Annotated in this window: 35 protein-coding genes and 1 tRNA gene; 16 read left to right on the forward strand and 20 right to left on the reverse strand. The window is 54.7% G+C overall.

Features of this window, described 5'->3' with window-relative positions:
• Positions 1-8 precede the first annotated feature (8 nt).
• The 4 genes from IQ273_RS04070 to IQ273_RS04085 all read left to right on the forward strand — a co-directional run bounded on the left by IQ273_RS04070 (position 9) and on the right by IQ273_RS04085 (position 8476).
• Complete coding sequence (locus tag IQ273_RS04070; protein WP_228052306.1) at positions 9-1367, forward strand: GTP-binding protein; 1359 nt, start codon at positions 9-11, stop codon at positions 1365-1367.
• A 337-nt stretch (positions 1368-1704) separates the two neighbouring features.
• Complete coding sequence (locus IQ273_RS04075) at positions 1705-6222, forward strand: EAL domain-containing protein (protein WP_194021898.1); 4518 nt, start codon at positions 1705-1707, stop codon at positions 6220-6222.
• A gap of 247 nt (positions 6223-6469) precedes the next feature.
• Positions 6470-7909 carry a pyruvate kinase gene (gene pyk, locus IQ273_RS04080; RefSeq protein ID WP_194021899.1) on the forward strand — a complete coding sequence of 480 codons (1440 nt, stop codon included), beginning with the start codon at positions 6470-6472 and terminating at the stop codon, positions 7907-7909.
• A 183-nt stretch (positions 7910-8092) separates the two neighbouring features.
• On the forward strand, positions 8093-8476 hold the full coding sequence (locus IQ273_RS04085; protein ID WP_194021900.1) for a hypothetical protein: 384 nt from the start codon (positions 8093-8095) through the stop codon (positions 8474-8476).
• A 419-nt stretch (positions 8477-8895) separates the two neighbouring features.
• Here IQ273_RS04085 and IQ273_RS04090 read toward each other — a convergent pair whose 3' ends face one another.
• Positions 8896-9810, reverse strand: a complete 915-nt coding sequence (locus IQ273_RS04090; RefSeq protein ID WP_194021901.1) for a diacylglycerol kinase family protein — start codon at positions 9808-9810, stop codon at positions 8896-8898.
• 114 nt (positions 9811-9924) lie between these two features.
• On the opposite strand from IQ273_RS04090, the gene surE reads away from it, so the two are divergent.
• On the forward strand, positions 9925-10659 hold the full coding sequence (gene surE, locus IQ273_RS04095) for a 5'/3'-nucleotidase SurE (protein ID WP_194021902.1): 735 nt from the start codon (positions 9925-9927) through the stop codon (positions 10657-10659).
• A 28-nt stretch (positions 10660-10687) separates the two neighbouring features.
• Here surE and hpsU read toward each other — a convergent pair whose 3' ends face one another.
• The 5 genes from hpsU to IQ273_RS04120 all read right to left on the reverse strand — a co-directional run bounded on the left by hpsU (position 10688) and on the right by IQ273_RS04120 (position 16456).
• Complete coding sequence (hpsU, locus tag IQ273_RS04100; RefSeq protein WP_194021903.1) at positions 10688-11323, reverse strand: hormogonium polysaccharide biosynthesis acetyltransferase HpsU; 636 nt, start codon at positions 11321-11323, stop codon at positions 10688-10690.
• A 35-nt stretch (positions 11324-11358) separates the two neighbouring features.
• Positions 11359-12336 carry a glycosyltransferase family 2 protein gene (locus IQ273_RS04105; protein ID WP_194021904.1) on the reverse strand — a complete coding sequence of 326 codons (978 nt, stop codon included), beginning with the start codon at positions 12334-12336 and terminating at the stop codon, positions 11359-11361.
• A gap of 75 nt (positions 12337-12411) precedes the next feature.
• Entirely contained in the window at positions 12412-13350 is a 939-nt protein-coding gene (locus IQ273_RS04110; RefSeq protein ID WP_194021905.1) for a glycosyltransferase family 2 protein, read from the reverse strand.
• 170 nt (positions 13351-13520) lie between these two features.
• Positions 13521-14600 (reverse strand): fatty acid desaturase, encoded by a 1080-nt coding sequence (locus tag IQ273_RS04115; RefSeq protein ID WP_194021906.1) that lies wholly within the window; start codon positions 14598-14600, stop codon positions 13521-13523.
• Positions 14601-14800: 200 nt separating this feature from the next.
• Positions 14801-16456: an alpha-amylase gene (locus tag IQ273_RS04120; RefSeq protein WP_194021907.1), complete on the reverse strand. Its 1656-nt coding sequence runs from the start codon at positions 16454-16456 to the stop codon at positions 14801-14803.
• Between the two features lie 764 nt (positions 16457-17220).
• Here IQ273_RS04120 and IQ273_RS04125 point away from each other — a divergent pair.
• Positions 17221-17493: an Npun_R1517 family heterocyst differentiation transcriptional regulator gene (locus IQ273_RS04125; protein ID WP_194021908.1), complete on the forward strand. Its 273-nt coding sequence runs from the start codon at positions 17221-17223 to the stop codon at positions 17491-17493.
• A 186-nt stretch (positions 17494-17679) separates the two neighbouring features.
• Positions 17680-18396 (forward strand): photosystem II repair protein Psb32, encoded by a 717-nt coding sequence (psb32, locus tag IQ273_RS04130; protein ID WP_194021909.1) that lies wholly within the window; start codon positions 17680-17682, stop codon positions 18394-18396.
• A gap of 120 nt (positions 18397-18516) precedes the next feature.
• Here psb32 and IQ273_RS04135 read toward each other — a convergent pair whose 3' ends face one another.
• The gene (locus IQ273_RS04135) at positions 18517-20286 is read right to left on the reverse strand and encodes a polysaccharide deacetylase family protein (protein ID WP_228052302.1); all 1770 of its coding nucleotides are present in this window, start codon (positions 20284-20286) and stop codon (positions 18517-18519) included.
• 331 nt (positions 20287-20617) lie between these two features.
• Here IQ273_RS04135 and pheA point away from each other — a divergent pair, with 331 nt between their 5' ends.
• Positions 20618-21529, forward strand: coding sequence for a prephenate dehydratase (pheA, locus tag IQ273_RS04140; RefSeq protein ID WP_194021910.1), 912 nt, complete (start codon positions 20618-20620; stop codon positions 21527-21529).
• On the opposite strand, the gene IQ273_RS04145 is transcribed toward pheA, so the two are convergent.
• The 9 genes from IQ273_RS04145 to IQ273_RS04185 all read right to left on the reverse strand — a co-directional run bounded on the left by IQ273_RS04145 (position 21510) and on the right by IQ273_RS04185 (position 30482).
• Positions 21510-22151, reverse strand: a complete 642-nt coding sequence (locus IQ273_RS04145) for an LON peptidase substrate-binding domain-containing protein (protein ID WP_194021911.1) — start codon at positions 22149-22151, stop codon at positions 21510-21512. The genes pheA and IQ273_RS04145 overlap by 20 nt on opposite strands.
• Positions 22152-22346: 195 nt before the next feature.
• Positions 22347-22664, reverse strand: a complete 318-nt coding sequence (rpsJ, locus tag IQ273_RS04150; protein ID WP_017300626.1) for a 30S ribosomal protein S10 — start codon at positions 22662-22664, stop codon at positions 22347-22349.
• A gap of 115 nt (positions 22665-22779) precedes the next feature.
• Positions 22780-24009: an elongation factor Tu gene (gene tuf, locus IQ273_RS04155; protein ID WP_194021912.1), complete on the reverse strand. Its 1230-nt coding sequence runs from the start codon at positions 24007-24009 to the stop codon at positions 22780-22782.
• A 23-nt stretch (positions 24010-24032) separates the two neighbouring features.
• Entirely contained in the window at positions 24033-26108 is a 2076-nt protein-coding gene (gene fusA / locus IQ273_RS04160; protein ID WP_194021913.1) for an elongation factor G, read from the reverse strand.
• 121 nt (positions 26109-26229) lie between these two features.
• Positions 26230-26700 (reverse strand): 30S ribosomal protein S7, encoded by a 471-nt coding sequence (gene rpsG, locus IQ273_RS04165; RefSeq protein WP_194021914.1) that lies wholly within the window; start codon positions 26698-26700, stop codon positions 26230-26232.
• Between the two features lie 185 nt (positions 26701-26885).
• Complete coding sequence (gene rpsL, locus IQ273_RS04170; RefSeq protein WP_194021915.1) at positions 26886-27266, reverse strand: 30S ribosomal protein S12; 381 nt, start codon at positions 27264-27266, stop codon at positions 26886-26888.
• A 113-nt stretch (positions 27267-27379) separates the two neighbouring features.
• Positions 27380-27787, reverse strand: coding sequence for an iron-sulfur cluster assembly accessory protein (locus IQ273_RS04175; RefSeq protein WP_228052304.1), 408 nt, complete (start codon positions 27785-27787; stop codon positions 27380-27382).
• Positions 27788-27880: 93 nt separating this feature from the next.
• Positions 27881-28300 (reverse strand): cupin domain-containing protein, encoded by a 420-nt coding sequence (locus IQ273_RS04180; RefSeq protein ID WP_194021917.1) that lies wholly within the window; start codon positions 28298-28300, stop codon positions 27881-27883.
• 373 nt (positions 28301-28673) lie between these two features.
• On the reverse strand, positions 28674-30482 hold the full coding sequence (locus IQ273_RS04185; protein ID WP_194021918.1) for a phosphodiester glycosidase family protein: 1809 nt from the start codon (positions 30480-30482) through the stop codon (positions 28674-28676).
• 505 nt (positions 30483-30987) lie between these two features.
• On the opposite strand from IQ273_RS04185, the gene gltB reads away from it, so the two are divergent.
• Both gltB and IQ273_RS04195 read left to right on the forward strand, forming a co-directional pair.
• On the forward strand, positions 30988-35694 hold the full coding sequence (gene gltB, locus IQ273_RS04190; protein WP_194021919.1) for a glutamate synthase large subunit: 4707 nt from the start codon (positions 30988-30990) through the stop codon (positions 35692-35694).
• Positions 35695-36019: 325 nt separating this feature from the next.
• Positions 36020-36214, forward strand: a complete 195-nt coding sequence (locus IQ273_RS04195; RefSeq protein ID WP_194021920.1) for a hypothetical protein — start codon at positions 36020-36022, stop codon at positions 36212-36214.
• 16 nt (positions 36215-36230) lie between these two features.
• Here IQ273_RS04195 and IQ273_RS04200 read toward each other — a convergent pair whose 3' ends face one another.
• Positions 36231-37328: an FAD-dependent oxidoreductase gene (locus IQ273_RS04200; RefSeq protein WP_194021921.1), complete on the reverse strand. Its 1098-nt coding sequence runs from the start codon at positions 37326-37328 to the stop codon at positions 36231-36233.
• Positions 37329-37386: 58 nt separating this feature from the next.
• Between IQ273_RS04200 and IQ273_RS04205 the strand changes: the two genes are divergently transcribed.
• From IQ273_RS04205 to IQ273_RS04220, 4 genes are all read left to right on the forward strand, one after another.
• Positions 37387-38253 carry a YaaW family protein gene (locus IQ273_RS04205; RefSeq protein ID WP_194021922.1) on the forward strand — a complete coding sequence of 289 codons (867 nt, stop codon included), beginning with the start codon at positions 37387-37389 and terminating at the stop codon, positions 38251-38253.
• 48 nt (positions 38254-38301) lie between these two features.
• Entirely contained in the window at positions 38302-38931 is a 630-nt protein-coding gene (locus IQ273_RS04210) for a J domain-containing protein (RefSeq protein WP_194021923.1), read from the forward strand.
• A gap of 54 nt (positions 38932-38985) precedes the next feature.
• Complete coding sequence (locus IQ273_RS04215) at positions 38986-39258, forward strand: DUF3143 domain-containing protein (protein ID WP_194021924.1); 273 nt, start codon at positions 38986-38988, stop codon at positions 39256-39258.
• Positions 39259-40016: 758 nt separating this feature from the next.
• On the forward strand, positions 40017-40751 hold the full coding sequence (locus IQ273_RS04220) for a hypothetical protein (RefSeq protein ID WP_194021925.1): 735 nt from the start codon (positions 40017-40019) through the stop codon (positions 40749-40751).
• A 265-nt stretch (positions 40752-41016) separates the two neighbouring features.
• On the opposite strand, the gene IQ273_RS04225 is transcribed toward IQ273_RS04220, so the two are convergent.
• Positions 41017-41098, reverse strand: a tRNA-Leu gene (locus IQ273_RS04225).
• 466 nt (positions 41099-41564) lie between these two features.
• Here IQ273_RS04225 and IQ273_RS35660 point away from each other — a divergent pair.
• Together IQ273_RS35660 and IQ273_RS04235 are read left to right on the forward strand one after the other, a co-directional pair.
• A complete protein-coding gene (locus tag IQ273_RS35660; RefSeq protein ID WP_397197017.1) occupies positions 41565-41735 on the forward strand; it encodes a hypothetical protein in 171 nt (56 codons plus the stop codon).
• Positions 41736-42048: 313 nt separating this feature from the next.
• Positions 42049-42807: a hypothetical protein gene (locus IQ273_RS04235; RefSeq protein WP_194021926.1), complete on the forward strand. Its 759-nt coding sequence runs from the start codon at positions 42049-42051 to the stop codon at positions 42805-42807.
• Here IQ273_RS04235 and IQ273_RS04240 read toward each other — a convergent pair.
• A complete protein-coding gene (locus IQ273_RS04240; protein WP_194021927.1) occupies positions 42804-43391 on the reverse strand; it encodes a ribonuclease HII in 588 nt (195 codons plus the stop codon). The genes IQ273_RS04235 and IQ273_RS04240 overlap by 4 nt on opposite strands.
• A gap of 17 nt (positions 43392-43408) precedes the next feature.
• On the reverse strand, positions 43409-45018 hold a 1610-nt coding region (locus tag IQ273_RS04245; protein WP_194021928.1), incomplete at its 5' end, for a ribonuclease E/G.

The raw sequence follows: 45018 nt of genomic DNA on the forward strand, positions 1-45018 counted from the left end.
GCCATACCCTGAGCCAGGCCGTCTCCCGCTATTCCACCGCGCTGCAGGGGAACCCCGAGCAGGGGGCAACCCTGGCAGCGGTCAAAACCGGGCTGGGCCAGCTGCAAAGCCTGACGGCCAAGCTTGAGTCGCGCTGCCTGCGGGTAGCGGTGTTTGGCCTGGTCAGCCGAGGTAAGTCGGCGGTGATAAATGCCCTGGTGGGAGAAGATATTCTCGAAACCGGGCCTCTGCACGGCGTTACTCGCTGGCCACGATCGGTGTACTGGCAGCCCGAGGGGCAGCCCGAGGTTGAGAACGGCCTAGCGTGGCAAATCGAGCTGATCGATACCCCCGGCCTGGATGAGGTGGGGGGCGACGTGCGTGCCGAAATGGCTCAAACCGTAGCCACCCAGGCCGATCTAATTCTGTTTGTCGTGTCGGGAGATATTACCCCCTTTGAATACGAGGCCCTGCTGGAGCTGCAGCGGGGGCAGAAGCCGCTGCTGCTGATCTTCAACAAAAGCGATCTCTACCCCGACGTCGATCGCCAGGAAGTGCACCAAACCCTGCAAAAGCTGCGTGCCGACCTGGGCCAGGCTAGCCCCAGCAGTTCGCTAGCGGTCGATGATGTGGTGACCGTAGCCGCCAGCCCTGCCCCACTCAAGGTACGGGTTGAGTGGCCCGACGGTCGCACCAGCGAGGAGTGGGAGCCCCAGCCCCCCCAGATCGAGCCCCTGCGACAGGCATTGCTGGCGATCGTGGCCGAGGACGGTGCCGCCCTGGTGGCCCTCAACGCCCTGCGCAACGCCCGCGCCATTGAGAGTGAAATGGTGGGCCACGTGAGCCGTCTGCACGGCGATCGCGCCGACGAAACCATCTGGCAGTTTGCCAAATACAAAGCTGCCGCCGTTGCCCTCAACCCCATTGCTGGCCTCGACCTGCTGGGCGGGGTTGTCATCGACCTGGTCATGATTCGCACCCTGGCACGGCTCTATGGCTTTCCGATTACCGGCCACGAGGCGGGGCGACTGTGGCGAGCCATCCTCAAAAGCTCGGGTACCCTGCTGCTGAGCGAAGTGGGCAGCGGCCTGCTGGGGGCGGGCAAAACCACCGCTGCCCTAGTCACCCTAGTCGATAGCGCCACCGGCATCGCCGCCCTCGCGGGGGCCATGACCGCCCAGGCTAGCGCCGCAGGTTATGGGTCTTATACCGTGGGTAAGGCCGCTAAAACCTATTTGGAGCAAGGCTGCACCTGGGGACCCGAAGGGGTCAGTGCTACCCTGGCGGCCATTCTTCAAGACACCAATGCCTCTCAGACCCTGACTCGTCTGCGCCAGGAGGTACAAGCCGATTTAGACTTAGTAGAAGCCTCAACTCCCAAGGGTTAGTTCTAGTCGCCAATGCTTGACCTCGGAGCCACCTCTGGGGTTCATACCAAAGCCTACTTGGCTAGCTCCGATTGGCGGTGTACAACCCATTCGCCCCTACAGAACTTGCCTGTTAAGGGGTTGACGGCCACAATAAATGGGTACCTTTGGTTCATTAATTTGTTGCCGCCGGGGCACTGCTCTTCCACCCTGGGTCACTTACTGACTACAGAATTCAGTGGCGACAGATTCGAACGCCTCCCCTGTAGATAGCCCCAACTCACTGTCCTCAGCCTGTTTACCTGGTGTGGAGCTATCTGGCTAATGCTATAACCTTACCGGTCGGGGTGTGTCGGCTATGGCCGCTCTCTCAAATTCAGATTTCTTTGTTGCCAGTACCAGCGAATCATTAGCCCCTGTCCCTGCCCAGTCCCTTTTCTCTGAACAGATTAGCGCTCTCTGCGTGGGTGATTTAGTCGACATACTGCCAGCGGTGCTCACCCCCCAGGCCTCAATTCGGGAGGCGGTGCAGGTGATGCAAGATCAGACGTTGAGCTGCGTCGTGGTGGCTACTGAAAGCAATATTTTGGGGTTATTTACTGAGCAAGAAGTGCTCGGTTGCGTTGCCGCTGGGGTAGATACCGCCACGATCCCTATTGGTTTGAGCCTTGTGCCCCAAGGGCCTACTTTACGCCCTGACGATAGCATTGGAGCAGCGCTTCAGGCTGTGCAGGCCGCTAATTGCCGCTACCTGCTGGTGGTCGATGCACAAGATCAAATTTGCGGTCTGGTGACGCGCCAGCGCCTCTACCAGACCATGGCCGAGAGTCGGGCTACCGGGGCTGGGGCTGGGGTCGAGAGCGGCAGCCAAGCCGACAGCCAAGCCAACAGTGGTGAGTTAGAAGATGTTGTGCTCCCTCCCCACTGGCGGGAAGAACTCGCCCTCGACGACCCGGTTGATGGCTCTCCGACTCCTCCTCCCGATCGCAGCCTGACGATCTTGACCAATATTCACTATCAGCTCTTGGGGCTGGAGGGACAAAATCGCCTGCGGGTATTTGGTCGCTGCCTGAAGCTGCTGGGGGTGGCCAGTCAGGCCCAGGGAGTCGCTTTGTTTGAAACTCATCGGGACGGCGGTGGCCAAACTCTGACCAGCCTGCGGGCTGCCTGGCACCCTCCAGGGGCCGCCAGACTTGACCAGAGTAGCTGCCAAAGCCTGCCCTTCAGCCAGCTGCAGCGGTGGCACGAGGTGCTGGAGCGCGGAGGATTGCTGAGCGGGGCGATCAGCAGCTTTCCGGTGGCGGAGCAGTCGCTGTTGAGCAGCTTAGGCGGCGACACCGTGCTGATACTGCCCCTGCGATGCCACGGTCAGTATTTTGGGTTTTTGATGTTTAGCCGCACCAGTAATGACCTTGGGGAGACTGGATCTGAGCAACGCCTCGCCTGGCCACCAGCCACTGTCAAGCTGCTGCGCACCGCTTCGATTAGTCTATCGCTGGCCTGCGAGCAATACACTATGCAGTCGTGCCTGCGCCAGACCCAAAACGCGTTTGCCAGCCTGTTTCACCACAGCCCCGACCCCATGGCGGTAACTACCTTTCCGGAGGGTCGCCATTTATTGGTCAACGCTAGCTATGCCCGCTGGCTGGGGCGACCGAGCAGCGAGATTATTGGCCGCCGCCCCGCCGATTTGGGGTTGGTTCACAACCGGCGGCAGTTTGCCGACTTGCGCCGACAAATCCGCGATCGCGGCTGTATTAAAAACATTGAGATCGACTCGCACCTGGCCAATGGCCAGCCCCGCACGCTGCTGGTGTCGTCGGAGCTAACCCAGCTCAACGACCAGACCTGCCTGCTCTCAGTCGGCAAAGATATTACCGAACGCAAAGCCATGCTGGCGACCCTGAGCGCGGCGGAAGCCCGATTTAGGGCCATTTTTGCCCAAATCAACGTAGGCATTTGTCAGGCCAGCTTGAGCGGCGAGCTCTTCGATGTAAACCCTGGTATCTGCCGCATGTTGGGCTTTGGCCGCGAGGAACTCTTAGGAAAAAACTTTGCCGACTTCACCCATCCCGAGGATCTAGCGTTTGATTTGCAGCACTACCATCGGATGATAGCCGGTGAAATCCATTCGTTTGCCATGGAGAAGCGCTACTGTCACAAAAACGGTAGTTTTATCTGGGTAGCGCTAACGGTGTGCCTGGTGTGCAATGACGACGGTCAGCCGCTGTTTAGCATTGGCATATCGCAAGACATTAGCGAGCGAAAACGCGGCGAGGCCGAGCGCCAGGCGGCCGAGCAGGCGCTGCAAATCTCTCACCAGCGCATCAACAACATTCTAGAGAGCATTACCGACGCCTTTTTTGCCCTTGACCAAAATTGGCAGTTTATCTACCTCAACCAGCGGGCTGAGCAGTTTTTGCAGCGATCGCGCCACCAGACACTGGGTCAAAACCTGTGGTACGAGTTCCCTGAGGTGCTGGGCACGCAAATATCTAAACAGCTGCGCCGGGCTATGGTCGAGCGGGTCAGCCTCACCTTTGAGGAATACATGACCCACGCTGACAGCTGGTGCGAATTTCATGTATACCCCACCCAAGAGGGGCTAGCGGTGTACTTTCAAGATGTCACCAGCCGCAAGCGAGCCTACGAGCAGGTTCAACACCAGATACGCCGCGAACAGGCCCTCAATCGGGTGGTGCAGGCCATTCGCCATTCGCTCGACCTAGATACCATCTTTAGCACCGCCGCCCGTGAAGTGGCCTACCTGCTGCAGGCCGACCACGTCGATATTCAAATGTATTTACCCGCTAACAACCACTGGCGGATGATTGCTGAGCACCGGGCTACCCCCGATTTGCCTAGCCTGCTCTATCGCACCATTGCCGATCCTAAGGCGAATTCTGGGCCTGGGCCTGGTTCACCTCAGACTAACCTGGTACAGCTCGACGCCGCAGCTCCCCACGAGTTACTCGATGCCCTGCCCGGCGGCTGGCTGCTGGTACCGCTCTATCTCAGCCACCCTCGCCCCTGGGGGCGGTTAGGCATTCACCGCCAGGGGCCTGAACCCAAGCCGTGGAAAACCGCCGAGATTGAGCTGGTGCAAACCGTGGCCGACCAGCTGGCGATCGCCGTGCAGCAGGCCCAAACCCTGGCCCAAGCCCAGCGTGAGCTGCGCCAGCGGCAGCGGGCCGAGAGCCGTCTCCAAGAGGCCCAGCGCATTGCCCATACCGGCAGCTGGGAGCTGTACCTGCCCAGTCAGCAGCTCACCTGGTCGGAGGAAATGTTTCGGATTTACGGCCTCAGCCCCAGGTCAGTGCCACCATCATTAGACGCCCAGCTGGCGGCCCTAGACGAGGGCGATCGCCCGCTCTGGCAGCAGCAGCTAGCGGAATCAAGCTGCAGCGGCCAGTCTCTCAACCTGGAGGGAGCGATCGTGCGCCCCGACGGCAGCCGCCGCTTTGTACAGCTGCTGGGACAGGCCCAGCGCAACGCCCTAGGGGTGGTCACCAGCCTGGTCGGCACCCTCACCGATATCACCGATCGCAAACTGATCGAAGATCGGCTCGCCTATGAGGCCCTGCACGACCCCCTGACAGGCTCGCCCAATCGAGCTTTTTTCATGGAGCAGCTCAACGAGGCGGTAGCGGCCACCAAAGCGTCTCAGTCGGTCATCTTTGCCGTACTGTTCATCGACCTCGATCGCTTTAAGGTGATTAACGACAGTCTCGGCCATCTGGTGGGTGACCAGCTGCTGATCGAGTGTGCCCGCCGCCTGGGTTCAGTAGTGCGAGAAGGCGATCTGGTGGCCCGCCTAGGGGGCGACGAATTTGCCATTTTGCTCAACCCCATCGCTGTGATTGACGATGCCCAAGGCGTAGCCGATCGCATTCACCAGGTGTTGCAAACGCCGCTATTGCTCAGCGGACGCGAGATTTTTATTAGCGCCAGCGTGGGCATTGCCTCCAGCCTAACCGGAGCCGTGGAGGCGGTCGATTTTTTACGCGACGCCGACACCGCCATGTACCGGGCCAAAGAAAACGGACGGGGACAATCGGCCCTCTTTGACCCCGCCATGTACGAGCAGGTCGCCACCCGTCTCACCCTCGAAAACGACCTTCAGCGGGCGATCGATCGCCACGAACTGGTGCTGCACTACCAGCCGATTGTCGAGTTAGCCCACCACCGGCTGATCGGCTTTGAGGCTCTGGTGCGCTGGCATCATCCCCGCTGGGGGTTGATTTCGCCCGACACATTCATTCCTTTGGCCGAAGAAACCGGGCTGATTTTAGCCATTGGCGCATGGATTCAGTTAGCGGCTTGTCAGCAGCTGCGGCAGTGGCGACAGCGTCTGCCCGAGGCCCAAGATTTGGTGGTTAGCGTCAACCTGTCGGTGAAGCAGTTTGCCAACCCGCACCTGATTGACACCATCGATGAGGCCCTAGCCGCCACTGATCTCAGCAGCGACCACCTGCGCCTCGAAATTACCGAAAGTGCCCTGATCGAAAACCCCAAAACCGCTGAGGTGATGCTCAAAGCCCTGCGAGATCGCGGTATTCAGCTGGGCATTGACGACTTTGGCACCGGCTATTCGTCGCTCAGCATGGTGCACCAGTTTCCGATGCAGATTCTTAAGATCGATCGATCCTTTATTCAGGCGATGGAGGCTGACCCGCGCGGGTCGGCCATGGTGCAGGCGATTTTAGCCCTGGCCCAAAGTTTGGGCATGACCGCGATCGCCGAAGGCGTCGAAACCGAGGCCCAGCTCGAGCAGCTGCGTCAGCTAGGCTGCCCCTACGCCCAGGGCTACTGCTTCTCTAAACCCCTACCTGCCCCCGAGGTCGAACAGCTCCTGATGAACTGGTCCCAGGGTTGAACCCGCGATCGCCCCAGACCCAGTCTTTATAGCTGTAGCCAGTCTGGTGAGGACTGTTTCCCTGAGAACGTTCAAACGTTTGAACGTTCTCAGGCTTTATGGATGTCCTAACCCAGGTGACTCTGGCTATAACCCGAGACTAGGCCCAGTCTCGGGCACTGGCGCTAGCGCAATGAAGCCAGGGCTACATAGGCCCCTAAAAACTGTGCCTATACTGGGGACGACCCATGCTCCCTGGGCTACTGCTATGGACTCTTTAACTCAACCTAACCAGACCCAACGGACCAAAATTGTGGCCACCATTGGCCCCGCCAGCAGCTCCAAAGCCATCCTCAAACGCATGATCGACGCGGGCATGAACGTAGCCCGACTCAACTTTTCCCACGGCAGTTACGATGACCACGCCCGCATGATCACCCTGCTGCGCGAGGTTTCTGAGGAGCACGACACCCCGATTACCCTGCTGCAAGACCTACAGGGGCCAAAAATTCGTGTGGGCCAGTTGGCCAACGGCCCCATCGTGCTAGAGGAAGGAACCACTGTGACGCTGGTGCCCCTCGACCAGATCGATGCTATCTCTGGCGGCATCGGCATCGACTACCCTTACCTGGCCGAGGAAGCCCAGCCCGGTATGCAAATTTTGCTCGATGACGGGCTGCTAGAGCTACGGGTAGAGGCGATCGCAGATGTCAAGGTTATCTGCCGCGTGATTCAGGGCGGGCCACTCAAAAGCCGCAAAGGGGTCAACCTGCCCGAACTTAACCTGCGCCTGCCCTCCCTAACCGAAAAAGACAGGCAGGACGTTGCATTTGGCGTTTCTCAAGGGGTCGATATTGTTTCTTTGAGCTTTGTGCGCCAGGCCCAAGATATTCTCACCCTCAAAGACCTGCTGGCGAGCATGGGGGCTAGCCACACCCCGGTGCTGGCCAAAATCGAGAAGCCCCAGGCCATTCAAAACCTAGACGAGATTTTGGCGGTCGTCGATGCCGTGATGGTGGCGCGGGGCGATCTGGGGGTTGAAATGCGGGCCGAAAAGGTGCCCATGCTGCAAAAGCACATCATTCGCGAGTGCAACCGCCGCTGCATTCCGGTGATCACCGCCACTCAAATGCTGGAGAGCATGATTCAAAACCCGCGCCCCACCAGGGCCGAAGCCAGCGACGTCGCCAACGCCATCCTCGACGGCACCGACGCGGTGATGCTGTCAGGAGAATCGGCGGTGGGCGCGTTTCCGGTGCGCGCTGTCGAGATGCTGGCCCGCATTGCCTGTGACGTGGAGCAAGACCTGGCGTTTGTTAACCAACCCGCTGCCCTCAGCGATGAAACCCACGCCCTCAGCGAAGCCCTCAATGCCATCGACTCGACCCTCGCTCTTAAGTACATCGTCTGCTTTACCGAGACGGGCTATACCGCCACTATTGCCTCGGGCGAGCGGCCCAATGCGCTGGTGGTAGCCTGCACCCCCAAAGATACTGTCTACCACTGGATGAACCTGATTTGGGGCGTTAAGCCCATTCTGCTCGACGATTTTCCTCAAAGCTTTGAGGAGATGGTGGCGGCAGCTGAGAGCAGTCTGCGATCGCGCCATCTGGTCGACCTCGGCGACAAACTGCTGGTTATGGGTGGTGTGCCCGCCAACACTCCCAAGGGGACCAACTTCCTCAAAATTCACACGGTAGGGGCTTAGGTTCACCTAGAGCCAAGCCGCTAGGTTTGATTGGCTTAGCCAGTTCTTCCCCAAACCGTCTGGAGCCGTTGTAGTGAGCGCATCCCCCTTAGCCGACGCCTAGGCCCAAGCCGGTGTCTCCCTGCGGAAGGATGGCGAAGCCAGAGCCTTTGCTTAGGCTGGAGGCATTGCATGAGAGGCAGTATGGGCTTGCGTAAGCGGATATTCACACTTAGCAGCGCGATCATCGCTGGCTTAGTTACTATTGCTATTGGGCTAATTCTTTGGAGTACGACGCTCTCTTCCGCCAGCCAGGGCCAGGCGGTTAAGCCACAGCAGGACCCTGTTCAGCTCGAACAGGCAGCCGATCAGGCGGCTGACCTCTCAGAGGATGTCTACAGTGGGCTAGACACCACTAAAAAGATTATTGGCAAGACCGAAGCTCGCAATCAAGCGATCGAGACCGGCCGAGACGCTGCCAGCCAAAAACTCGAAGAACTAAGCGATCGCGCCCAGCAGGCCGAGACACATGGTGAAGACGTGCTCTCTGCAACCGATAAGCGTGTTCTCAAGCACATTACAGAGTAAATTGTACTGTTGGCAAAACCAACTCGGTAAAGCCCTTGAATCATGCGGCCTTTCCCGAGTTGGTTTCTGCGCCTCGCCTCTTTTCTGATTACAGGTTTGCTGTCGACAACGGCGATCGCCCCGCCAGAGTCAAAGAGATGCCTAGTACTCTACGGCGCAAGTTTAGATACTATTCTCCGGGGGCTAGGGAGCAGGGAGGCTGGGGAGCAAAGCAATCCGGAATGGTAGGCATATTTCAACCGTCGAGTACTAGCCCATGCCTAACCTGTGGCTATGTCAAGATATGAATTCAATTCAGAAGAGTTGAAGAAAAGTCAAGGCAATAGGCACCCTAGATTGTAGGGTGTCGAACGATCTAATCTATGTGTTATTCACATTTATAAATGCAAAAAATGCCTTTACTTAACGGGGTCATTTCATTAGGCGTCAGGCAAGAGAAATTCAAGGGATTGAGGAACAACTCTTATATCAATAACGATAGAATCGTCTGATGAGGTTAAGCTATCGCTGGATAAAATCTTGTCATCAACGTGAACATCAAATTCTTCTCCTCGAATCTGTAAGTGCTGGCCCTGGTATCGTGTAAAGGGGGCTAGATCGCAGTTGCCAGCTAAACAGTCTGTCAGATAGTTACTGATTTTAGTTTGCTCACCTTCGTGCACCAGCACAACGGTCATCATTCCGTCATTGAGGCCAATATTTGGCGCGAGGTGGAGGTTAGGTCCAACGTATTGGATATTCATAACCTCCAGCAAAACGTACTGGCCGGAAATATCTTGCCCATCTAAGGAAAGGCTTAAGGACCGGGCAGGACAGTGAGAAACCTGCTGTTTCAACAAGTCTAAAACAGTCGTCAGCTCGTCTTCAGTAGTTGGCAACTGTTCCAGATTACCGCTGTCTTCAGCCCTAGACATGGTTTGAGCAAATAGTCCCATCCCTAAACTTTCAATTACGTGGGTTGTGCCCCAGGCTCCGCTAGCGATCGCACTATCAACCTTAATTCGTGGTGCGGTGGCCCATCCGCCAATCAGTTGTTCTAGAGAACTATCCATCAAGCCTAATGTTTTAGCAATATTATTGGCTGTTCCGAGGGGCAAGATAGCCATTGGGATTTGTTGTCCAATCAGGCGTTTGGCTACTTTACCAACGGTGCCATCCCCTCCGGCTGCTACTACTAAGTCACCAGGGTCTTCCAGGGCGGCAACCCAATTGTCGTCTTTGGCTGACTGATAGTTGACCTTATAACCGGCCTGTTTTATCAGAGATAGAAGTACATCTTTGGACGGTTGATCATCATCACCTGCTTTGGAATTATGAATCAGCGTGACTCTCATAGAAATTCTCTAAAAGCCCAAGAACAAGATTCGATCAGTTTAGAACTTGTGACCCTGCCATCCCTCAGCAAAGAGGCAGATGGTGGTAGCACTAAAGGAGGAAAAAAGATTGAAATGCGGATACTAATTGCTAACGACGATGGAATTTACAGCCCTGGTATTACAGCCTTAGCAGAGGTAGCCGCCTCGTTCGGCCAAGTGCGTATCGTTGCGCCCGATGTTGAAATGTCTTCAGCGGGGCACTCCATTACGGCTTCGCGCCCCCTCTCCTACAAACGCACACCACTGCGAGATTTTGAGGCTTACCGCGTCAATGGTACCCCTGCCGACTGCGTAGCGCTGGGTGCTTACCATTGGGACAAAGTAGACGTAGTGCTGTCAGGCATCAACTTAGGCAGTAATTTAGGCAATTCGATGTGGCATTCAGGCACCTTGGCGGCGGCTAAGCAAGCGGTTCTGCTGGGGCTGCGGGGTATTGCCTTCAGTGCGCCCGTGACCGAGAGTGAGCCCAACTTTGACTTGTTAAAGCCCTGCCTGGCAAAGGTTCTAGAGTTGCTTCTGCCCGATCCAGATTTAGCCTTGGTCAATGTTAACTTTCCCGATCAAGCTCCCCAGGGCCTACGCTGGACCCGCCAGTCGGTGCGACAGTACGATGGCCAGGTTATGCCTAGTAAGGATCCGATGGGACGACAGCACTTTTGGTTTGCTGTGGTACCGCTGGAGGCTCCTGAGGTCGGAACCGATCGCTGGGCTGTAGAGCAAGGCTATGTCTCAATGACACCCCTACGTCTTGATCTGACCCATGAGGCAGAACTAGCTCGAGCACAGGAAAGACACCCCTGCGATTGAGATTAAAGCTCAATCGCCCGCTACAGCCCTAACCCTCCACCATTCGGCGCGGGGCTACGGCCCGACAGGGGTTGCCATAGCACACGTGCCCCGACGGCAGCGACTTAAACACGCTGCTGCGCGCGCCCACCACGCTATTTGCCCCCACCGTTACCCCAGGGGCTACAAAGCAGTCGGTGGCGATCCAGGCTCCGTTTTCTATCACCACAGGCGCTACCACTAGGCCAAAGTGAGGATCGCAAATATCGTGGCTACCGGTGCAGAGGTAGCTTTTTTGCGAAATTACGCAGTGCTGGCCAATGGTGATCTGCTCCAGGCTGTAGAGCACTACGTCGTCGCCAATCCAGCTGTGGTCACCAATAGTCACATTCCACGGGTAGGTAAACCGGGCCGTAGGGCGAATCACGACGCCTTTGCCGACGGTGGCCCCAAATTGCCTAAGCAGCCAGCGCCTCGGTTTGTGGGAGGCATGGGGCGTCAGCGGAAAGATTACCGCTTGTAAAAGCCACCAGATCAAAATAATTACCTTAGAGCGCCCCGGCGCATACCACGACTGGTCGTAGGCATCGAGCTGTACCCAGGGATGAGGGTTAGGGGGGACTAGGGGGCGATCGCCTCCCCGGTCTGGAGAGCTATCGGAGGCATAGGGGGAAGGAGCGGTCATAAGCGGCGGCGATCGAGGTGTCTTATCGGAAGGTCTTAAGGGGCTGATTCTACCGAAACAATCGCCGGTTGAACCGCTGGCTGAGGCATGGCCATACTTTCTTTAGAGGTAACTTCTTTGGGGGTAACATTTAGCTGCCCGCCAAACTGGCGCAGCTCAAATAGCTTGACCCCAATCTGATATTCATACTGGCTCAGCAGCCGCCCGTAGATATAGCCCGCTCGACCGTCTAAAAAGCCCAGCCGCACCACGTAAAACAGCACAAAGCGCAGCAGCGGTTTGAAGGGTAGCCGCACCCAAATTTTTTTCAAAAACCGCTTGCGCTGTACCGCGTCGCCAAACAAGTTAGCGCCAATGGTACCGCCGTCGTCCATGCCCATCAGCAGGTTGTAGTAGACCTGGGCTTCCCAGTTGGAATAGCGGTTGTGGCGGGCTAGCCAGTGGTACAGGTCGCGAAAATCCTCGTGGAGCATGTCGTGCTTCAGGTAGCCTACGGCCCCTTCAACCATCACGTGCTCGTGCACTTCGTTATCGCCTGTGTTGGGAATATCGGCGGTTTGCAGATTTTCGTAGCGGCCCTTTTGGTGGCGAAACAGGCGCAGGTTCCAGTCGGGGTACTTGCCGCCGTGGCGAATCCAGGTGCCCAGAAAAAACACGCGACGATTCAGGTAGTAGCCGTCAAACTCGTGCTGCTGAATGGCTGCTTCAATCTCGTCCCACAGTTCTGGGGTAATGCGCTCGTCGCAGTCGACAATCAGCACCCACTCATGGCTAAACGGCAGGTTGTCTAAAGCCCAGTTTTTCTTTTTGGGCCAGTGGCCGTTGAACTCAAACTGCACCACTTTGGCCCCGGCAGCGATGGCAATATCGCCGCTGCGATCGCTGCTGTGCGAATCTACCACAAAAATTTCTGCCGCCCGCTCTAGGCTGGCTAAACAGGCAGGCAGGTTTTGCTCCTCATCCTTAGCCGGAATCAGCACAGAAATGGGCACTTTGGGGGTTGTGGTTGCCATGGTGGATTCCCTTCAAATCGTGAGTTAATCGTGGGTTAGGTAAGCGAGCCGTGGAAAGACTGTGGTCCTTAAAGGCTAAGGGCAGGCCTTAGCTCTAGGCTTGGGCACTAGGTGGCGTAGACCGCTAAACACGTAGCCCAACTGCCCGTAGGCGTAGACCAGGTTTTCAAAGCGCAGGGCCGGGTCTTGCCAGCTTTTAAGAGCCTTAACCAGCCCCCGCAGCAGGCATACCCCCCGCACTTGCAGCCGCTGCCCGGTCAGAGTATGGGTGAGGTGCTCGCGGTAGCACTCACTAATGCCCTGCCACCAGCTGCGCCGCAAAAACCAGCGGCGGTTCAGGCGCTCGGGGGCAACGTTGTGGGCCACCTGGGCCTGGGGTACAAATAGCACTTCAAAGCCAGCCATCAGCGCCTGCTGGGTGAGGTGCAGTTCCTCGTTGGAGAGCAGGTTTTTGCCCACTCGGCCCAGCTGCGGGTCAAACCCACCCACCGATTCCAAAAAGTCTTTCTTGACCGCATAGTTGAGACCCCGAGGGGTTTGGCCAGGGTCGGTAATGAGTTGAGTAGTGGCACCCAAATCGTAAAACCCCAGGCTTTGCGATAGGGTGGGCGACAGCCAGGAGGGTGGGGTTATATCCTGGGGCCAGATTAGGCTCACTGCACCGCCTGCGATCGCCGCTTTATCATGGGCTTCAAACGCCTCGGCCAGTGCTGCTAGCCAGTAGGGCGAAGCCTCGGCATCGTCGTCGAGGTAGGCGAGAATACTGCCCCGGGCGATCGCGGCTCCCCGGTTGCGCGCCGCCGATAGACCCAGAGTGCTTTCATACACGTAGATCAGCTGCGGGTGGGGCAGGTAGGCGTTGACCACGGCCTTTGTGTCGTCGGTTGAAGCGTTGTCCACCACAATAATTTCGTAGGCGGTGTAGGTTTGGCCCAGCAGGCTGGCGATCGCAGGCCCCAGGTAGCTGGCCCGGTTGTGGGTGCAAATAATAGCTGAAATCAAAGGCTGAGACATTCTAGAACGCTGCTAAAAGAACCTGACGCCAACTCCAAACTCCACAATTCCAAACTCTAATTCCAAATTAAAGTGGGCAGCCTAGAACCGCACTGATTCTAAACTGCCCACTTCATTCCCTAGACTACCGAAACAGCCACAGCCCAGAGTTGTTTTGAGAACGTTATGCCCTAGCGGTGGTCGGGATGGGGTTGGTAGTAGACCTTAGCCCCCTGGTCGGCTACATAGTGACAGGCCCAAAACGATCGGGCGAAACTCTTCCACACCGGCTCCTCAGAGCGGCGGTAGTAGTCGCCCAAAATCGGCTTAATCGCTGCGGTGGCAGACTTGAGATGATAGTGAGGGATGTTCAAGAAAATGTGGTGCGCCACGTGGGTGCCAATGTTGTGGTGAATAGGGTTGATAAAGCCATAGTCGCGGTCAATAGTCGACAGCGCCCCCTTGAGAAAGTACCACTCGTCACCCCGATACCAGGGAATATCTGGCTCGCTGTGGTGCAAAAACGTCACCAGGTCAAGCCACATGACAAACACCAGGTAGGGTGCCACATAGTAAGTCACCAAAAACAGCAGACCCTGAGTGAGCCCCACCCAGGCCAAGAATAAGACCATAGCCGACCAGCATAGGGTGCTCACCAGCACATCGCGCCGCTCCGAAGGACGAAATAGATCGCTACTAGGCATAAAGTGAGACCCACTGCGCCCCGACGATCTAAAAAAGAGGTAAAACGGGTAGGCAAACAGCAACCCATAGAACCGCACGACCTTCTGCGCCATGGGCATGGCCCGATAGGTCGATTCATCAATCGGGTACCAGCTTTCATCGGTATCAATGTTTCCGGTATTGGCATGATGGGTGCGGTGGCTAATGCGCCAGCCATGGTAGGGCACCAAGATAGGCGTGTGGGTTAGGTGGCCCACTAGGTTATTAAGCCACTTATAGCGAGAAAATGACCCGTGACCGCAGTCGTGGCCTACCACAAATATGGCCCAGAACATCGTGCCCTGGGCCAGCCAAAAGATAGGAAAAAACAGCCAAGAATTCAGCGTATGAGCCACAGCGTACAGCGCTGCAATAATCCCAATGTCCAAAAATAAATAGGCTAAAGATCGGACGGTAGAAGGTTGAAAACAACCAGCTGGGATAGCAGCCTTGAGGTCTTGAAGGGTGAAGTCTAGCTCCTGCGCTGAGCGAACATAGGCTGAAAACTCTGCGTCTGCAGCCCCTAGAGGAACGCGATCTACTTGCACGAAAGTACCAATTTAACCATAGAGACGAACGCCCAGCTGCTTCAACCAAAATGAGCGGGCGTTACACAGCTTAACTTTTCGCGGCATAAAATTCTATCCCACGAGACGTACCTCGTCAGTCACCGCTCTGGTGAGTTTTCCCAATGTATGCGTACGATGGCCCTTTAGAAGCAATTTTTGATCCTGAAGTTTTCTATGGGCTATTCCGGCAGCAACTCCAGCAAAGAGGCCAACATGGGATGGTCTTCCACCCACACCGACACCGACCCGCCATTGCAACGAAACTCCGCCCAGCCATCGTCATTGGTGGTAATCGTTTGGGGAATATGCCCAGTCAGGTCGTAGAACGTGGTGTTAGGCCGACCCACCTCCATCCACTTGGTGCCCTCTGCTCCATTGCTCAATAACACCGCCATGGCCCGACAGCGATCGCCCAGGCCCAGGCGAGTCCAACCTACTACATTGGGGTGGTCAAAGTAGTCGTACTGAGGACCGTAGGCAAAATGTTTGCGGCCAATCAGCAGCCGATCCAAAATTTGCCGATGCGAGTCCATCCAAATCTCGTACTCGTTGCCGTCGCGGCCTTTATCGATATAGTGGGCACCGTAGTAGTCGCAGTAGAAAATGCAGGGATAGCCATCTGCCCGCAGCAAAATCATGGCGTAGGCCAATGGCTTAAACCAGGCTTCTACCACCGACTCTAGCGCCTGCAAAGGCTGAGTGTCGTGGTTTTCAACCAGGGTGACCGCCAGCAGCGGCATTTCTTTCACTACGGTATTGTCGAAAATAGTGCGCAGATCGTAGCTGCTGCCCGCTTTGCTGGCCTTGTAAAAATTATGGTGCAGCGGTGCGTCAAAGAGATCGAGCCGACCGCCAGAGTTACCGGCATACCAGCTGAGCGCGCCCAGATCGTAGGTCCAGTATTCACCCACGCAGAATAAACTTCGCTGGGCGTAGTGCTCCAAATGGGCCAGCCAGTCAACAAAAAAGTCGCCGCAGATATGCTTAATCGCGTCTAGTCGAAAGCCGTCCACCCCAATGTGGTCGAGCATCCATTCGCCCCAGTATTTCAGTTCGCCGCGCACCTCAGGATGATCGATATCTAAATCACAACCCATTAAATAGTCAAAGCTACCTAGCTCCCAACTCACCTTGTCCTCAAAGGTTTTGTTCTCAATCAGCCAGACGGCTTGGTAGTCGGGATCCCAGCTGTTGTAGTCAACGGCATCAAAGTGGTACCAGTGCCACTTCATGCTTGAGTACTTGTCGCCTCGGCCTGGAAAGCTAAAGCCCGTCCAGGATTTAATTTTGCGCAGATCGCCTAGGGGGCGGCGGCGATCGCTCGGATCCATAGGAATCGCGTTGAACTCCTCCTCACAATCGGCCGCCATTTTGTGGTTAAACACTACATCGGCATAGATGTTAATGCCCAAGTCACGACAGGCCTTTACGGCCGCTACATACTCATCTTTGGTACCGTATTTAGTCCGCACCGAGTGCTGCTGGTTAAACTCTCCCAGGTCAAACAAATCATAAACACCGTAGCCCACGTCGCCGCTGCCACCAATTCCTTTATAAGCTGGCGGTAGCCACAGAGCCGTAATACCTACCTCAGCTAAAGCCTGAGACTCTGCCTTAACGTAGTTCCAGTGGCTGCCGTCGGCAGGGATATACCAGTGGAAATACTGCATCATCGTGCCGTTAAGCTCCCCCTGCCTGTGCCGATTCTGGAGAAACTCTGCATTAGTCTCCAACCATTCCCGCAGCGAGGTCTTGGCAGTTGTCGCTGCTGTCGGGGTCAGGCTAGACCCTAGAGCTTTGAACGTGTCCTTCAGCTGCTGAAAAGGAGTAGACATACGCAAGCACCGTGGGATGGTATTCCCATCAGAATAGGAGCAAACCTTAAGGTTTAGGTAAAGGTTGAGTAGCAACCCAGCCCCATCAACAGTAGAAATCGCGTATTTTAGTCATTCATCATAGCCCTAAGCTTAGTCAGTGTTCTACGGAGTTTTTGCAGAGCAAGCCTAAGTTGTGGCGATCGCAGTACCTGCTCCCAGCCCAATTCCAGTCCTCAACAATGCTTGCCAGTTGCAGCCTTGAATAAGCCAATTTGCTGAGTTCAATCTCAGTACTTCAAACCTTTGACCAACCTATGTAGCCTCAATCACAGGGGGTTTCAAAGCAATATTGAATTCTAAGCAGCACCTAAAACAAACTAAATCTCAAATTTCAAATTTCAAATGACTGCCCAGTATAAAAAAATCAGTCTAGCCTGAAGATTATACGTACAGACGTTAACGCTATTAATCCTGTCCTCACAAAAATGTATCAATCCTGTGAAAACGATCAATAAAATCTAGTTCTGACTGTTTTTTTTGATTTGATGATATTGGATATATAGGCCGATCGGGCTGCTCTGCCCAAATGGTGCAGCAATCTCAGCGCCTGTGTACCTAAATCCCGTCATCATAGAGGTTGCATCACCGTTATGGATTGGCTTAGCGCCACAACTCCATGCCGTTACCGATGCCCTGCAAGCCTCCGGCAGGACCCATTCTTTAGCCCCCCAGTCTCCTCTGATGACTCCTTTCATATTTAGCTAGGGAGTACACCTTCGACTATGGCTACATCTGCACCCCATCTGTCCACAGAGGCTCAGGTTGGCGTTTACGAGTGCACTGTCACTCTCAAATTTCGTATTTTAGAAGAAAATGGCGTCATAGCCAATCGCGATCACTTACTGGAACTGCTGATCGATGCCTATTCCTACGGCAGCGATGAATTTGTCGAGCAGCTAGAGTCTTGTGTAGAGGTGAGTGAGGTGTCAGCAATGTCCGCTTCACCGCTGATGCGACGACAGTTGATTCGGCTCCGTAATTTACCCGCTGGCTAATGCGATCGCTTGGTTAATCCTGCTAGGCATAGCGCCTGTTCTTAAGCAACCTTGGTCTACCTGTTCCCTCAAAGCTCTCAGGCCCGTATATTGATTAATAGGGTTTTAGGCAAAGCTCGGGATGGTAGTCCCTAAACCCTGTAGTTGCTGTAGCCCAAGCTTATGAACAGTCACCTTCCCCAACGGATGCTTGCTCGCTCAGTTCAGCTGTGCTGGCGGGGCTTCTTAGGTCTAGTATTACCGTTGTGTTTAGTACTGGGGCTAGGAGCTTCTACCGCTGAAGCGGTAGCCGTTTTTCAGGTACCTACTGTAGCCGCCGGAGACTCAACCTGGATTATCGATGAAGCTAATATCATTAGCCGCATCAACGAGAATAAAATTTCGAGCCGATTCAGTGACCTAGCGGCTGCCACAGGTAATGAAGTTCGCCTGGTAACTATTCACCATTTCGACTACGGCGAAACCGTTCAAACCTTTACTGACAAGCTATTTGAGCGCTGGTATTCTACTCCGGCAGATCAGGCCAATCAAACCCTGCTCGTGCTAGACGAGGTTACTAAGACCGTCGGTATTCGTGTGGGCGACCAGTCAGCCACATCGCTAGACCCAGACATTGCCACCAGCGTTGCTCAAGAAACCGTGCTTTACCCGCTGCTAGAGGGTGACAAATACAATCAGTCGTTTCTGGCGGCCAGCGATCGCCTGGTGGCCGTGCTCAGTGGCCAAGAAGACCCTGGCCCCCCGGTCTTCGACGACTCCTTTGATAGCGAAAGTACTTTTGCTAGCGCCCAGGAGACCGCCGAAAATCGCGGCAATAGTACCGTCATTCTCGTTGTGTTGCTAGTGCTGGCGACGGTTATTCCTATGGCAACGTATTTCTGGTATGCGGGCTTTGGCAACTAAGCCAGTCCACCTGTCCACGCTTCAGGCCGTAGGGTAAGAGTTTGATGTTGTACCAGGTTCCCCCACCCCCAATCATTTCAGCCCTGTCTATTTGGCAAGCGTTAGCCTTTAGAAGCACCGCTAACGCTCGGTTGTGGTATTTTGCTCCTCAACTACCAAAGGGCAAGGGCTACCATCATTGGTCTCGGGAGGCACTAGACCAACGATATGAGGGACGGGGCGAGGAATATAACCCACCAAAGAATCACCCTGATAGGCCAACGAGGTGCTAGCCCCCGAATCAAGCATGACGGCATCTCGCAAGCCCGATTGGTGCAGCATTTCTCCCAGCTTTACGGAATCCACCATGGTATGGGTTACCCCTACCACTGCCTGACCAGCGGTATTAATGCCCCAAAAAGCGCGATGGCGGCGGGCATCATAATCAAACAGGCTGCCAAAGCTGCTGGCGGGCTGAGGTAAACCGTCTTTAACCAGCCAGGCCGCTGCTACGAAAGCGTCGGTTACGCCGGGCAGTTCCCGCACTAGCCCAGCCAGGGCGTTGTGGCGATTGGCCTCAAAGGGCACAAACAACACCTGATGAGGCGCAATTAGCACCAGGGGACGACCGTTGAGTCTAGGGGTTTCGCCGCCGTAGCCAGGGATAAACTGTCGGGTGCTTTGGCTCAGCACTGGGCCAATCATCACATTGGAGTCTAGATATTCAAGGGAGAAAAACCCGCCATCAACTGCTCCAGCAAGATTGGTACCCGCCATTATGTCCGGTAGTTGGTAGCGGCTGTTGGCATGGATGGTCACTGGTTGCCCACCCGTGATGAGGGAAAATGACTGATTCTCCCAGTCTACTTTTTGGACGGCTACGGGAGTATTAAAGTTAAATTCTGAATCGGCTACTGCAACCGGCGCAACACTGGGGGTAGGGGGGCCGCCCCAAGCCTGATCGACTAGCGCCGCTAGACTTGACTGGCCAAAGCGCTCAATCGCTAGCAGCGACTCTGAGGCTCCGGCAAACTGCTCATTTTGCTCGCGCATAGTAAACGCAGCCAGGTATCCAGCATCGGCTACAGCCTGAGCTACCCGCTCATCGTAGTGGCCGGTGGGGTAGCTAAAGTAGCGAATGGGCACACCCAACTCGCTCTCTAGCCTCCGCTTCGACTCAACCACCTCGTAGACCAGATCATCGTCGCTGAGGGTACGAAGGTCAGCCGGATGCGTAACGCTATGCGAGGCAATGGTCACCAGAGGATCGGTCGCCATAGTCTTGATCTGCTCCCAGGTTAGGGTCGATCGACCAGCCACATCACCGTCTACCTTGCCCGGAAAAACAAAAAACGTAGCGGGTACCTGATACTTCTGCAAGAGTGGATAGACATGCTCGTAGTGGCCTACGTAGCCGTCATCAAAGGTAATCAGCACTGGTTTTTCGGGCAGAGGGGCACCCGTACGCAAATGCTGCACGAGCTGATCTGGGCTAATGGGCGTAAGGCCGTTGTCCAGAATGGTTTGCAGATGAGCTTCGAAGTCAGCAGGAGTAAGGTCAAAAAAGACTTCAGGCGGTTCGAGGACATCGTGGTACATCAAGACTGGCACCCGCGCTTCTGCAGCTTGGGGATGAAGGCTGGGCCAGGGGGCTGCCCCTAGCTGGGCGATCGCCTGTGTCCCTAGAGTTTGCGAAGCGCTCCCTAAATTAACCCCTTGAAAGAGTTTTTCGCCTTTAGGGCTAGAAATTCTCATCTCGTCTAGACCCAAGGGACGGCGGCATAGCCGCTCGCTGCTAACCGCAGTAGGAAAGGCGTCAACTCCTGGTGCGTCAATTAAAGCAAACAGTTGAGTGTCTAATGCTTGGGGTTGATCGGCGGAACTGGGTGCAGCACCGACAACATCGCCCATCGTGATAGCCCCTGTACTCAGTGCTCCTACTAGGGACACGGCTGCTCCTAACAAAAACGCTGCTGACCCCATAGTCAGCAGTGCCCGTGCCTTTGATGGCTTTGTACCGGATATTTTCTTAGCGCTCTTGCCCATCTCTAAACCTCCTCACCAGAACCTTAGCTCCGGCCAAAACCCATTACATATTACTGAGGAAAACTGACTTTGTTCGATTAAAGCGGTCTGTTTTTTGGTTAAGGAACCGTTAATTCTGGCCCTATCAACGAGGCCTTTTCTAACCCCAGGCTAGGACGTAGTATGAAACAACCCCATTGCGCGATCGCTCTTCTTCATGACTGTCACCATCGCTTACCTAGGGCCTGAGGGCACCTATTCCCAATTGGCGGCTCTAGCCTATAGCCTCAACCTAGAACAACACGTGGGCCAACCTGTAGAGCTGAGGGCTACACCCAGCATTCCTAGCGCTATGCAGGCAACCGCCGAGGGGTTAACCAACCTCACCATAGTACCGGTCGAAAACTCAACCGAAGGGGGAGTTACAACCACCCTCGACACCCTTTGGCAGCTCCAGCAGCTAAAAATTCATCACGCGATGGTCATGCCTATTCGCCACGGTCTGCTATCGCAAGCCAAAGACCCGGCGGTCATCAGCATAGTTTACTCTCATCCCCAGGCGCTTTCTCAATGCCAATTCTGGCTTGAGCGCAACCTACCTCAGGCCAAGCTGATGGCAACTCGTTCTACAACAGAGGCCCTCGAACACCTAGCCGACAATGAGGCGGTAGCCGCGATTTCTTCAGAATGGGCTGCTCAACTCTATAATCTGCCCATTCTGGCCCATAACATCAATGACCACACTGACAACTGCACTAAGTTCTGGGTGCTCAAGCGCAGCGATCCAGAGGATCAAAGCCCCAACGGACAATATACGTCTTTGGCCTTTAGCCTTCCCATCAATGGCCCCGGTGCTCTGCTCAAACCCCTAGAAGTGTTCGCTCGATACGGCATTAACCTTAGCCGTATCGAATCACGCCCTACCAAACGATCGCTGGGGGAGTACCTCTTTTTTGTAGATTTAGAAATCAGTGGCTATAGTTCAACCGGACAGCAGGCCATTAACGAACTTCTAGCCTGTACCGAAACCCTAATTAATTTCGGCACCTATAACTTAGTCACCGTAGACCCTAGCCTAGCGGCTACCAAAGCTAAAGCCCAGTCTTCTCCTACTCAAGCACTTCTTTGAGGGCCGTGCGGGCCGCCAAGTGATTGCGGGTAGAGGTTAAGATCTCGGCTTCACGTTCTAAACGCACGCTGGTGTCATCCATCTCTAGCAGAGCCTGCTGTTCTAGGGCGACCCCATGCAGATTGCTCGCTACCCAGTAGGACAGCTCAACGGGAATATCAGGAATATTGTCGGGCAGATCAATATCCTGGTTGGTGAGCTTAGCCGACAGGTGCACTACATCGCGTAGCAGACGGTCAACGTCCGAGGCAAGAGGGCTGAGGTCTTGATCAGCGGGCTTGTCTTCTACCCACTCTACGAGACCAACTCGATAGGGCTTTTCGCGGAGATAGCTAAGCACACGGAACCGCTGCTGACCAATGGTAAGAATCTTCAAGCGATCGTCAGGCAGCCGCTGATAGTGAAGAATTTCAGCGCAGCAACCAACTTGGGCTGGATGGCCCGTAGCCGGGTCTAACATCAACACTCCAAAACGGCGATCGCTTTGAAGAATTGTATTCATCATAATCCTGTAGCGGGGCTCAAACACATGAAGCGGCAGGTGCCTCCCCGGAAACAAAACCAGCTCAGGTAATGGAAAAAGTGGGAGTTCTCGCACAGATATGGACTCAGAGAATGCCATTATCGCCTCTTGCGGGTTTCAAGCACGCCGTGCCGTAGCAAGGCAGGCTGTAACACTTGTTTACACAAAGACATTCTAACCCAACTCCCCTGCAAAATGCCGGTTATAAGGGCGTTACTCACCCAGCTTATTCCTCGCGACAGACCCAAAAGAGCCCGCTAAATATAACTATCTAGCGGGTAAAACAAGTCTGGTCTAAAGCTTCACTTCGATATCTACCCCAGCAGGCAAATCCAGCTTCATTAAAGCGTCAATCGTTTTAGATGAGGGCTGATAGATATCAATAATTCTGCGATGAGTTCGGCTCTCAAAGTGCTCACGGGAGTCCTTGTCGACGTGGGGAGAGCGCAGCACGCAGTAGATTCGGCGTTTGGTAGGCAGAGGAATAGGACCAATTGCTGTAGCGTTGGTGCGATTGGCGGTATCAACGATTTTTTCGCAGGAGGTGTCAAGTAACCTGCGGTCAAAGGCCTTTAAGCGAATGCGAATCTTTTGTTGCTGAATAGTAGCCATAGGTCTGAGAAAAATAAATTGTCTAGGTACAGAACGGAACCGAAAACTTTAGAGACAAAAGACAGGAGTGAACACCTTAGATGATCACTCCTGTCCCTTAGAAGCTAGCGCTAGACTACTTCAGAATTTTGGAGACCACGCCCGCTCCCACGGTGCGGCCACCTTCACGAATAGCGAAGCGCATTCCCTGCTCAATAGCGATAGGGTTGATGAGTTCTACGGTCATCTTAATGCGATCGCCAGGCATAACCATTTCAGCATCACTCCCATCATCAGCAGTGAAAGCGACGATGCTACCGGTCACGTCGGTGGTGCGCACGTAGAACTGAGGCTTGTAGCCGGGGAAGAAAGGAGTATGACGACCACCCTCCTCTTTCTTGAGGATATACACCTCCGACTCAAATTGAGTGTGAGGTGTAATGCTGCCAGGCTTGGCCAGCACCATGCCACGCTCAATGTCTTCTTTCTGCACACCGCGCAGCAGCAGACCTACGTTGTCTCCAGCCATTCCTTCGTCCAGAGTTTTCTGGAACATCTCCACTCCGGTTACGGTGGTGTTGCGAGTGTCGCGAATGCCAACTAGCTCGACAGTTTCACCGACCTTAACCTTCCCGCGTTCAATTCGCCCGGTTGCGACCGTGCCCCGACCAGTAATCGAGAAGACATCCTCAACGGCCATTAGGAATGGCTTGTCAATGTCACGCTCGGGAGTGGGGATGTAATCATCAACGCTATCCATCAGCGCCAAAATTTTATCAACCCATTCATTGTCACCACGGCTGATAGCGGGGGTAGTGGTCAAAGCTTCAACAGCCAGCAGAGCAGAGCCCGAGGTAATAGGAATATCATCGCCGGGAAAATCATAGGAGCTAAGCAACTCACGGACTTCCAGTTCTACCAGCTCCAGTAGCTCTTCATCGTCAACCTGGTCTTGCTTGTTCAAGAAGACAACAATGCTAGGTACGCCCACCTGCTTAGCCAGCAGAATGTGCTCCCGAGTTTGAGGCATGGGGCCATCAGCAGCAGAACATACCAAAATGGCACCGTCCATTTGAGCTGCACCAGTGATCATGTTCTTCACATAGTCAGCGTGGCCAGGGCAGTCAACGTGGGCGTAGTGGCGATTTTCGGTCTCGTACTCCACGTGGGCCGTGTTGATGGTAATACCACGGGCCTTCTCTTCGGGGGCCGCATCGATCTCGTCATATTTACGAGCCTTAGCGCCACCAGCCGCTGCCAGCGTCATGGTGATAGCAGCCGTCAGAGTGGTCTTACCATGGTCAACGTGACCAATGGTGCCGATGTTGACGTGGGGTTTATTGCGTTCAAACTTTTCGCGTGCCATTTACGTTACTTGTCCTTTCCTTTCTAAGCGTTCCCAGTGTTTTTAGAGATAATGGCCTCAGCCACGTTTCGAGGAACCTCGCCATAATGGCTGAATTCCATCGAAAAAATGCCCCGACCCTGCGTTTTTGAGCGAATGTCGGTAGCATAACCAAACATCTCAGCTAGGGGAACATGGGCTGTAACTTTTGCAACGCCAACTTCTGTTCCCATACCCTCGATCTGGCCCCGGCGGGAGTTTAGATCTCCCATGACGTCGCCCAGAAAATCTTCTGGAACTTCAACCTCGACCTTCATGATCGGCTCTAGAAGGACAGGAGACGCCTTCAAGACGGCTTCCTTCATCGCCATTGACCCAGCGATTTTAAAAGCCATCTCTGATGAGTCTACATCGTGATAAGACCCATCGACCAGAGTAACCTTTAAATCAATTACCGGGTACCCAGCTAGGATACCAGATCCGCAGGCCTCTTTCATGCCTTGTTCGGCGGGAGAGATATATTCTTTTGGAATTGTACCTCCCACAATTTTAGACACAAACTCAAAACCGCTACCCTCGTCAGTAGGTTCTACCTCAACGACCACATGACCATACTGGCCTTTGCCGCCGCTTTGGCGGATGAACTTACCCTCAGCACTGGTAGGTTTACGAATCGTTTCTCGGTAGGCCACCTGGGGAGCCCCGATATTGGCTTCGACCTTAAACTCTCGCAGCATGCGGTCTACAAGAATGTCAAGATGAAGCTCCCCCATACCCGCAATCACGGTCTGATTGGTTTCAGGATCAGTACTGACGCGGAAGGTGGGATCTTCTTCGGATAGGGATTGCAAAGCTTTGGCCAGCTTATCCATATCTTGCTTGGTTTTGGGTTCTACGGCCACTGAGATCACCGGTTCAGGCACGTAGAGTGATTCCAGCACAATGGGCTCAGCCGGGTCGCAGATGGTGTCGCCAGTAAAAGTCTCTTTAAGGCCAATAGCGGCCCCAAGGTCACCCGCCCGCAGCTCATCTACTTCGATGCGATCGTCAGCCTTGAGCACAATCAGGCGAGAAATGCGCTCTTTTTTATCCTTGGTGGCGTTATAGATGTAACTGCCCTTTTGCAGAACACCGGAGTAAACTCGCACAAAGGTCAGCCGACCGTAAGGATCAGCCATGATCTTAAAAGCCAGAGCCGCAAGGGGAGCATCATCATCCGCAGGCCGCTCAGCTAGCTCACCATTGGGCAAATGACCCTGAATAGGAGGAACTTCAAGCGGAGAGGGAAGATAATCTACAACCGCGTCTAAAAGGATTTGCACTCCCTTATTTTTAAAGGCGGATCCACACAGAACCGGCACAATAGTGCCCTGAATGGTTCCCCGACGTAGTGCCGTCATAATTTCATCTGACGACAGTGACTGCCCTTCAAAATATTTTTCCATCAGAGCATCGTCAGTCTCAGACACGGCTTCGACTAACTTGGCACGATGCTCTTCTACCACATCCAGCATATCGGCTGGAATCTCGGTATCTTCAAAATTCTGCCCTAAGTCATCGTGATAAATGCGGGCGCGCATGGCAACCAAATCAACCACGCCCTGAAAGTCATTTTCACGACCAATAGGAACCTGAATCGGTACCGCATTTGCACCGAGGCGATCGCGCAACTGACCGCACACCTTGAAGAAGTCGGCCCCGGTGCGATCCATTTTATTAACAAAGGCAATGCGAGGAACTTGGTAGCGATTGGCCTGACGCCACACAGTTTCTGATTGAGGCTGCACGCCTCCCACCGAGTCAAATACAGCGATTACCCCATCTAACACACGCATGGAGCGCTCAACTTCGATCGTGAAGTCGACGTGTCCAGGGGTATCGAGAATATTAATTTGGTGATCTTGCCAAGTAGTGCTGATAGCCGCGGCCGTGATGGTAATACCGCGTTCTCGCTCCTGCTCCATCCAGTCGGTTACAGCAGTACCGTCATGTACCTCGCCAATTTTATGCACGATACCCGAGTAGAACAGGATGCGCTCTGTGGTGGTGGTTTTGCCAGCGTCAATGTGAGCAGCAATACCAATATTTCTAACCCGCTTTAGGGGCGTTGTCCTTGCCACAGTTACCTCCTTCGTCATTCTATGGCCAGCTGTTTCGGATACCGGAACAAATTCATTGTAGGAAGCAGAAACAGCGATCGCCAATGAACCTGACGCTTCAGGACCATAAAACCGTACGGGTTTAGTAGCGATAGTGGGCGAAAGCTTTGTTCGCTTCTGCCATCCGGTGGGTCTCTTCTCGTTTACGGACAGCACCGCCTGTTTCGTTTGCCGCATCCATTAGCTCGTTGGCTAACTTAATTGCCATCGACTTACCAGGACGCTGGCGAGCAAACTGAGTCAGCCAGCGTAGGGCTAGGGCCACGCTGCGCTCAGACCGCACTTCCATAGGCACCTGATAGGTAGCTCCACCCACCCGACGAGCCTTGACTTCTACCAGAGGTGACGCATTACGCACAGCCCGTTCAAACACGTCCAGAGGATCACCACCACTACGCTCCTTAATGATTGTGAAGGAGTTGTAGATGATTTTGTCAGCCAGAGACTTTTTGCCACTGGTCATTAGCCGTCGGCTCATCATGGTGATAAGACGGCTGTTGTAGACAGAATCGGGCGGGATAGGACGCTTTTGAACAACGGTACGGCGAGACATGATCTAAATTCCAGTAGCTATAAGGCTGTGTAGCTGAACCGACAAAAGTACTCAATTCAAGACAAGCCTAGTCAGGCTTATCCAGCATTAGACAAGAACAGGGATTAGGCGATTGCTGTGGCTAACGCTCTCAAAGCGATTGAAGCTTGTCAAGCGACTAAACACTTTTCATCCTCAGGGTTTCTTTAGGAGGCTTTCTTAGGACGCTTAGCCCCGTATTTGGAACGCCCCTGGCGACGATCTTTCACGCCAGCAGTATCAAGGGTGCCGCGAATAATGTGGTAACGAACCCCAGGAAGATCTTTGACCCGGCCGCCACGAATCATGACTACGGAGTGTTCTTGCAAGTTATGACCGATACCAGGGATGTAGGCCGTAACCTCAAAGCCAGAGGTCAAGCGAACCCGCGCCACTTTCCGTAGAGCTGAGTTTGGTTTCTTAGGAGTGGTGGTATAGACCCGAGTGCAAACCCCCCGACGCTGGGGACAGCTCTTTAGGGCAGGGGACTTAGTTTTCTTCTCGGCTTTTTGGCGCTCACTCCGGATGAGTTGCTGAATCGTGGGCATAGGATGCTTGTTGTGCTACGGCGGGTGGACTCAAGTTTTCACAAGATCTAATGCTAGCACTGCGAATTGGCTTTGGTCAAATGTGACGACTTTGATTAGTAAGGTGCCCTTGGCTAGCCCGTTGGCAAACCGCCAGTACAGTCTTGGCTAACGGGAGCGTTAGAGTTGAGCGAGAAGGCGTTTCCGCAGCCGCAGGTGCGCTGGGCCAGGGGATTGATAAAGCGGAATCCTCCGCCCATGAGGTCTTCGGCATAGTCAATCGTGAGATCTTGCAGGAGATCTAAATCACCTGATGGTATCGCTAGGCTGATGCCATCACAGTCTACGGTTGTTGCTGTGTCAGCATTGGGGCATGTGGCTCCGGCCCTGAGGCGATAGGTCCATTCGGCGCAGCCGCCCGGCTCCAGCGTAAGGCAAGCCTGGGGCAGATGGTGAGTACTGCCAGTGGCCTGCCGAGCTAGCAACCGCTTGATTTCCTGAGCGGCGGCGGGGCGAATGTGAATCATGGACGGTAGCGACAAAAAACGGCGATACCGCTGAGCTTAGCACTATCGCCGTGGACTATTTAAGGTTGTTTAACTTGCTTAGAATTGGGTAAACGGATCGAGCAAAGCTTAAACCGTTTCAACGCGAGAGTAGTCGTCTTGAAAGCGAACAATGTCGTCTTCACCTAAATATTCGCCGTTTTGAACCTCAATCAGCACCAAGGGAATAACGCCCACATTCTCAAGGCGGTGCTGAGTGCAGGGAGGGACATAGGTGGATTGATTGCTGGAAAGCAAAATTTCGTTATCGCCACAGACCACTTTCGCGGTACCTGAGACTACAATCCAGTGCTCGCTGCGATGATGGTGCATTTGCAAGCTGAGGCGATGGCCGGATTTGACTTCTATCCGCTTAATTTTGTAGCCACGGCCCTCTTCTAATACCGTATAGCAACCCCAGGGCCGCAAGCCTGTTTCAGCAATTTCTTTACCGTTGCTGGTGGCCAGGGCCAACGCAGAGGGCTGAATTGACTCTTCCAATTTTGGCATAGTAATAGTTCTCCTAGAACCTAAAGGTTAAGACTGCGCCAGGAACGGCGACTCTGGGCCGCATTATCTTTAGGGTGCCCATCCCTATGAGACTGTGAATTGATCCCGAAGGTTTCGTCTTGTTAGCCCAAAAACTGATGAGCTGCGTCACTTCAGCCAACAGTTTAACAAGGGCAACTCGATAGCCAGAAGATTTTGGCGGATCAGAGGGGCAACCACATGAAGTCTTTACACCCTAATTTGACATGTTAAGGAAGTGAGAGAAATCCGGATGCCCAATTGGGCTGATCATCTACATAAGATCAACCTAATGGATGTTTTGTTGCTCAATCGAAGCCAGCTAACAAATCCGCATCACTGTATGTATTGGCTGCTACTGGAGAAAAAGGCCAATGGCGTTGTTGACTCGAGCAGCGGTGCGAGGAGAACGGTTGACTAATCGCCCACCCAAGTAAAGGCTAGCCGAGCTACCGCCGTCTAGGTTGAGGGCATCGGTAGTACCAAGCTGGAGCATAATTTGAGCCAGCTGGTTGAGGGTAGGGCCAGGACCTGCAGGGCTGTGGTGGACGGCGACTAGCAAAATTTCACCGTTAGGGGTGGTACCAATGGCGCTGCGAGGCGCTGCCTGGGTGGCAAAAGCTCGACTAAACTGTTCGAGGCCAGCATCAAGCACGAGGGCGCGATCGCGCAGCAGCAGCGGTCCGCCCCCAATCAGGTTGGGGAAGGGGGCTAGGGTTGCTGGCAACAGATTAGATGATAGAGAGACCTGTTGGCCTGGGGGCAACGCTTGAGCTGCTGTGGCATAGGAGCGCAGAGCCAAAAGATAGCCGTTGGTGGGGATCGCCAGACCCGCTGCTCCCAGGGTGCTGGCGGCCCGTTGGTTGACAACCACGTCATCCACTACCGTAACGATGGTTTCGCCTTCTAAAACGGGGCGGTAGGTCGGTCCCCAGGTGGGCGTATAGAGGCCAATGCCAGCCTGCACGTAGCCGCTGTTGATGGCCTGCACCGGAAACGTCTGTCCGCTGGCGGTGGTGAGAGTTTGGTTAAGCACCAGACGTTCCATACGCACCTGACCCTGGTCGTTCCAGCCTACGACACCACGACTGAGGATAGGCCCCGAGACCCAATTGTTGTTGGTGCGTACAGCCCCTAAAGGGTACTGATTGTTGCGGTTAAAGAAGCCGGCATTGATGGCGGCGGCGGCCTGCCAGCGTTGGGCAATGGTGGTCAAGGGAGCCGTGCCTATGGCCGTGGTGGGGTCTGTCCAGATGGGGCGCAGATTGACTTGGGCTGGGTCAAGCTGCAGCCAGTAGACCGGGAACGGCTGCCCGGCTACAGAAACGTACCGCTGCTGCCAGCGGACACCGGGAGCCCAGGCAATGCTGTGAGGCTGGAGAGTATCAGCACGAATGTCGATTACGATTTGGTTGGCTCGGGTGAACAGGCGAGGCGGTTTGCTGGCACTGGCCTGGAAGCGCAGGGCACCAGCTACAGGGGTTACCGTAAGTGATCCCAAATAGGCTCCGGCAGGGGAAGCGATCGCCTCTCTGAGCACGCGATCGTTAGCGGTAGCCCCTAGAGTCAGGGTGAGCGCGTCAGCACTATCGCTTAGCGTAGCGAGCACCGGGCCAGACAGATCTAGGGTTAAGCGCTCGCCGCCAGACAGAGTCTCTCGGCGCACGGCGATGACCTGGGCCGGGGGCGCAGTAATTTGCAGAACATTGCCCTGGGGCTGCACTTGCCAGCCGTGGCGTTGGGCCAAGGGGACGATATCTAAATACCGGTAACCGCCGTGAACCCAGGCGGCCAGTTCTACCGCACCGCCTGGTTCGGTAAACCACTGAACAGGCTGACGGTTGGGCTGGCTGCTGCTGAGCAGAGTGGCCCCCAGCTGATCTGTAACGCCATAGTCGGCGAGGCCAATCTGACCGTTGCTGATCATCCAGGGAACGGTGGCCTGAGTGCCGTTGATGATTAGAATTTGGCCCTGGGCGGTGGGATTGGCGGCGGTGGCCTCAGCCAGGGTTGCTTCAGGTGACACTGGGTTAGGCACTGTAGCCGTGGCGGTGCTGGGGGAGATCGCCCCCAGCAGACTCAGCGAGATCCACCCCCCTGCAACCCAGCGACCGCCTTGGAGTATAAGGCTCGGAAACAAAGCTAAGCCTGGCAATTTAACCATAGGAAAATTGTGTAAATGTCTGAGTATTATGAAGATAGCTAGCTGTGCCTCAGATCGTTTAGAAACGATTGCAGGCAATTTTGAAACAATGGCTACCGTTGCGATTGCTTAATTCTAAGAAGCTGTGACTAAATGCTGAGCCTAAGGTTTGTAAACTACTGATAAAGTCTGTAAATTACAGATAAAGCGCAGCATGCGCTAATGCTTTCTTGGCTAGTTCTTGGCTAGAGGCTGTTGCCGCTGGCTTTCTCAATTAGGGCACGACGAGTAAGGACATAGCGAGCTGGCCCAGCTGCAGGCACTGCCCCCAGCCCAGACTGGATGGCTCACATCCTGTTCAAATCAGATTAGGTCAGTCAAGTTTTTCTGGCCGGGTTCTTTGTCCCCTAATGTAGTTCAACGCCTTCGTCGCTGTTGTAGGGCGGCGCTGCTAGTCCTCCCAGCACATAGTTTTTTTGCTCGCTACTCAACATATTAGTTTTGCTCTTCCGTAGGACGTACCCCTGTGAATCAACCCTATCAACCCCGGCAGCACACCCGTTCTGAATGGCCCAACTGGGGACCTAAATCACTGGTCGAAGAACGGGATGCCTGCGGCGTAGGCTTTTTGGCCGATCGGCAGAATCGTCCCAGCCACGACCTGGTATTGAAGGCGCTAGCCGCCCTCGACTGCATGGAGCACCGGGGGGGCCGCTGCGCTGACCAGGACTCTGGTGATGGAGCTGGGGTGATGACGGCAATTCCGTGGGCCATGCTAAACCGCTGGGCAGAAGATCAGGGTTGCGGGCCGCTGGAAAGCGATGGTCAAAGACCGGCTCTGGATAGCCAACGCACCGGGGTAGCAATGATGTTTCTGCCCAATCACGAGGCAGCAGCGGCCTTTGTTCGCGACACCTTTAACCAGGTCGTTGAAGCAGAAGGTCTCGATGTCATCGGCTGGCGGATTGTGCCGGTGCGGCCTGAGGTGTTGGGGGCTCTGGCGAAGCAGTACCAGCCCCGAATTGAGCAGCTAATTGTGGCGGCGACCGAAACGGGGGCAGACCTGGAGCGTCGTTTGTATCTGGTGCGTCGCCAGGTGCTGCACCTGGTAGCGAATGCCGTGGCCAGCCCCGGTGACTTGGCGGCAGATCTGGTGGCAGGGCTCGAGGAGTTTTACGTCTGCTCGTGCTCATGCCGCACCATTGTGTACAAGGGCATGGTGCGATCGGCGGTGCTGGCAGCGTTCTATAGCGACCTGCGCGACCCCGACTACGTCAGCTCCTTTGCAGTCTATCACCGCCGCTTTAGCACCAACACTATGCCCAAGTGGCCCCTGGCTCACCCTATGCGCCTACTGGGCCACAACGGCGAAATTAATACGCTGGTGGGCAATATTAACTGGATGGTGGCCCGTCAGGCTGATTTGTACCATCCGATTTGGGGCGATCGCTTTGATCTACTGAAGCCAATTGTCAACGCCGACAACAGCGACTCGGCCAACCTCGACAACGTGATGGAGCTGCTGGTGCGATCGGGGCGTTCTCCCCAAGAAGCGCTGATGATGATGGTGCCCGAGGCCTACAACAACCAGCCCGAGCTAGATGCCTACCCCGAAATTACCGACTTCTATGACTATTACAGCGGCCTGCAAGAGCCCTGGGATGGACCGGCCCTGATCGTCTTCAGCGACGGCACTCAGGTGGGGGCAACGCTCGATCGCAACGGTCTGCGCCCGGCCCGTTACGTGGTCACCAAAGATGACCTACTGATGGTGTCGTCAGAGGCTGGGGTGCTGAATGTTACCCCCGAAGACATTCTCGAAAAAGGTCGTCTAGGCCCTGGCCAGATGATTGCCGTAGACCTACACAGCCAGGAAATTCTCAAAAACTGGGCAATCAAACAGCGAGTGGCTACCCGGCACCCCTACGGCCAGTGGCTACAGGAAAACCGGGCCGAGCTTCAGCCCAAGCTGTTTCAAGAAGCGACTCTCTATTCCTCTGATCACCTACTGCGCCAGCAGAGCGCCTTCGGCTACACCCTCGAAGACGTCGACATGATCATTCAAGACATGGCGGCTCAGGGCAAAGAGCCGACCTTCTGCATGGGTGACGATACTCCCCACGCGGTGCTGTCAGAGAAGCCGCACCTGCTCTACGACTATTTCAAGCAGCGCTTTGCCCAGGTTACAAACCCGGCGATCGATCCCCTGCGGGAACGGCTGGTGATGTCGCTGGCCACTCAGCTCGGTGCCCAGGGCAATTTGCTGGACGAGCAGCCCGAGTATGCCCGGCTGCTGAAGCTAGAAAGCCCGGTGCTCAATGAGATTGAGCTGGAGCAGATCCATAACTCAGGTTTTGCCACGGTTACCCTGTCTACGCTGTACTCCATTACCGACGGCCCCGCTGGACTGAAAAAAGCTGTGGACGCCCTGTGCGATCGCGCCGACGAGGCGGTCAAAGCGGGCAAGACCATTCTGGTGCTCAGCGATCGCGTTGACGATCAGGGCAACCCCGCACCCCTCTCCGCTGAAACCAGCTATATTCCCCCGCTGCTGGCGGTGGGGGCCGTACACCACCACCTGATTCGCAACGGGCTGCGCATGCGCGCCTCTCTGGTGTTAGAGACAGCCCAGTGCTGGAGCACCCACCATTTTGCCTGCCTGATTGGCTACGGAGCCAGCGCCGTGTGCCCCTACCTGGCCCTGGAGTCGGTGCGGCACTGGTGGAATGACAACCGCACCCAAAAGCTAATGGAGACTGGCAAACTGCCGGTAACTACCCTCAACGGGGCTCAGGATAACTACCGCAAGGCGGTGGATGCGGGTCTGCTAAAAATTCTCTCCAAGATGGGGATCTCGCTGGTAACCAGCTACCGGGGAGCGCAGATCTTTGAGGCGATCGGCATTGGCCCCGACCTGCTCGATCTGGCGTTCCGAGGCACGACCTCGCGCCTGGGCGGTATTTCCCTTGCCGAGCTGGCCCAGGAAACCATTCGCTTTCATCAGCGGGCGTTCCCCGAGCTGTCGGCCAAGCGGCTGCAAAACATGGGCTTTGTGCAGTCGCGGCCCAGCGGCGAGTACCACATGAACAATCCCGCCATGTCTAAGCTGCTGCACAAGGCGGTGGCCGATCGCCAGTACGACCACTACGAGCTGTACCGCGCCCAGCTCGAAAATCGACCGCTCACCGCCCTGCGGGATCTGCTCGATTTTGAGAGCGATCGCGAGCCGGTTTCTGTAGACGAGGTCGAGTCGGTAGAAACGATTATGCGCCGCTTCTGTACTGGGGGGATGTCGTTGGGGGCGCTGTCGCGTGAAGCCCACGAGGTGCTGGCGATCGCCATGAACCGCATCGGCGGCAAGTCGAACTCCGGGGAAGGGGGCGAAGACCCCGTACGCTTTACAGTGCTCTCAGATGTAGATAGCGACGGCAATTCATCCACCTTCCCTCACCTACACGGACTTAGAAACGGCGACACCGCCAGCTCAGCCATTAAGCAGGTGGCCTCGGGCCGCTTTGGGGTTACCCCCGAGTACCTGATGCATGCCAACCAAATCGAAATTAAGCTGGCCCAGGGAGCCAAGCCTGGCGAAGGTGGTCAGCTGCCCGGCAAAAAGGTTAGCTCCTACATTGCCATGCTGCGCCGCTCGAAGCCTGGCGTAGCCCTGATCTCGCCGCCGCCCCACCACGACATCTACTCCATTGAAGACCTGGCTCAGCTGATCTTTGACCTGCACCAGATCAATCCCAAGGCGGGGGTGTCGGTGAAGCTGGTGTCAGAGGTTGGCATTGGCACGATCGCCGCCGGGGTGGCCAAGGCCAACGCCGATGTGATTCAGGTATCGGGCCACGATGGCGGTACCGGGGCCTCGCCGCTCAGCTCGATCAAGCACGCCGGGGTGCCCTGGGAACTGGGTCTGACCGAAGTGCACAAGGTGCTGATGGACAACGAGCTGCGCGATCGCGTTACCCTACGCGTTGACGGCGGCCTCAAAACCGGCTGGGATGTGGTCATGGGGGCGCTGATGGGAGCCGAGGAATTTGGCTTTGGCTCCATTGCCATGATTGCCGAGGGCTGTATTATGGCGCGAGTCTGCCACACCAACAACTGCCCGGTAGGTGTCGCTACCCAAAAAGAAGAGCTGCGCCAGCGGTTTACCGGCGTGCCCGAGCATGTGGTCAACTTCTTCTATTACATTGCCGATGAGGTGCGATCGCTGCTGGCTCGCCTGGGCTACACCTCACTGCTCGACATTGTCGGACGGGCTGATCTGCTCAAGGCCCGCGCCGGCGTTACCCTAGCCAAGACTAACGGGCTAGATCTGACGACCCTGATGGCTCTGCCCGATGGTCGCGGCGATCGCAGCTGGCTCAAGCACGAAACTATTCACAGTAATGGCCCCGTGCTCGACGACGAGATGCTAGCTGATGCCGATATTCAGCAGGCCATTCAAACCCAGGGCAGCGCCACCAAGACCTACACCGTAGCCAACACCGATCGCACCATTGGCGCTCGAGTCGCCGGGGCGATCGCCGAAAAGTATGGCAACGGGGGCTTTGAAGGACAGCTCAACCTCACCTTTGAGGGCAGCGCCGGTCAAAGCTTTGGGGCCTTTAACCTACCCGGCATGACCCTAACCCTCGTCGGCGAGTCGAACGACTACGTGGGCAAAGGTATGCACGGCGGCGAAATTGTAGTTAAGCCCCCGGCGGGCATTACCTACGACCCTTCGACCAACGTGATTGTAGGCAACACCTGCCTCTATGGGGCAACCGGTGGCACCCTTTACGCGTTGGGTACCGCCGGGGAGCGATTTGCGGTTCGCAACTCCAAGGGGCAGGCGGTGATTGAAGGGGCTGGGGATCACTGCTGCGAGTACATGACCGGCGGCGTAGTCGTGGTGTTAGGGCCGGTAGGGCGCAACGTGGGCGCTGGGATGACCGGTGGATTGGGCTACTTCCTAGACGAAGACGGCCGATTTCCGGTACGGGTTAACCCCGAAATTGTTAAGGTTCAGAGAGTGATTACCCCCGCCGGAGAAGCCCAGCTAAAGGCCCTAATTGAAGCCCACCTGGCCCATACCGGCAGCCCTAAAGCTCAGCAGATACTGGCCAACTGGAGCAACTACCTGCCCAAGTTTTGGCAGGTAGTGCCTCCATCCGAGGCCGACATGCCAGAAGCCAACCCCGATACAACCAGCACAGAGAAGGTACTCAGCTCTAGTCAGTTGTAGTTTAGCTAGGCATAACTCTGCTAGGCGCAAAAGTAGGCATATAGGGGGAATGGAGGTGAGAACAACAGGGGAAATGGCTCTCCTACTCGACTCTAGACCCTCTGTATTATTAGTGCTGGTGTCCCTATGTGTTACAGTTAATCTTTGGTCATGGCACGTCGTCAGTGGCGAATGCCAGTGCGGGCAGAGTGTCTGGTAGGTAAGTGCTGCCGTGTCTGCTAATTTGGTTCGGGCCGATAGCGCCTCCCAACGTGGGGACCACTCCCCATGTAACCGCCATTCTTTGTTTGCTGATCACACCTGCCCTGTTGTCTGAGGTTATTGAATGTCTAAGCGTCGCAATCCTAAAAAAGAAAAAGCTCTACGCAACCAAGCCTACGCCCGAAAGTTTCGCAAGAAGCGTTCTGGCAATCAGCGATTCTTCCGCCGCAACAACTCCGGCGCTACCGATGAAGAAAGTAGCGACGATAAAGAGAGTAGCGATTACTCCAGCAATAACAACAGCAACAGCAACAACTAAGCTAGCCGAAAAGCTTTTACGAGCTTAGAGTTTTGACTAAGGCAGCGGCGGCGGCGCGACCTGATGCGATCGCGCTTTCTACGTTCCCTCCGTTACACCAGTCGCCGCAGCCTACCAGACTCGGTAGTTTAGGGCTACTCAAAATCGAGGCACCCAAGGCCTGTCGCACAAACCCATAGCGCCAGCGATGAACCTGCATCCATTGGGGAGAACGCATCCACGCCCCCAAAGTTGCCGCCTCTGACAATAACGCGTTGCCCACAGGCTCTAAGTCGGCTCGATCGAGAGCATTAGATGCAAACGCTGAGTTGCTATGGAGCACCACCACCGATTCCTGAGGATCGGTGCGTTTGCTGCTGTCTAAGGCCAGCCATCGCAGAGTGGGGTGGGTCTGGCTAGTAATCATCCAACCGCCTGAGCCGGTTTGAAGCGGCAAATTTGCCGCTTGCGTGGGGCTGTAGCTTGCCATAACTGTAATTACAGCTTCAAAATCAACTTGCTGAAGCTGGTGCAGCAACTCTTTGACTCCTTCACAGTCCTGGACGGTTCCATGCATTAGTGCTGCTGCCTGGGACGCAGGAATAGCTATCACCACGGCTCTGGCTTCAAATGGTTCGGACTGTTTTGCGCTGTCTTCTCTCAGAGATTCCCCATCAATGCGCCACCCTTGGGGGAGCGGGGTTACATCGGTAGCTCGCCAATGCCGGTGGATAGTCAGCCCTGGTGCAAGAGCTTTAGCAATCGAACTCATCCCTTGCGGTGCGACGTAAAGCGTGCCGGTTGCCGTAGCTTTTAGTGCCCCATCAGCCCCAAGGTCAAAGCTCTCTGGCCGCCAGGGCTGTAAGATACCGGTCGCCATTAGGTCAGGAATGATGCTGAGGTTCGGGTCAGCAAAGGACTGCAGATATCGACAGCCGTGGTCTATGACCGTATTGTCGATGCGGCGGGTCGCAAGTCGCCCCCCTAACCCCCGCGACTTATCGACCACTACGACCCGATAGCCTTCCTGGCGAAGCGCTTGAGCCGCTGTTAGCCCGCTTAGCCCTGCCCCAATCACCACTACATCTTCCATGCCGGTTTCTCCTAAAAATTTTTCCTGCCGCCGTTGCCCCACATCCTATCCTGGGGAATTGTGTAAAAATGTAAGACAGTTTTTAACACGGTGACGCCCGGTGGATGAGCTGCGGTCTGCCCTGGAGCTAGCAACAGACGATGAACTTCTGGCCCTAACAGAAATGCTGTTTCGGCCGCGATTTAACCCGCTAGATTATTTGCAAAATGTTGATCCGCTGATTGTGCAAAGCGGAACTCGCCAACAGTGGCTCGACCGTCTAGAGCAGCGCTTTCGGTTTTTGGCTGCCGATGGCTTGACCGTGATCCATGGCCAAAGCCAGCGAGTAACTTATCGCCAAGCGCTCATTCAAGTTTGCCGCTATCTCAAGTTGCCCTACGCTCAAGCCTGGTCTACCGATGACCTAGAGGCAGAGGTCTTTCTGCACCTGCTGCGCAGCAATTGGCAAAAGCTGCCTCAGGCCGAGCGCGATCGCCTCCAGCAGACTTTAAAGCGGTCCCTAGCAGGCTCAGCCCAGTTTGAGGCCTTACCGCTTGCCCTACAGGCAAATCCCCTGGGCTTGCTAGCCAAGGGGAGCGGTGCTGTAGCCGTTAGTGCCGTGCTGCGACCCTGGCTACTCCAGCAAATCGCGCAGCAAATGGCCTTTCAACTTGCCCGTTATGAGGTGGCCCGCCAGGCCATGATAAAGGGTGGCGGCACGGTAATGGCTCAAATTCACCAGCGGTTTACCCTGCGCATGGTATCCCGAGGGGTAGCGACCAGCGCCGCCCGTTACGGGGCTACCCGAGCCATTTTTTCAGTCCTGGGACCTGCCCTGTGGGGCTGGTTTCTGGCTGACCTAGGCTGGCGGGCGGTAGCCACTAACTACGGCCGCGTCATTCCAGTGGTATTTACCCTGGCCCAAATTCGTTTAACCCGATCGTTTGAATTCCAATCATTTGAAGATTGGGAACTGGCCCCAGGGTAATGGTTCTTAGACCATGCTCCTCGCCAACTGCCCTGCCAGTGGGATGCTATGCCTGATTTAAACTCAAATTCCAAAACCCACTACGATCAGTTGGGGGTCAAGCCCACCGCTAGCCCCCAGCAGATTCGACGTGCCTTTCGCGACCTAAGCAAGCTCTACCATCCCGATACCACCGATCTACCTGCCGCCGAAGCCACCGAGAAATTTCAGCAGCTCAATAATGCCTACGCCATTCTCAGCAGCCCTGACCGCCGCTGGGCCTATGACCAGCAAGTGGGCTACTCCCGCATTTCGGTTATGCAGCCTTTAGAGTCACTGCGGCAAACTCCGGCCACTTCCCAGCGGCGTGAACCCGCCAACATGTACCTCGACCCCACCGATCGCCCCCTCTCGGCGGGAGAAATTTTTGCCCTCTTTATTCTGGGCCTAACCTTCATAGCCTGCTTGGCCCTGGTCGTTACCGTCAGCCTCACCCGTGGTGAGTACGCGACCAAGTTGGTGGAAACTGGCTTAGGTCCAAGCCTAGAAACACGTCTTGAGCAGGCTCTCCCTGAGACCGAAGCGTCACCGGCTTTACAGGCGGGCGAGGCAGAGGCATCATTCAAGTCGGCACCTCCACTGCCGACCAAGCCTGATCATTCAAGGCCCTCAGCAGCTTCGCCACCGACATGGCTCTAACCCTGGCTCTACTGTTGGCCCCATACCGTTGGTTTTATACTATTACCCTTTCCTATGGCACTTCCCTCGGCGGCTACTCCTCTCTACAATCATCCCCTGCCCGACATCGAAGTCTGGCTGCGTCAGCAGGGGTGCACTCAGGACAGCGACGAACTCCACAGTTGGCACATAGTACGCCCTCGCTGGGAAGCAGAGATTGTACTTGAAACGGACTGCATTGTGGTGCGCTATATCAGCGCTGGGGCTGACGAAAAGGATATCCAGCGAGTGTTCAAATATTCTCTCAGCCGCCAAGATTTAGAAGAGGCTATTTTTTCTGGGCCTTAACGAGTACTATCCACTATTTCTCCTTGATACAAACATTAGCGCTCTTCAATGACTTTGAGCAGAGGAAAGTTTTTGTAAGATCGAAGCAGGCACTCCTCGAAACTAATGCATGAGACCAGATGAGCTCACAGCAAGCGCTTCGCAGAAATCACCGTGCGATTGAAACGCTCGACAGCATAGTCAACACCTCGAAAGTTAGCTCATCCAAATTCATTCCTGCCTTGCTTAAAGCCATACTCCACCCAATTTCTCAGCCATAGAGGTTCCCAACCTTTTTGTAGAAAATACCATTAATTTAAGTCATCATCATCCAGCTTGAGGCAGGCGGCAGGGCTTCTTTGCCAGTGGTTGGTTGCTGGTAGCGATGGCACGCCATTTGAGATACGCCATTTCTCAAATAAACCGATTTTTTCCTTACAGCCTCTTCATATTTTCTTTACGAAAACCTCATAAAACACCTCACGTCTACAGTTAAGTTGAGGTTAACCAGAGGTAAAGGGAAGCTGATGTTTGGGTTATGGAAAGTTGTCGGGCTTCTAGCCCTATGTTGTACCCCTTTCCTTAGCAGGCTAATTCGGGACTAGAGGTTGATGGCCTTCTGTAGCACAGGAGCATTACATCTCGCTCGCTGAGGGCAGTTAAGACGTGCATGGATTTGCATAACGACATCGTTCTTTGATAAACGCCGCACTACAGGCGGCAGGCCACCCAAATCTCTCCCTAGAAATGCCTTTTCAGGACTCACTACAGGAGGAGCCATGACTGTCTTTAACTCGCCTAGATCTAAGGCTCGCAAGAAAAGCGATCAGCGAAAATACGATATTTGGTTCAACTTTCTGATCACGCTGCTAGCCACCAATCTATTGAGCATCTATGTTGCTAGCCATGGCACCGCTGACCTGAACTTTATTTTTTATGAAGATGGGGTATTGGAGAGCTTGAGCGCAATCTTTTACTTTGCAGCGGCAGGTATTCTTGCGCTTGGCTTTAAAAATAGACCATCTCCGCTACGGTTTTGGTGTTTGTTTTTCGCCGTACTGATGTTTTTAGTCGGAGGAGAAGAAATTAGCTGGGGGCAGCGTTTATTTGGCATCGTGACGCCTGAGTCGCTAAGCGCGGTAAATGTTCAAGATGAGTTTAATATTCACAATATCGACGGCATTCACCAGCACGTACGTCTAGCAGGTGTTGCATTTGTGAGTCTTTTCTGTTTTCTAATTCCTATCAGCAATCGGTTAAGCGAGTCTCTAAATCAATTCTACTCGCGGTGGGGGATACCAGTATTTCCCTTCAACACGATGTGGTTGGTACTACTGTCTTTGCTGTTCATGACAGTGCCACGAGGCATGAATTTGCCAAATACCTTCGTACTTGACGAAATCGGTGAGTTCTTACTTTCCTTTGCTTGGATTCCCTTTGCGCTGTACAACTCTCTGGGGGTTACTTCTAATGCCGCCGCTGAAGCTAATGCCACTACTGAATGTGATGCATAGGGTAGAGTCATCACTCTACCTATGTTCATTTTAAGGTCTAAGAGATCACCTAGGATCCATACTGTAGGTGATCTTTTGGCAAATATTAAATTTGGAAGCGATCGCGCGATCGCTTCCAAAAATGTTTCTAACTTGAAGCAGGGCTATAGGGGGTAAACATCTTCCCCAGCAAACTCATAGCCCAAACGCTAAAGCGCGAAGCATGTAGACAATACCAACGTGAGTATTGGACCAGTACCCCGCGCTTATAGCGAAGATGATCATATGCGGATGAAAGGACTTGAACCTTCACGTCCGAAGACACTAGAACCTAAATCTAGCGCGTCTACCAATTCCGCCACATCCGCATTCGGCTTCTAAGCATAGCAAACAATGGAGGCATATGGAAACTTATTTCATTATTCCTTTTGCCGTGGCTGAGCTGGTGACAGCATGCATATGCATTCAGATTGATTAACAGGGTCAAGAGCGGTCGGTAGGTGCTGCCCAGGGACCACCTGGCTAACGTAGTCCCTGGGCATGGTAACCGTTAGGGGAACGGTACACCGTTGAAGACTGGTCAGACGCAACAGCCATGCGACGGATTAGATTCTTGGGGACTAAGACTACTGAATCGGGGCAAATGCTAGGACGGGCATTGTTGGAGTATCCGGATGACAGAACCTCTGTCCAATCAACAACATGGTTTACCCTAAATCTACAGTGCGGGTTAGCAACGGCCCGGAAAACACGACATGAGGCTTGTTAGGCAATCTTATCTGATTAATCTTTAGAGGCTTTTTGACCGGGCTGCGCTACGTCCTTAGCAGTTTAGTGCTGTGCCTGACTATCGTTGATATTCCCTGTGGTTTGCAGTCGATTAAATTGGGGACTGCCACCATAACTCGCTTTGGGCGAAAGATCGCTGACAAGAGCAACTCTAACAGCAGTCTCAAGCTTGTGCTGAACCTGGCCTGTTTTTCTTCGACTAGAAAACTGTGCTAACACATCTGCTTTGCGCGGTTTTTTAGCCATTACTACTGTTGAGTTGCCCTTTGTAAATCAACAGTAGTAATGGCTTTCCTTGGCTTTTTTCTTTTAGGCATAGTTTGCAACACTTATAAAACTGCATCACATTTCAGTGATTTAAAGACCCGGAAAAGCCTAACAAATACTTCGAAATCTTTATACTATAAAGCTCTAAGCAAGATGCTTTGGAATTATTGCAAATTTGGTGAAAGTGTTTTTTCTGAACATTGATACTTCGATGCCCACTCCATGATTAACTTATAGGCTGGTTCATCATGGGGATAGATTAATGTACAACTTAGAGCAATTTTCTAAGGCCGACATGTGCCAGTGCGCGGTAACGCTGCGCAATATGGATGAGCGATCGCAGAGTATGGAAGAAACCGCTGACCGGGTGGTTCGCTACCTGCACGAGCACTTTGTTGACCAGGACACCGGCAAACCTGCCTGTGCCCTAATACGCTTTTTTAAAACCCACCCCTTTGGGTTTTTGCCCCCGGCGGTGCAGGAGTCGGCCCGAGGCATTCTGCAAGGTCAGTATGTACCTTCAGCCACCAAATGTCTGACCCTGCTAGCTACCGCTGGCGACGAGCCCCAGTGGAACCAGCGTCAGGGGTCTACCGGCCACCAGGCCATTCCGCTGGTCGATCAAGACTTTGTGCACCGGGCACCTATGATTTTGCAGCTTATTCAGCAGTTTGGTCTAGAGGTTAGCAAGGTGATTGAAACTGTACCTACTCTGATTACCGACACGCCGCATAAGGCCTTTAACGTGTTCTACATCCCTACTGCGGTAGGCAGCCCCTACATTCCGGCGCAGAAAGAGTTTGTGAAGCCCTATGGAGTGCAGTCAGTGCTGGGCTTTGGTGGCTTGACCCCAGGCGGGGAGCTATTTGCGGTAATTCTGTTCAGTAAGGTGCCAATTCCCTTAGAAACCGCTGACCGCTTTCGGTGGCTTTCGGCCTACGTGCGCATTGCTATTGAAGGGTTTGAGCGAGCCAATACGTTTACCGAGTTGGCGGCTGTGGCAACCCCAGCCCTACGCTAGCTACAGCCCTTGAACGAGCGTCGGTGCTGAGCAGTTGGCCCCAGGGTTTGCAGAGCCAGACGATGGGCGGCGCTACCGTAGCCTTTGTTGCGGGCTAGATGGTAGCCGGGGTAGCGGCGATCGAGGCGCACGATCAGGCGATCGCGCCAGGCCTTGGCCAAAATGCTAGCGGCAGCAATTTCGGTATGCAGGCGATCGCCTTGCACTACCGTTTGCTGAGGTAGGCCCAGGTTGGGGATAGGCTGATTACCGTCAATTAAACAAAGTTTTGGTGGCACACTTAGGCGTCGCAATGCCCGGGTCATCGCCAGCAGACTGGCATAGAGAATATTCAATCGCTCAATATCGTGGACGGTAGCTAGCCCCAGGGCATAGTCTGTAGCCAGAGTTTGAATTGGTACCACTAAACTCTCGCGCCGGGCTGGGCTCAGGCGCTTGCTGTCGGTCACACCTAGCGCCTGGAGCTGTTCACAAGCGCTAGGCAGCAGCACTACCGCTGCTGCTACCACGGGGCCAAACAGGCATCCCCGGCCTACCTCATCGACCCCAGCTACATGGTTCGTTGGGCCATATTGAGAATCCACAAGCACTCAACTCTGGTTTACTCGTCACTACCATCATGGTCATCGCCATCAGCAGCGGAAGATCGACGGCGACGGCGACGGCGCACATTACTCGTAGCTTCGACCTCTGGCTCAGGGTTCACTACATCTGGGCTGGGGTTGGCACTGGCTGAGGTTTCAACGACTGGCTCTGGAATACCTGCGATCGCCTCTGGCAAAGCAGCATTGGGGTCAATTGTGTCGGCTTCCTCGGCCTTAGCGCGGGCTGCCCGGGTACGCACCGTACGACTGGGAGATGGTTTAGATAACGAAGATGCAGGTTCTGCGATCGCAAGTGCAGGTACCTCTGCTGGAGCCGTCGCAGAATCCCTCGCTAGGGTTTCCTCAGAAGACGAGACCGTTTCTGGTGGTGCTTGGCCAGGCAGCACCACAGACACCACCACATTGCGGGGGTCAGATACCTCTTGGGTGGACAGCACCATTGGCGAAATCCCCATCATGGCGTAGATACGCTGCTCATCGGGGGTCATTTCTACGGTCACAACCTGAGGTGTGGTCGTAGACTTACGGTTCCGGGACGAATCGCTTGGTGCATCGTTTCGGCTCCCAGTCCGCCCTCTGCCGCGAGGTAGTGCCTTATCTTCCTCAGACTTACCGGTTAGCACCGGTGGTACCGACTCAGCAAGCTCCTTTTCCTCAATACCAGGCCCTGGCCCTGGCCCTGAATCTTTAGCTATGGGTGCTTCTCTACCATTGCCCCGAGTAGTAGGTAAGGGATCGCGGCGGCGGCGACGACGATTGTTGCCTCGCCCTGAACGGTCTTGGTAACTGGGGTGGTTGACTAGATCTAGCTCCTGCAGGTCGGAGCGGCCCTCCAGACTATCTGTATTTCCTAAAGCTGTATTGTTTGCTAAAGGTGGTGCCAGTTGAGGCGCAGCAGCACCTCCAGAAATCAACGCTCGCGGCACGTCTTGTCCACCATCGGCTGGGGTCTCGCCGGGCAAGTGAACCAGGTGACCTAGCCCGCCGCAGGTAGGGCAGGGGCGGCCAAACAATTCATAAATATTTTGGCCCTGACGCTTGCGAGTCAGCTCTACCAGTCCTAACTCGGACAGCTGCGAAATTTGAGGTCGGGCTTTATCAGAGCGTAGAGCTTTATTGAAATGCTCTAGCACCTGCAGCTTATCGCGCCGCGAGTCCATATCAATGAAGTCGACCACGATCACCCCGGCAATGTTGCGCAGACGCAGCTGCCGAGCAATTTCGGTAGCCGCTTCGCAGTTGGTCCACAGCACCGTTTCACGGGCAGTGGCCGAGCGCGTAAAGGAGCCAGAGTTAACGTCAATAACCGTTAGCGCCTCAGTGCGCTCGATGATAATATAGCCACCAGAAGGCAGATCTACCCTGGGCTTAAGGGCCTCACGAATGGCCGCATTAACCCGAAAATATTCCAAAATGGGAATGCGTTCGCGGTGGTGGTCGATTAGCACCCCGGTAGGCACTTGGCCATCGCTCCAGTTAGACAGGTGCTGCTTCACCCGTTTCATGCCGGTACTAGAATCAGTCACAATGCGGTTAACATCGGCATTGTAGGCGTCACGCAGCACCCGCTGAATAAAGTCGTCATCGCGGTTGAGCAGGGCGGGGG

The organism is Nodosilinea sp. LEGE 07298 (assembly GCF_015207265.1).
Taxonomy (GTDB): domain Bacteria; phylum Cyanobacteriota; class Cyanobacteriia; order Phormidesmidales; family Phormidesmidaceae; genus Nodosilinea.

What these genes read in the sequence shown, in the direction of transcription:
- IQ273_RS04075 (WP_194021898.1), top strand. Translation starts at nt 1,705, where the DNA reads ATGGCCGCTCTCTCAAATTCAGATTTCTTTGTTGCCAGTACCAGCGAA.
- pyk (WP_194021899.1), top strand. Translation starts at nt 6,470, where the DNA reads ATGGACTCTTTAACTCAACCTAACCAGACCCAACGGACCAAAATTGTG.
- IQ273_RS04085 (WP_194021900.1), top strand. Translation starts at nt 8,093, where the DNA reads ATGGGCTTGCGTAAGCGGATATTCACACTTAGCAGCGCGATCATCGCT.
- IQ273_RS04090 (WP_194021901.1), bottom strand. Translation starts at nt 9,810, where the DNA reads ATGAGAGTCACGCTGATTCATAATTCCAAAGCAGGTGATGATGATCAA.
- surE (WP_194021902.1), top strand. Translation starts at nt 9,925, where the DNA reads ATGCGGATACTAATTGCTAACGACGATGGAATTTACAGCCCTGGTATT.
- hpsU (WP_194021903.1), bottom strand. Translation starts at nt 11,323, where the DNA reads ATGACCGCTCCTTCCCCCTATGCCTCCGATAGCTCTCCAGACCGGGGA.
- IQ273_RS04105 (WP_194021904.1), bottom strand. Translation starts at nt 12,336, where the DNA reads ATGGCAACCACAACCCCCAAAGTGCCCATTTCTGTGCTGATTCCGGCT.
- IQ273_RS04110 (WP_194021905.1), bottom strand. Translation starts at nt 13,350, where the DNA reads ATGTCTCAGCCTTTGATTTCAGCTATTATTTGCACCCACAACCGGGCC.
- IQ273_RS04120 (WP_194021907.1), bottom strand. Translation starts at nt 16,456, where the DNA reads ATGTCTACTCCTTTTCAGCAGCTGAAGGACACGTTCAAAGCTCTAGGG.
- IQ273_RS04125 (WP_194021908.1), top strand. Translation starts at nt 17,221, where the DNA reads ATGGCTACATCTGCACCCCATCTGTCCACAGAGGCTCAGGTTGGCGTT.
- psb32 (WP_194021909.1), top strand. Translation starts at nt 17,680, where the DNA reads ATGCTTGCTCGCTCAGTTCAGCTGTGCTGGCGGGGCTTCTTAGGTCTA.
- IQ273_RS04135 (WP_228052302.1), bottom strand. Translation starts at nt 20,286, where the DNA reads ATGGGCGATGTTGTCGGTGCTGCACCCAGTTCCGCCGATCAACCCCAA.
- pheA (WP_194021910.1), top strand. Translation starts at nt 20,618, where the DNA reads ATGACTGTCACCATCGCTTACCTAGGGCCTGAGGGCACCTATTCCCAA.
- IQ273_RS04145 (WP_194021911.1), bottom strand. Translation starts at nt 22,151, where the DNA reads ATGGCATTCTCTGAGTCCATATCTGTGCGAGAACTCCCACTTTTTCCA.
- rpsJ (WP_017300626.1), bottom strand. Translation starts at nt 22,664, where the DNA reads ATGGCTACTATTCAGCAACAAAAGATTCGCATTCGCTTAAAGGCCTTT.
- tuf (WP_194021912.1), bottom strand. Translation starts at nt 24,009, where the DNA reads ATGGCACGCGAAAAGTTTGAACGCAATAAACCCCACGTCAACATCGGC.
- rpsG (WP_194021914.1), bottom strand. Translation starts at nt 26,700, where the DNA reads ATGTCTCGCCGTACCGTTGTTCAAAAGCGTCCTATCCCGCCCGATTCT.
- rpsL (WP_194021915.1), bottom strand. Translation starts at nt 27,266, where the DNA reads ATGCCCACGATTCAGCAACTCATCCGGAGTGAGCGCCAAAAAGCCGAG.
- IQ273_RS04180 (WP_194021917.1), bottom strand. Translation starts at nt 28,300, where the DNA reads ATGCCAAAATTGGAAGAGTCAATTCAGCCCTCTGCGTTGGCCCTGGCC.
- IQ273_RS04185 (WP_194021918.1), bottom strand. Translation starts at nt 30,482, where the DNA reads ATGGTTAAATTGCCAGGCTTAGCTTTGTTTCCGAGCCTTATACTCCAA.
- IQ273_RS04195 (WP_194021920.1), top strand. Translation starts at nt 36,020, where the DNA reads ATGTCTAAGCGTCGCAATCCTAAAAAAGAAAAAGCTCTACGCAACCAA.
- IQ273_RS04210 (WP_194021923.1), top strand. Translation starts at nt 38,302, where the DNA reads ATGCCTGATTTAAACTCAAATTCCAAAACCCACTACGATCAGTTGGGG.
- IQ273_RS04215 (WP_194021924.1), top strand. Translation starts at nt 38,986, where the DNA reads ATGGCACTTCCCTCGGCGGCTACTCCTCTCTACAATCATCCCCTGCCC.
- IQ273_RS04220 (WP_194021925.1), top strand. Translation starts at nt 40,017, where the DNA reads ATGACTGTCTTTAACTCGCCTAGATCTAAGGCTCGCAAGAAAAGCGAT.
- IQ273_RS04235 (WP_194021926.1), top strand. Translation starts at nt 42,049, where the DNA reads ATGTACAACTTAGAGCAATTTTCTAAGGCCGACATGTGCCAGTGCGCG.